Genomic DNA, 57,671 nt, shown 5'->3' on the forward strand with positions numbered 1-57,671 from the left:
GAAGGTGGACAGCTGCGCCTGGCGCAGGCGTGCCCGCTCCTCGCGGGTCTGCATGCCGTTGACCGCCTCCGTGCTGTGCGAGTACGCCTCGACGACGTTGGCCAGTCCCTTGGCGTTGCGCTCCAGGGCCAGGCGGTCGATGTTGCCGAGGTGGTCGGCCGCCTGGTGGTAGTTCGGGTCGTACGCCGCACCCGCGGTGCCGCCCCACTTGGCGGCCTGGGCCTCGGTCTTGACCCCTTCGGCACCGGTGAACAGCCCGCCCGCGGGGATGCCGTTGGCGATGAACTCGCCGTAGTCGGAGCGGCCGTTGAAGTCGGTGCCCTCCAGCTCCACGCCCTGCGCGGCCATCGCGGCCACGAAGTCCTGCTCGATCTGACCCGAACCCTGCGGCCCGGGGCCCGAGCCGACGGCGTCGGAGTCGTCACCGTCGTAGGCGAAGTAGCCGGCGTTCGGCGAACCGATCATGTCGAAGTTCAGGTACAGCGCGATGTCGAGCTGCTGCTCGAAGGTCAGGCTCTGCACGTACTTCGTGGAACCGATCAGGCCCGACTCCTCCGCGCCCCACCAGGCGAAGCGCACCGCGTTCTCGGTCTGCGGGTTGCCGCCCATGCGCAGCGCGGCCTCCAGCAATCCGGCGCTGCCGCTGCCGTTGTCGTTGATGCCCGGCCCTTCCGCGACGCTGTCGAGGTGCGCTCCCGCCATCACGACGTTGTCGGTGCGGCCCGAACGGGTCTGCGCGACGACGTTGCGGGTGGTGACGGTCTCCAGCCGAGACTGGACGTCGAGCTTCACCTCGGCGCCCGCCTGTCCGGCCAGGGCCTCGCCGACCTGCTTGGTCACCCCCGCGGTGGGGATGCGCGCGTCCGCCGGGTCGCCGAGCGTGCCGTTGAGGGGCCCGTCGACGTTGTTGTAGATGATCGCGCCCGCGGCGCCGAGGTCCCCCGCGACCCGCTGCTTGTCGGCGAAGGTGCAGGAACCGCGCTGGACCAGCACGACCGAACCCGCCACGTCAGCCGGGAAGTCCGCGGCCTCGCAGCCCGGGGTGTCGTCGACCGCGGCGACCGACAGCGGGGCCGTGATCCCGCCCTGCGGGGTGGCCGGGGAGTACTCCAGCGCGTCGCCCTCGGTCGGCTGACCGGCGACCGCGAGGCTGAAGGAGTCCAGGTAGTAGGCGTCGTAGGTGAACTCCGGGGTGGTCACGTCGAAACCGGCACCGCGCAGCTTGCCCGCGACGTAGTCCACGCTCGCCTCGTACCCGGGAAGCCCGGACGCGCGGTTCCCGCCGTTGCTGTCGGTGATCCGCTGCAACGCGATCAGGTGACGGTTGACCGCGTCGCCGGTGATCCGGTCGCCGAGACCGGCCGGTGCCGCGGACGCCGGGGCGATGGCGACCAGAGCTGCCGCGCAAGTGGCGGCCAGAGCAGCGGCCGTGCGTCTGGGTGTGATGGTTCGCGAACTCATCGAGCTCCCCCGTTTTGTGCGGATTGGGTGTTTGTCCGATCCAGTCAAGCGAACCCGGACGAAGTTCAGAAGCGGGAATCTTTCCCGTTTTTCCCGACTCGGCCCGCGTTCTCGGTTTTCGCGCCGCCCGCAGCTGACTACGGTCACGGGCATGCATGGGATTTCAATCCGCGAGCCCGGTGACCCCGACGTTCTGGTGTGGACCGAACACCCGGACCCCCATCCCGGCCCCGGTGAGGTGGTCATCGACGTCGTGGCCAGCGCGGTCAACCGCGCCGACCTCGCTCAGCGCCAAGGCAACTACCCGCCGCCCAAGGGCGCAAGCGAGATCCCCGGACTGGAGTGTTCCGGCACGATCGCCGCGATGGGCGAGGGCGTGACCGGCTGGAACGTCGGCGACGAGGTGTGCGCGCTGCTGGCCGGAGGCGGATACGCCGAACGGGTGGCCGTCCCCGCTGCGCAGGTGCTGCCCAAGCCCGCCGGGGTGGACCTGGTGGAGGCCGCCGGGATCCCCGAGGTCGCCTGCACCGTCTGGTCGAACGTGGTCATGGAGGCCGGACTGCGCGAAGGGCACCTGTTCCTCGTGCACGGCGGCGCGGGCGGCATCGGGACCTGCGCCATCCAGATCGCCAAGGCGCTGGGCGCGCGGGTCGCGGCGACCGCGGGATCGGCCGAGAGCCGCGCGCTCTGCGCGGAACTGGGCGCCGATCCGGTGATCTCCTACCGCGACGAGGACTTCGTCGAGGTCGTCAAGGGCCTCGGCGGGGCGAACGTCATCCTCGACAACATGGGGGCGTCCTACCTGGACCGGAACCTCTCCGCGCTGGCCGTGGACGGGTTCCTGGCCGTGATCGGCATGCAGGGCGGCGCCAAGGCCGAGCTGAACATGGGCAAGATGCTGATGAAGCGGCTGCGCATGTCGGCCCTCGGCCTGCGCGGACGCCCCGTGGAAGGACCGGACGGCAAGGCCCGCATCGTCGCCGACGTGCGCGAACGCCTCTGGCCGCTGATCGAGAGCGGCGAGGTGCGGATGCCGGTGCACGCGCAGATCCCGATGGCCGAGGCGTCCCGCGCCCACGCCACCCTCGAATCGGGCGACGTCCGGGGCAAGATCCTCCTGGTGCGGTGAGCGGCGGATTCGAATTCCGCGCGAGATTCGAGCCCGTACTCCGGCGTTCACATCTCGCGCGAAATTCGAGTTCCCCACCCGGTCAGGTGAGGTCGGCGACCGCCTGGACCAGCTGGTCGACCTCGGTGGAGTTCGTGTAGTGCGCCAGGCCGACCCGGATGGCTCCACCGACCTCGGCCGCGCCCAGGGCCGCGAAGACGCCGTGGGTGCCCGGGTCGGCGAAGGCGCAGATGCCCTGGTCCGCCAAGTGCGACACGGCATCGGTGGCCTTGACGCCGTTGACGGTGAACGCCACCGACGGGATCCGGCGCATGGCGTCGCCGATGAGCATCACCTCGGGCAGCTTGCGCAGCCCGTTGGTCAGGTTGGTCAGCAGACCGGCCTGGTAGGACTTCACCGCGCGCAGCGAGGTCAGCAGCCGCTCCCGCCGCGGCCCGATGGCCGCGTCGTCGAGACCGGCGAGGTAGTCCACCGACGCGACCAAGCCCGCGAGCAGCGGCAACGCGTGCGGGCCCATCTCCAGGCGCTCCGGCCCCCGGGCGCTGTGGTCCAGCGACACCGACGGCAGGTGGTCGAGCATCGCCGGGTCGCGGAAGACCAGCGCCCCCACCTGCGGACCGCCCCACGCCGAGGCGTTGACGGCGACCACGTCGGCACCCAGCTCGGTGATGTCCAGCGGGACGAACGGCGCGGCGGAGGAGGCGTCGACGACCAGCAGCGCGTCGTGCTCGTCGGCGGCCTCCGCGGCCGGGCGGATGTCCGGCCGGGTGCCGACCGCGCCCGAAGCGGCCGTGATCGCCACGACCTTCGTGCGCGGCGTGACCAGGTCGCCGTACTGCCAGGTCGGCAGCTCGCAGGTCTCGATGTCGATCTCGGCCCAGCGCACGGTCGAACCCGAGCGCTGGGCGGCGCGCTGCCACGGGTCGACGTTGTCGGGCGAGTCCAGCCGGGAGACGACGACGTCGTCGCCGATCATCCAGCCGTCGCCCAGGGCGTCGGCGAGCCTGCCGAGCAGCACGGCCGAGTTCGGCCCGAGCACCACCCCGGAGGGCTTGGCACCCACGAGATCCGCGATCGCGCGACGAGCGGCCTCCACGATCGCCTCGGCGCGCTGCGAAGCGGGGAAGTTCCCGCCAGGACCGGAAACCGGTGCCCGCAGGGCGGTGGACGCCGCCGTGGCCACCTGCTCGGGAACCTGCATGCCTGCCGGGGCGTCGAGGTGCACCCACCCGTCGCCGAGCGCCGGGAAGAGTCCGCGAACCGCCGCGACGTCGAACGCCATGATTCAGACATTACTGAAACGCCGAGCTCGGCGGCGTCCAGGGTGGCCAATACTGCATCACTCGCGAGCCGTCGGCCCAGCGCTGCGGGCGAGTCGGCACGACCCCTGCCGCGACCTCGCGGCACACTGGAACCATGGCAGCCATGAACGAACAAGAGCGTCCGCAGGTGTTCGTGGTGGGCGAGGACGGCAACCCCGTGGGTGCCGGCGCGACCGAAGCCGGCGACGAGGGCCAGGAGCACGGCGAGGACATCAACGGCCTGGTCGAGCAGCCGGCCAAGGTCATGCGCATCGGCACCATGATCAAGCAGCTGCTGGAGGAGGTCCGCCAGGCACCGCTGGACGAGGCCAGCCGCAGCAGGCTCAAGGAGATCCACCAGTCCTCCATCCGCGAGCTGGAGCAGGGCCTGGCACCGGAGCTCATCGAGGAGCTGGAGCGGCTGTCTCTGCCGTTCGCGCAGGAGACGACGCCCTCGGACGCCGAGCTGCGGATCGCCCAGGCACAGCTGGTCGGCTGGCTGGAGGGCCTGTTCCACGGCCTGCAGACCGCGCTCTTCGCCCAGCAGATGGCCGCGCGAGCCCAGCTGGAGCAGATGCGCCGAGGTCTGCCGGCAGGTTCCGGCGAACCGGACATGGGCCCGACCAAGGGCACCGGGCAGTACCTCTAGCGGTCCTGCGGGATAACGGAAGGTAGCGCCCGACGTCAAGCGGGCGCTACGCCTTCGAGTGACGCCCAGCCCGAGTGTGCACGCGCGTGGTCGGTACTCTTTCGCTCGTGCATGCTACGAGCACGCTAGACCGACCCCCGGCGCCTTCTGAGATCTCGCCGCGGTCCTGGCGAAAAGCGTTCAACGACATTGGTGACGCCCTCAGCCAGCGACAGCTGTGGGCTCATCTGGGCTGGCAGGACATCAAGCAGCGCTACCGCCGCTCCGTCATCGGCCCGCTGTGGATCACCATCAGCATGGCCGTCACGGTCACGGCGCTCGGTCTGCTCTACTCGCAGCTGTTCGGGCAGCCTCTGGCCGAGCACCTGCCGTACCTCGCGGTCGGCTTCATCATCTGGGGCTTCATCGGCAACTGCGTCAACGACGGTGCCGAGGTCTTCATCTCCAACGAGGGGCTGATCAAGCAGCTCCCGGCACCGGTCAGCATTCACGTGCTGCGGCTGCTGTGGCGGCAGGTCCTGTTCTTCGCGCACAACCTCGCCGTGTACTTCGTGCTGCTGCTGATCTTCCCGCAGCCGCTGTCGTGGACGATCCTGCTGGCGATCCCGGCGTTCGTGCTGATCGGCCTCAACGGCGCCTGGGTGATCCTCGTGGTCGGCACCATCTCGACGCGGTTCCGCGACATCCCGCCGGTGACCCAGAGCATCGTGCAGCTGATGTTCTTCATGACGCCGATCGTGTGGAACTACGACCAGTTCAAGTCGAGCCCGAACCCGGTGATCGCCGAGCGCGCGAAGCTCGCCGAGATCAACCCGTTCATGCACTTCCTGGAGATCATCCGGCAGCCGATGCTCGGCAGCCCCATCGCCTGGCACCACTGGCTGGTGTGCGGCGCGATCACCGTCCTCGGCTGGGCAGTGGCGCTGTTCGTGCTGCGCAACTACCGTGCCCGTGTCTCCTACTGGGTCTGAGTGAGGCCGAATACACCATGGTCAGCATCGACGTATGGAACGCGGCGGTCGACTTCCCGATCTTCGACGCGAAGTCCCGCTCGCTGAAGAAGGCCGTGCTCGGCCGAGCCGGAGGCAAGATCGGCACGGACAGCCGGGTGCCGGTCATCGAGGCGCTGCACGACATCAACATGTCGCTGCGCGAAGGTGACCGGGTCGCGCTGGTCGGCCACAACGGCGCGGGCAAGTCGACGCTGCTGCGGCTGCTGTCGGGCATCTACGAGCCCACCCGGGGCAGCTCTCGCGTGGTCGGCAAGGTCGCGCCGGTGTTCGACCTCGGCGTGGGCATGGACCCGGAGATCTCCGGCTACGAGAACATCATCATCCGCGGCCTCTTCCTGGGCATGTCCCGCAAGGAGATGGAGAAGCGGATCGACGACATCGCCGAGTTCACCGAGCTCGGTGACTACCTGGCGATGCCGTTGCGCACCTACTCCACCGGCATGCGGGTCCGGCTCGCGCTGGGCGTGGTGACCTCGATCGACCCCGAGATCCTGATCCTGGACGAGGGCATCGGCGCGGTCGACGCGGAATTCCTGGAGAAGGCGCGGGACCGCCTCAACGACCTCGTCAAGCGATCCGGCATGCTTGTCTTCGCCTCGCACTCCGACGAGTTCCTCGTCGAGCTGTGCAGCACCGCGATCTGGATGGACAAGGGCGGTATTCGCGAAGAGGGCTCGCTGCGCGAGGTCTTGACGCACTACAAGGGGTACGACCCCTTCAACAACCTGAGTGAGGAAACCCTGGCCCGGATCGGTGAATCGCGGGCCACGATCGGGAGCGAAGAAGGCTCATGAGCACCGACTCCGCACAGCAGCTGCCCGCCGGATCCGTAGTCGCGGTCATCGTCACCAGGCACCGTCGCGAGCTGCTGGCCGAGTCACTGAAGGTCATCGCGAGTCAGACCCGGTTGCCGGACCACCTCGTCGTGGTCGACAACGGTCCCGACCAGTCGGCTTCCGACGTGGTCGATGACTGCCCGGTGCCTTCCACCTACATCGCCTCGCAGCGAAACCTCGGCGGCGCCGGCGGTTTCGCGCTGGGCATGCTGACCGCGCTGTCGCTGGGCGCGGAGTGGGTGTGGCTCGGTGACGACGACGGCCGCCCGGCCGACGAGCACGCGCTGTCCACGCTGCTGGAGGTCGCCGAGAAGCGGCGGCTGGCCGCCGTGTCGCCGGTGGTGGTCAACATCGACACCCCCGACACGCTCGCCTTCCCGCTGCGCCGGGGCCTGACCTGGAAGCGCAAGGTCAGCGAGTTGCCTGAGGACTTCCTCCCGGGCATCGCCTCGTTGTTCAACGGCGCGCTGTTCCGCGCCACCACGCTCGACGTCGTGGGCGTGCCGGACTACCGGCTGTTCTTCCGGGGCGACGAGGTGGAGATCCACCGCCGCCTGGTGCGCTCGGGCCTGCCGTTCGGGACCACGTTCCGAACGAAGTTCCTGCACCCGGACGGGTCGGCGGAGTTCAAGCCGATGCTGGGCGGCCGGTTCCACGCCCAGGACCCCTCCGACGCCAACAAGCGCTACTACACCTACCGCAACCGCGGTTACCTGCTCTCGCAGCCGGGGATGCGCAAGATCGGTGCCCTGGAGGTCGTCCGGTTCGGCCTGTACTTCGTGGTGCAGCGCAAGGATCCGAAGGCGTTCCGCGAGTGGCTGCGCCTGGTGATCCAGGGACGCAAGGAGCGGTTCTTCCGCCGTTGATCCGAAGCTTCGACCGAGCGGTCGCCGGAACTCCCGGCGGCCGCTCGCTTTTTACGCGGACTTCACAGCGGGCTCGATAACCGGAAGGTCACGGGACGCTTAGAGGCGCCTGAGATCGAACTGAGTTCGCAGCTCACGGCGTTACCCCTGGTGTCGATTCGCACACCCCCGGAATGCCGCGAAAGCGCCCGGACCAGCAACTACTATTCTCCTTTCGTGCTCAGTGGCCAGGAAGACAGCCGCCGAACGGACGACCCTTCGGCAGACAACGGGACCGACCGCGCTCGACCGTCGGCCAGGCGGCTGAAGCTGTTCGCCTCCGTTCTGGGCGTGCTGGGCACGGTGCTCGCCCTGGCGGTGCCGTTCCTGCCCGTCAACCACGACATCACGACCCTGAAGTGGCCGACGGCGGAAGGCACCAAGTCGGTGTCGGCGCCGCTGGTCGGCTACTCGCCGCTGTGGCTCAACGCGGAGGTGCCGTGCGTCTCGGCGCGCAGCCTCGACGCGCGCACCAACGGCGCGGCCGTGCTGCTGAGCACCAACCCGCCCTCGTCGGACTACGGCAAGCTCACCGGTCTGACGCTGCAGGTCGACAACGGCCAGCTGACGCTGCTGACCAAGGGCCAGCAGGTCGGCACCGCGGCGATTCCCGCCGGGGACTGCTCGATCTCGCTGCGCTCCGACGGCTACGGCAGCACCGCCAGCGTCGGCGACCAATCGATCGCCAACCTGCGCGGCGACCAGCGCCCGCAGCTGACCGGCGTGTACTCCAGCATCGACGACCACCTCGACGACGTGCGCGGACTGTCGTTCGAGGCGCGGGTGGACACCCGCTACGAGAGCCAGGCGACGACGCTGAAGCTGGTCGTGATCGCGCTGACCGTGCTGGCCTTCATCGGCTCGGTGATCTGCCTGCGGCGCCTGGACGTGCGCGCGGGCAGGCGTCCCCCGAAGTGGTTGGCGATCGGCTGGTGGAAGCCGACGTTCCGGGACGTCGCGGTGATCGGCTCGCTGCTGGTGTGGTGGGTCGTCGGGGCGATGACCTCGGACGACGGCTACATCCTCAACATCGCGCGAGCGCGCGAGAGCTTCGGCTACGTCAGCAACTACTACCGGTGGTTCGGCGTCCCGGAGGCTCCGTTCGGCTGGTTCTACGAGCTGTACTCGGTGTGGGTGCAGGTGTCCACGGCCACGCCGTGGGTGCGATTGCCCGCGCTGCTGATGGGCATCGTCAGCTGGCTGCTGATCTCCCGCGAGGTGCTGCCCCGGCTCGGCCAGCAGGTCCGGCGCTCCAACGCCGCCGGCTGGGCCGCCGCGGCCGTGTTCCTGGCGTTCTGGCTGCCCTACAACAACGGCCTGCGCCCCGAACCCGTCGTGGTGCTGTTCTCGCTGCTGGCGCTGTGCGCCGTCGAGCGCGCCGTGGCCACCGACCGGCTGATGCCGGCCGCGCTGGGCCTCGTGGTCGCCGCGCTGTCGGTGGGCGCGAACCCGCACGGCATGGTGTCCGTGCTGCCGTTCGTGGCCGCTCTCAAGCCGCTGTTCCGGCTGGTGCGCAAGCGGGCCCTGGAGTTCGGCTGGCTGCCGGTGCTGGCGCCGATCGCCTCCTCCGGGTTCGTGATCCTGACGCTGGTGTTCGCCGACCAGACGTGGCAGTCGGTCATGGACGCCACCGACCTGCGCACCGACATCGGTCCCAGCCAGAGCTGGTACGAGGAGCTCAGCCGCTACAACCTGCTGTTCAGCCCCACGGCGGACGGCTCCATGACGCGGCGCTTCCCCGTGCTGCTGGTCATCCTGTGCCTGGCGACCTGCGCCGTGGTGCTGCTGCGCCGGGGCCGGATCCGGGGTGCGGCGCTGGGCCCGAGCCGGCGACTGCTGGCGATCAGCGCCATGTCCTTCGGCGTGCTCGTGCTGACCCCCACCAAGTGGTCGCACCACTTCGGCATCTTCGCCGCCACCGGCGGAGCGCTGGCCGCGCTGACCGCGCTGGCCACCAGCACCACCGTGCTGCGCTCCACGCGCAACCGGGCCGCCTTCTTCGCCGGGCTGATGGTCATCCTGGCCTTCGCCGCCACCGGCCCCAACGCGTGGTGGTACGTCTCCGGCTGGGGTGTGCCCTGGTACAACATGCCGCCGCAGCTCAAGGGCAGGCACCTGAGCACGATCCTGCTGATCATCGCGTTCATCGCCCTGGTGGTGGCGTTCGTCGAGCACCTGAGGATCGACGAGCACAACCCGAAGGTCGTCGACGAGCGCTTCAGCCGCGAGGAGGGGCGCAGCCGCGCGCTGCGGATGGGCACCGCTCCGCTGTCGATCCTCTGCGCCCTGCTGGTGCTGTTCGAACTGGCGAACTTCGGCAAGGTCATCCAGAAGCAATGGGGCAGTTACAGCCTCGGCGCGGACAACATCAAGCAGATCGTGGGCACCAGCTGCGGCCTGTCCGACTACATCTACGTCGAGACCAACCCGCAGTCCGGGATGCTGCGCGTGGCCGGGGAGCAGCCGTCCACGGCGGCGCCGTCGGAGGACAAGGACATCGGCGTCCCGCCCAAGCGCCTGCAGGACAAGGAAGACGCCGACCAGTACATGCGGGCGAAGCTGTCCGGCTTCAACCAGCCCGGTTTGCCGCCTGGCGACGGCACCGACCCGCAGGAACCCAACTGGCGGCCGCCGCACCAGTTCGGCAACGACAAGGCTCCGGTGTGGGGCAGCTACGACGCCGCCGCCGTCGGCACCGGTGAGCTGCGCACCCAGTGGTACGACCTGCCGGAGCGCGCGCAGCGCGGCGAGGTGCCGGTGGTGCTGTCGCTGGCCGGCGCCGAGCTGGGCGCGAACTCGGTGGCGCTGGAGTTCGGGCACGACACCCCGAACGGCTTCCTGATCACCGAGCGCAAGTACGTGGTGCAGCAGGAGGGCGGCCCGAACTGGCGGGACTTCCGCTACACCCTGGGCGGCAAGTCCGAGGGCGCCACGAAGATGCGCGTGGTCGCGGTGGACAACGCGCTCGGCCCGAACGGCTGGGTCGCGGTCAGCGCCCCGCGCGCGCCGCAGCTGGTGAACATGACCGACTTCGTCGGTGACCAGCCGGCGTTCGTGGAGTGGACGGCCGCGCTGGTGCACCCGTGCCTGCAGCTGCCGCGCGTGCACCACGGCGTCGCCGAGATCCCGAAGTTCCGGGTCGCGGCGGGTGCCGAGGTCCGCGACATCGGCCAGGGCTGGTCGTCGCCGGACTCCGGCGGCCCGTTCGGTTGGCTGAACGTGGCGACGAGCATGCGCGAGCTGCCGACGTACATGAAGAACAACATCCACCGGGACTGGGGTTCGCTGTACGCCGTGGACCCGTACGACGCGGACGCCGTACCGGCTCAGACGGCCATGGACGTCCACACCGAGACCCACTGGGGCAACTGGACCCCGGGGCCGCTGCCGAAGACCCTGCAGCTCCCGGGCGACGTCCCCAGCTCCGACGACCGCAACGACGTCAAGGGCTTCGAAGCACCCGAGGAATCGGACCAGTAAGCCCTCACGCGAGGAGCCTCACCCCGAGCGCCCCTCCTGCCGGCCACGGCCGGTGGGAGGGGCGCTCGCACGTGCGGGGCTCTCTTCCCGCATCACCACGCACTTCCCGAGCCACTCCTGCCCCGGAGGCGTTCACCCGTTGCGGGGGCGGATTCGAACTTCGCGCGAAATTTGAGCGCGAACTTCGGCACTCGAATTTCGCGCGAGTTCGAATGGCCCGTGACGCGAGAAGGGCGCCCGGCCGGGGTGGCCGAGCGCCCTTCGAAGTGAGGTCGCGAGGGTCAGTCGCGGAAGACGAGGAGCTTGAGCATGATGAAGTTGATCATCGTTCCGAGCCCCTGGGCGATGACCCAGAACAACGTGAACTGCCACGCCGCCTGCGCGTTGAACACCACGCACAGCAGCTGGTTGGTGCCGATGTTCACGAAGAACGTCGTGGTGTAGAGCACGGCGAAGGCCCCGGCCTTCGCGGTCGTGTTGCCCTGGCCCGCGCCCTGGAACGTGAACTTGCGGTTGATCACGTAGGACGCCGTGGTGCCCAGGATGAACGAGATCGACTTGGACAACCAGACCGGCCAGCCGAGCACGCCCAGCAGCAGCGAGTAGGTGCCGAAGTCGATGACGGCGCAGCCGCCGCCGATGATGATGAAGCGCGCCAGCTGGTTGAACACGCCCAGCTTCTTGGGCTCGGTGTTGGCTGCGGTATCGGCCACTGTCACAGGTTCACCCTTACGAAACGACGGCAGGACCAGACGCCCTCCGACCCCGCAGCTGGAGATGCCGGGACCGTGGCACACACGTCCCCCGAGAGTGTAGCGATGACGCTTCGCGATCCGCTGGGGACCGCTCGTACCCGGCGGTAGAAGAACCCGATGCGCGGATAGACTCGGCTGGGTGGGATCGGTAAAGGACGAGTTGCAGACGCTGACCGGCTGGGGGCGCACGTCGCCCACCAGGGCACACGTCGTCAGCACTCCGGACGTCGAGGCCATCGCCGACGCGGTCCGGAAGGCGGGCGAGCGGGGCGTCATCGCGCGCGGCCTGGGTCGCAGCTACGGCGACCCGTCTCAGAACGCGGGGGGCACGGTCATCGACATGACCGCCCTGGACCGCGTGCACAAGATCGATGTCGACGAGGCCGTGGTGGACGTCGACGCTGGGGTTTCGCTGGACGCCCTGATGCGCCGGCTGCTGCCGCACGGGCTGTGGATCCCGGTGCTGCCGGGCACCCGACAGGTCACCGTCGGCGGTGCCATCGGATCCGACATCCACGGCAAGAACCACCACTCGCAGGGCAGCTTCGGCAGCCACGTGCTGTCGCTGGACCTGCTCACCGCGGACGGCCAGGTCCGCACCCTCACGCCCGAGGGCGACACCTCGGAGCTGTTCTGGGCGACCGTCGGGGGCATGGGCCTGACCGGCATCATCGTCAGGGCCGTGGTCAAGCTCAAGCGCGTCGAGACCGCGTACTTCGTGGTCGACAACGTGCAGACCAAGAACCTCGACGAGCTGATCGAGCACTTCACCGACGGCTCCGACGCCAACTACGTGTACTCGGTGGCGTGGTTCGACTCGCTCGCCCGCGGCGACAGCCTGGGCCGCGCCCTGCTGACCCGGGGCAACTCGGCGAAGCTGGAGGACCTGCCGAAGAGGCTGCGCAAGGACCCGTTGAAGTTCAACGCGCCGCAGCTGATGACCGCCCCACCGATCTTCCCCAACGGGCTGGTCAACAAGTACACGATCACCGCGTTCAACGAGGTCTGGTACCGCAAGGCACCGACCAAGTTCGGCGCGGTGCAGAACATCACCCAGTTCTTCCACCCGCTGGACCTGGTCGGCGAGTGGAACCGCATCTACGGCCCGAACGGCTTCCTGCAGTACCAGTTCATGGTGCCGTTCGGTCAGGAAACGATGTTCCGCCGGTCCATCGACAAGATCAGCGCCTCGGGCCACGTGTCGTTCCTGAACGTGCTCAAGACCTTCGGCCCGGGCAACGACGCCCCGATGTCCTTCCCCCGGGAAGGCTGGACGCTGACAGTCGACATCCCGATCACCCCGGGACTGGACCGGCTCTGCCAGGAGCTTGACGAGATGGTCCTCGACGCAGGTGGCCGGTTGTACCTGGCCAAGGAGTCGCGGACCAATGCCGAGATGATCGAGAAGATGTACCCGCGAATCGACGAGTGGCGCACGATCCGCGCTTCGGTCGACCCGCAGGGCATCTTCGTCTCCGACCTTTCGCGAAGGCTGGGCCTGTGACCGCAGCAATGGAGTACCGCACGCTGACCGGTTGGGCACGAACCGCACCGTCCCGGGTGCGCGTGCTCAGCACGACCGACGTCGACGCCATCGCCGAGGCGGTGCGCACCGCCGACGAGCGGGGCGTCATCGCCCGCGGCTTGGGCCGCAGCTACGGCGACGTCGCGCAGAACGCCGGTGGCGTGGTCGTCGACATGACCGCGCTCAACCGCGTTCACGACATCAACCCGGACACCGCCATCGTCGACGTCGACGCGGGCGTGAGCCTGGAAGAGCTGATGAAGGCCGCGCTGCCCTACGGCCTGTGGGTCCCGGTGCTGCCGGGCACCCGTCAGGTCACGGTGGGTGGCGCGATCGCCAACGACATCCACGGCAAGAACCACCACAGCGCCGGCAGCTTCGGCAACCACGTGGTGGCGATGGACCTGCTCACCGCCGACGGCGAGATCCGCACGATCACGCCCAACGGCCCGGACGCCGACCTGTTCTGGTCGACGGTGGCGGGCATCGGCCTGACCGGCATCATCCTGCGCGCCTCGATCCGGATGACCCGGACCGAGACCGCGTACTTCATCGCCGACGCCGACCGGACCGCGAACCTCGACGAGACGATCGAGCTGTTCAACGACGGCTCGGACGACAAGTACACCTACTCGTCGGCGTGGTTCGACTCGATGTCCACCGGCTCGAAGCTGGGTCGCGGCGCGTTCGGCCGCGGCTCGCTGGCCACGCTCGACCAGCTGCCGCCGAAGCTGCGGGCCGACCCGCTGAAGTTCGACGCGCCGCAGCTGCTGACGCTGCCGGACGTCTTCCCGCCGCGGCTGGCCAACAAGCTGACCTTCGGCACCATCGGCGAGCTGTACTACTGGAAGACGCCCAAGCGCGGCCGCGACCTGATCCAGAACCTGACCGCCTTCTACCACCCGCTGGACCTGATCGGCGAGTGGAGCCGGGCCTACGGTTCGCAGGGCTTCCTGCAGTACCAGTTCTCGCTGCCCTACGGCAAGGACGAGGACCTCAAGCGGATCATCCGCAAGGTCGCCCAGTCCGGCCACGTGTCGTTCCTCAACGTCATCAAGAAGATGGGCGAGGGCAACCGGTCCCCGCTGTCCTACCCGCACCCCGGCTGGCTGGTGTGCCTGGACTTCCCGATCGTCGACGGTCTGGGCAGGTTCTGCACCGAGCTGGACGAGGACGTGCTCTCCCTCGGCGGCCGGCTGTACACCGCCAAGGACTCGCGGACCTCCGCGGAGACCTTCCACCAGATGTACCCGCGGGTGGACGAGTTCAAGAAGATCCGCCAGACCATTGACCCCGAAGGCAAATTCGCCTCAGACATGAGCCGGAGGCTTGAGCTGTGATCGACGCTGTTGGCAACCCCCAATCCCTGCTGGTGCTCGGCGGCACCTCGGACATCGCGCTGACCACCGCGAAGCAGTACGCGCAGACCCGCGCGCTGCGCATCGTGCTGGCCGACCGCCCCGAGGAGTCCGAGCGCCTCGAAGCCGCTGCCGAGGAGCTGCGCAAGACCGGCAGCACGGTGTCGATCCTGCACTTCGACGCCCGCAAGCCGGAGACGCACGCCGAGGTCATCGACAAGGCGTTCGCCGACGGCGACGTCGACGTCACGCTGATCGCCTTCGGCATCCAGGGCGACAACGAGAAGGGCTGGACGGACTTCGAGGCCGCCCGCGCCGTCGCCGACATCAACTACGTCGCCCCGGTGGGCCTGGGCGTGCTGCTGGCCAACAAGCTCAAGAAGCAGGGCCACGGCAGCATCGCGGTGATGGCCTCCCCGGCCGGTGAGCGCGCTCGCCGCTCGAACTTCGTCTACGGCTCCTCCAAGGGCGGCCTGGACATCTTCTACACCGGTCTCACCTACGCGCTGGAGGAGCACGGTGTGAAGGTCACCGTGATCCGCCCGAACTTCGTGCACACGAAGCTCACCGCGGGCATGAAGCCGCCGCCCATGTCGCAGACCCCGGACCAGGTCGCCGCGGCGATCATCGACGGCGTCCGCAAGGGCAAGGAAGAGGTCTACGCGCCCGGCCAGATGCGCTGGGTCATGTTCGTGCTCAAGCACGTCCCCCGCTTCATCTTCAAGAAGCTGCCGTTCTAGGAGTTGTTCCGGGGTCGGTTCGCTGGGTGGCACCGCCGCGGGTTCCCACACCTGGAACTGCGGCGCTGCCGCTTGAACGATCGATCGAACGCTTCGGCCGAACGGGGTCGTCGGGTGCATCCCGGCGGCCCCTTTCGCTTTCCCGGGTTGACCGCGGATCCCGGGGAGGTCCAGAATTCGATCTCGGACGCCCGGTTTGTCCAGACCACTGGACCGGAATTCGCGATCGGGACAATTTTGCCGCGAACGGGCAACGTTTCGCCCTCTCGCAGCGATCTGTACCTGTGCGGGCGTCGCGACGCCCGCCGAGCTTCCAGACGCGCGGCGCGCATCGGGAAGCGCGGATGCCCGGAGAAGTGGGGTTCACCAGGCATCCGCGTCCGTGGGTCCTCCGCCTGCCCTCATTACCCGGGGGACCCACGGAACGTCCGCGAGCGGACTTCCCTCGGACGCCCGGCGCGGTTCCGGGGTTTCTCCCGCGCGCGCGAAATCGAAGGCGCGGAGACATTTTCGCCCGTTCGGACTATCAAGGAAGAACTTCTCAGGACTGCGTGTGAGCGGCTGGACGCCCCCAGTAGCCTGATCATTCGTGGACGACTTCGAGACGGCCATCGCCGAGTACTACCGACTCGGACCGGAGCGGGATCGCCTCAGCACCTGGGGGTATCTGGAGGCGCTGCGCACCGCCGAACTGCTGGGTCGACACCTGCCGCCGGCACCGGGCATCGTCTACGACATCGGCGGCGCCGAAGGCGCCTACGCCCTGCCGCTGGCCCGCGACGGCTACGAGGTGCACCTGGTCGACGCCTGGGCTCCGCACGTGACGGCCGCCGCCGAGGCCTCCGCCGCCCAGCCCGCCGCACCGCTGGCCGGCTGCACCGTCGGCGACGCGCGGGACCTCCCCTTCGACGACGGCACCGCCGACGCGGTGCTGCTGCTCGGCCCCCTCTACCACCTGCTGGAACGCTCCGACCGGCTGCGCGCGCTGCGCGAAGCGCACCGGGTGCTCAAGCCGGGCGGCGTGCTGTTCGCGGCGGCGGTGTCGCGCTACGCGTCGACCTTCGACGGCGTGGCGATGGGCGACATCGTCAACCCGGACTTCCAGGAGCTCGTCCAGGGCGCGCTGCGCGACGGCCTGCACCGCAACACCAGGCCCGACGAGTTCCCGCAGTGGTTCACCCTCACCTACTTCCACCGGCCCGCCGACCTGCGCGACGAGGTCGCCGACGCGGGTTTCCGGGCGATCGAGCTGGTGGCGGTGGAGAGCGTGGCGGCGTGGGCAGCCGACAGCCGCCGGCTGAGCGAACCGGAGTACCGGGACGCGACGCTGAAGGCGATCCACCGGGTCGAGTCGGTGCCCGAGCTGCTGGGGGCCAGCCCGCATCTCATGGCGGTCGCACGCAGGTCCCACTGACGTCTCTTCGGCGGTTCCTTCGGCGTGTCGGGCAACCCGGAGAGCGGTGGCTGTCGTGAAACTGCATGAGACTCACCGCGTTTCCCTCGCCGGCATCGGCCCGACCACCCGGGAGAACGAGAAGGGTGAAGTACCTGACGAGCACGGCAGCGCTCGCAGCGCCCGCCGAACCGCGGGTCGTCGACGACGTCCCCCGGCGTTCGCACCTGGGCAAGTGGCTGGCGCACGTGATCGCGCTGTGCCTGGGCATCGCGGGGTTATGCTGCGCGATCGCGCTTCCGCTGGCGCCGGTGCTGCTCGACCGCACCGAGGTGCACTGGCCCGCGGCGACCGACGAGAACCCCACGACGACGGCGTTCCTCACGCCCTACCGGCCCGCCGAGTTAGACGCGACGGTGCCCTGCGCGACGATGCGCGCCGCGCTGGCGGACGAGGGGCCGACGACGATCCTCAGCACCTTGCCGCCGGGCAGCGACCGCGAAGGTCTCGTGCTGTCCACCCAGGACGGACGAACCCGGTTGCTGCTGGGCGACCGCGAGGTGGAACTGCCCGCCGGGACCTGCGGTCTGGCGGTGCGCGGTGACGGCGCGGGATCGGTCGTCGAACCCGCCGGACGTGCTCCGATCACGCTTGCCGGGCTTCCCGCCCCCGAGGTGTTCACCTTCGCTACCTCGCTGGAACCCGACCAGCTGCACGGACTTTCGGTCACCGCGCGCACCTACTCGTGGGCCGACACCTCCCCCACCGAGACCAAGCGGAGCCTGATCGAGGCGGCGCTGCTGCTCGGGCTGTGCTCCCTGCTGCTGCTGTTCGCCCACGCCCCACCGGCGCTGCGCGGTATCCGCCCGAACCCGCTGCTGTGGCCGGTGGACACCGGGGTCGCCGCGGTGATCTGGGTGTGGCTGTTCGTCGGACCGCTCACCGACGACGACGGCTTCGCGATGATGACCGTCCGCAACTACGCCGAGACCGGCGACGTCGGCAACTACTACCGCTGGTTCAACGCTTCCGAGGCGCCGTTCACGCTGGTGCAGCACTTCATGCGCTGGTGGTCGGCCGACGGCCTGGAGCCGTTCTGGCTGCGGATGCCCAGCGCCGCAGCCGGTCTGCTGACCTGGCTGGTGGTCAGCCGCGGCATCGTCGCCCCGATCTGCCGGGGCCGCAGGAGGTTCGCACCGCACCTGGTGACAGCGGTGTTCTTCCTCGCCTGCTGGCTGCCCTACGGCCTGGGAATCCGCCCGGAACCGTTCCTGGCGCTGTGCACCTCGATCCTGGTCGCCGCCTTGCTGCGCGCCTCGCGCAGCAGCGCCCCGTTCGGCTGGCTGGGCGTGGCCGCGCTCGTGTGCGGGTTGACGGTGTCGATCACCCCGACCGGGGTCAGCGCGGTGCTGATGGTGCTGGTGTTCGCGCCGCGCATCCGGTCGCTGCTGATGCGTCCCGGGGCGCTGCCGCGCTGGGCGCTGGTTCCGGTCCGCGTCGTGCTGCTGGCGAGCCTGGGATCGATCGGTCTGGTGGCGATGTTCGCCGACTCGTCCTGGAACGGGGTGCTCCACGCGACCGAGGTGCACGACGAGTTCGGGCCGAGCCTGGGCTGGTACCAGGAGATCGACCGCTACGCGAAGCTGCTCGGCACCAGCATGTGGGGCGTCGCGGGCAAGCGGCTGGTCGTGTTCCTGGTGATCACGGCCGTGCTGATCGCCGCGGCTTGCGCGATGCGACGGCTGCACCGCACCACGGCCGTGTCCGACCTGCCGGTGCTGCTGGGTTCGGTGGCCGCGGTGCTGGCCGCGCTGTGGCTGACGCCGTCGAAGTGGACGCACCACTTCGGCGCGCTGATCGGTGTCGGTCCGGCGCTGATGGCGGTGACCGTCGTGCTGCTGGTGCGGGTCGGGGCGCTGGCCGACGGGCAGCGGGAAGCGCGGCTGCTGGGCGTTTTCGGCACGCTGGCGGCCTCGGTGGCGGCGGGCCTGGCGTTCTCGGGACCGAACGCCTGGCCGTGGCAGTCGAACCTGGCGATGCCGTGGTCGGACACCCCGGTCCGGCCGAACCTGCCGCTGGACAGCCCGGTGCTCTGGATGCTCGTCGGACTCGTCACCGGCCTGCTGACGCTGGTCGGGTTGCTGGTCCGGATGCGGCTGCGCTCCCGCGCGCTCGGCGGTCTGATGTGGACGGTCGCTCCCGCATCGGTGCTCACCGGGTCGGCGCTGGCGATGGCGCTGGTGCTGCTGGGTTCGTTCCTGTCGGTGCCGGAGACGATGGGCGACCGCTTCTCGGTGGCCCGGATGAACCGGCTCAGCCACGAGGCGTCCAGCTGCGGCCTGGAGGACGAGGTGCAGGCGCTGCCCATCGCCGAGCCCCTCGCCCCGCTCGACCCCGACGACACCGGCGAGCTGGACGGCTTCACCGCGGGCGGAGCTCCGCCGCAGGAGCCGGACCTGCGCCTGGAGAACCCCGGCGAGCCGCTGCGGCTCCCCGAGCCCGCCGATCCCGACGACCCGCGCGCCGACGAACCCACCGCGCGTCAGGCCAGCGACTTCGCCTGGACCAGCCAGGACGGCGGCCCGCAGAACACCGGCACGCTGATCACCCCGTGGTTCGGCCTGCCGCAGGTGAACGACCAGCAGGTCCTGTCGATGTGGGTGTCCGGCCGCCCCGAGCAGGGCAACTCGCTGACCTTGGAGTTCGCCGCCGGGGACCGCCCGCTGGGACGCGAGGTGCTCCACGACCCGCCACCGGTGGACCTGCCGTTCGAGGACCCGCGCCACGGCCGCGACGACGACTGGCGGGACTTCACCGCCTGGCGCTCGATGACCGTCGAACCCGGTGACATCCCGGCGGGCGCGGACCGGGTCCGGGTGCTGGCCACCGACCGCAGCACCGACCGGCAGGGCTGGTTGAGCATCAGCGGCCCCGTGGTGCGCGACGTCGTCGGGCTGCGGCAGGCCCTGGACGCTCAGGGACCGCTGCTGATCGACTGGCCGATGAGCTTCGTGTTCCCCTGCCGGACCGACTACCCGAAGGTCGGCCGCGGTGTCGCCGAGAGCCCCCGGATGCTGATCACGCCCCCGGAGGGCGAGGGCTCGATGGCCTACGACCCGAACCTCGGCGGCGTGTTCGCCGGGATGCCGATGCTCTCCCAACGCATGGAGCTGCCCACCCGGTTGCGCGGGACGCCGGGCTACGACTGGGGTCACCTGCTCGTGGTCCGCTACGAACGCGAACGCGATTTCTACACCACGACTCGCCAGCGAGAACGCGTCCGCGGCGCCGACGGCGACGGGGCCTACCCCTTCGAGTAAACCTGATCGTTTGTGCGAGTCGCCGCCGGATGCCCGAAACTGATTTTCCCGGGACCGATTTGCGGCTGACCCGCTGAACATCGCTGAACTGGGGGAACGTTGCTGGACGGGATCGAGCGCACCGCGGACGCCTCTCCTCCGATGCCCGCCGCGCCCACGCCGCGCCGCCGTCTCGCCCACGCCCTCGGCCTGGTGATCGGCGTCCTGGCGCTGCTGGCGGCGATCGCCGTCCCGTTCGCGCCGGTCGTCGGCGACCGGGTCACGGTCACCTGGCCGATGGCCGGGCAGCCGGCGGAGAGCACGCTCGCCTTCGTCGTGCCCTACCACCCGGACGAGGTGCACGTGCGGGTCCCGTGCGAGGTCGTGCGCGCAGGTCAGGACCGCGCCGAGCCGACGACGCTGGTGTCCTCCCGCCCGCCCGGCCAGCCCACCGAGGGCTTCGCCGTCACCACCGCCCAGGACCACGTGATCGCCCTGGTCGCAGGCAGGGAGGCGTTGCGCGCGCCGATCGGGGAAGCCTGCGACGTCGCCATCGACGGCGGCCCGACCGGGGCCACCGCCCGCATCGGCGACCGGACCGCCTCGGTGCCCGCGGGCATCCGCGACATCGTCGCGTTCACCACCCAGCTCTCCCCCGCCGAGGTGGCCGGCACCGAGGTCCAGGTGGTCACCGCCAACTGGTTCGAGACGTCCCCCACCCAGGGCAAGCTGCTGCTCATCACCGTCCAGCTGCTGCTGGTGGCGGCCGGTTTCGCGGTCCTGGCGGCGCTGGACCGCCGACGCCGCAGAGCCGTCGAACGCCCGATCCCACGGCTGGCGCACCGGCTGTCCGGTTACGTGGTCGACCTGGGACTGCTGGCCGTGCTAGCGGGCTGGTGGCTGCTGGGCCCGTACAGCCCGGACGACTCGTTCGCCTCGGTGACCGTGCAGAACGGGGTGCGCACCGGCGACATCGGCAACTACTACCGCTGGGAGAACGCCTCCGAATCACCGTTCACGCTGGTCCAGCAGCTGCTGACGCACGTCGCCGAGTGGAACCAGAACCCGCTGGCCATGCGCATACCCAGCATCCTCGCCGCCGTGCTCACGTGGCTGGTGCTCAGCCGGGGCGTGCTCGGCGCGGCCATCCCCGGCCGGCACCACCGGCCGCTGGTCCGCGTCCTGGCCGCGCTGGCCTTCCTGTCCTGGTGGCTGCCGTTCGGGATGGGCGTGCGACCGGAGGCGTTCGAGGCGCTGGGGCTGACCGTCGTGCTGGCGGCGGTGCTGCAGGCCGCTCGCACCGAGCGGCGGGTGTGGCTGGGCGTGGCGGCGCTGGCGGCCGGGCTGTCGATCGCGGTCAACCCGATGGGCATCACCGCGATCACCCCGTTCCTGGTGCTCGCGCCGCGCCTGTGGCGGATGGCCGGAGTCGCGTTGGTCGCGCTGCTGGCCGGGATCGCCTCGGTCGGCGTGGTGGCGATGTTCGCCGACCAGTCGCTGTTCGGCGCCGCGAAGGCCACCGAGCTGCACAGCTTCTACGGGCCGAACGTGTCGTGGTTCCAGGAGGTCATGCGCTGGCAGTACCTGCTCGGCTTCGACCTCCAGGGCGACGTCGCTCGCCGCGCCGCCGTCCTGCTCACCCTCGTCGTCGCGGCGTTGAGCGTCGTGGTGCTGCTGCGGCACCGTGCCGAAGGCCTGCGGATGGCGCACGTCCCGGTGGCGTCGTTGCTGCTCAGCATGGGTTTGATGACGCTCACCCCTTCGAAGTGGACGCACTACTTCGGCGCGCTCGCCGGCGTCGGAGCCGCTACTGTGACCGCGGGCGTCGTGCTGGTCGGCGTCGCCGCGGTCACCGCGAGCCGGGACCGGGTGGTGCTCGTCGCCGGTCTGGTGGGAACCGTGCTCGCCGGTGGCGCGGCCGCGCTCGTCTTCTCCGGCAAGAACAACTGGTTCCTGCACTCGCAGTACGGGGTGCCCTGGGGTGAAGGGCCGGTCCGGCCGCTGAACAACCCGCTGGTCTGGTTGCTCGTCGCCGGTCTGCTGATGGCCGCGTCCGCGCTGTTCAGGCGAGGTGACGACCGGGTGCGGCGGGCGTTGATCCGCACACCCGCGCTGGTGTGCGTCACGGCGATGGGGGTGACGGTGACGATCGTGCTCGGCTCCTTCGCGGCGGCGCCGATCAGGCAGGGCGACGCCTACTCGATCGGCGCGCAGAGCATCGCCGCCGCGCGCGGGGGCAGCTGCGGCATCGCCGACAAGATCGTCGTCACCCCGGACCTCGTGGCGCTGCGCGGCGGCGACGGTGCCGAGATGGCGGGGTTCACCGAAGGCTCCGGTTTCGCACCGGGGTTCACCCCGCCCTCCGACGTCCCGCTGTGGGGCAGCCTGACCGGTGGGCAGATCAACACCGGCACGCTGACCACCGGCTGGTTCCCGCTGCCCGCGCTGGCCCCCGACCAGGAGCTCGCCTTCGGGGTGGCCGGGCGCAGCGGCGACGGCAACCGGGTCGCGCTGGAGTTCTCCGGACCCGGCGGGACGCGCGAGGTCGTGCTCGACGACACCTGGATGGACTCCGACGAGCGCGAGGCCTACCCGAGCGACCGCGTCATCGAGGACGAACCGCAGGACCACCCCGGCTGGCGGGACATGCACCTGTCCCCCGCGCAGATCCCGCCCGGCGCCGACCGGGTCCGCATCACCGCGAGCGACGGCACCACCGACCCCGCCGGATGGGTCGCGGTCAGCGGGCCTCGAGTCCGGCAGGTCATCCCGCTGACGGAGTACATGCAGGACAAGGCCCCGACGTACGTGGACTGGTCGATGACCTGGAACGTGCCGTGCCTGCGGGACCTGCCGGAGGTCGGCAGCGGCCTCGTCCAAGCCCCCGCGTACCTGATCACCCCGCCGAACTCGATGGGATTCGGCGGCTCCGCCGCGTTCGAACGCGGAATCGGCGGGACGTTCGCCGGAGTTCGGGACGTCGGTGTTCAAGAAGAGATCCCGACAAGGCTCAACGGTTACGAGAAAACACCCGAATATTCCGAGTGGGGCCACCTCATCGAGGTGCAATACCCCTACCCGGGCAACCGATTCGACGTCCAACGCGTTGAAGCTCCACGGTGGGGTTGGCGAGGGGAGTGACCATGTCCGACACGATCCGCCACGAGGTCGGAATCCCGGTTCCGCAGCAGGCACGAACCTCCGAGGCCGAATCACCGCAACTGATCTCGTACGTGCTGCCGGTCTACAACGAGGCCGAGGGGATCAAGCACTTCCACACCGAGCTCACCGACGCGGTCGCCACGCGGCCCGAGTTCGACTACGAGTTCATCTACGTCAACGACGGTTCCGCCGACGGTTCGCTGCGCATCCTGCAGGACATCTCGAAGAACGATTCCCGCGTGCGGGTCGTCGACTTCGCGCGCAACTTCGGCCACCAGATCGCCATCACCGCCGGCCTGGACTACGCCGCCGGAGAGGCGGTGATCGTGATGGACACCGACCTGCAGGACCCGCCGCGGGTGAGCCTGCAGATGATCGACGCGTGGCTGGCGGGTGCCGAGGTCGTGCAGGCGCGGCGGCGGACTCGGCGCGACACCCCGTTCAAGCGCGCCACCGCGCACACCTACTACCGACTGCTGCGCAGCTGCTCCGACGTCGACATCCCGGTCGACACCGGCGATTTCCGGCTGCTCAACCGGCGAGCCGCCGAGGAGCTGCGGACGTTCCGGGAACGCAGCCGGTTCATCCGGGGCATGGTCGCCTCGATGGGGTTCAACCAGCAGGAACTGCTCTTCGACCGGGACGAGCGGGTCGCGGGCGAGACCAAGTACCCGATGCGCAAGATGCTGCGGCTGGCCGCCGACGGCGTCACCGGGTTCTCCACCGCGCCGCTCAAGCTGATCACCCGGATGGGGTTCGCGACGCTGGCCCTGGCGCTGCTGGGCATCATCTACTCGGTAACGCTGCGGCTCTTCTTCCCCGAAGTCACCGTCTCGGGGTGGACGATGTTGATGGTCGTGATGCTGTTCCTGGGCGGGCTGCAGATGCTGTCGCTGGGGGTCATCGGCAGCTACATCGGCCGCATCTACAGCGAAGTGCAACAACGCCCCCTCTACGTCGTCCGGGATGTGATCCGGCATGACCAAGCTTGAGCCGCGTCCCCGGCTGATCAGCCGGGAACTGCTGCTCTACGCGGTGATCGGCGGCAGCGGGGTGCTGCTGGACTACCTGCTGTTCCTGGTGCTGTTCAACTACTTCGGGATGCACCACCAGGTGGCCAACGCCCTGAGCACGACGGCGGGGATCACCAACAACTTCGTGCTCAACTCGCTGTTCAACTTCCGCAAGACCGACCGGATCCTGGTGCGGTTCCTGCGCTTCTACGCGGTGGGCATCGCCGGGATCGTGCTGACGTTCCTGCTGCTGGCGGTGTTCTCGACGTGGCTCGGGATCGACGCGAACCTGGTCAAGCTGGCCAGCCTTCCGGTGGTCCTGCTGTTCCAGTACACGATCAACAAGAGGTGGAGTTTCGGATGAGAGTGGGGATCGTCGGCGCCGGTGCGACCGGGCTGACCGCGGCCTTCGACGCGGTGCGCGCCGGGCACGAGGTGACGGTGCTGGAAGCCTCCGCCGAACTGGGCGGGCTCGCGGCGTCCATCGAGGTCGGCGGCACCCCGCTGGAGCGCTTCTACCACCACAGCTTCCGCAGCGACGAGGCGATGATCGAGCTCATCGAGGACCTCGGGCTCAGCGACCGGCTGCGGTTCCACAAGCCGACCACCGGCGTGTACTTCAACGGCGAGCTGCACGACTTCGGCACACCGGTGGAGATGCTGAAGTTCTCCGAGTTCTCGATGCTGGACCGGTTCCGGTTCGGCGCGTCCTCGGCCGCGCTGAAGCTGATCCGCAACGGCTCCCGGTTCAACGGGGTCCGCGCGCTGGACTGGATGCGCCGCTGGGCGGGCGCGAAGGTCACCTCGACCATCTGGGAACCGCTGCTGAAGGGCAAGTTCGGCGATCGCGCCGAGGAGATCTCGATGGCGTGGCTGTGGGCGCGGATCCACTGCCGCACGTTCGAACTCGGGTACGTCCACGGCGGTTTCGACCAGGTCTACCGCGCGCTGACCGACGCGGTGACCGAACGCGGCGGGAAGATCGAGTTCAGCAAGCCGGTCTCGTCCATCACCCAGCCGTCGGAGGCGGTGCAGGTGAGGACCGCGGACGGCAGCAGCTACGAGTTCGACCACCTCATCGTCACGGTCCCGCAGCCCGCGTTCGCCAAGGCCGCCGACATCGAGTCCGACGACGTGCTGTGGCGGAACCAGTACCTGGGCGCGACCTGCTTCATCCTCGAGCTCGACCGCAGCGTCATCCCGTACTACTGGCTCAACATCAACGACCCGGAGTTCCCGTTCCTGGCCGTCGTGGAGCACACCAACATGGTCGACAGGCAGGAGTACGGCGGGAACCACGTCGTCTACGTGGGCAACTACGTGCCGCGCGACGACTGGCGCTTCACCACCGACCCGGCCGAGCTGCTGCAGCACTACATCCCGTGGCTCAAGCGGCTCAACCCGGAGTTCGACGAGTCCTGGATCAAGGAGTGGCACTTCTCCAAGGCCGGGTTCGCCCAGCCCATCGTCACCCCGACCTACCGCTCCCTCATCCCGCCGCACAAGACCCACATGCCCGGCGTCACGCTGGCCACGATGTCCCAGATCTACCCCCAGGACCGAGGCCAGTCCTACGCCATCGGCATGGCGCACGAGATCACCGAGAGCCTGGGCCTGCGCTGAGAGCGGACGTCACCCGACCACTCGGCCGGGTGAAGGAATTCGAACTTCGCGCGGAATTCGAACCCGACCTTCGGGGCTCGAATTCCGCGCGAAGTTCGAGAACGGCTGGTCACGCTGGGTTCAGGCCAGGGGTGCCGTCTTGGATCGTGAGGGTGGCGAGGTCCTGCACCGGGGCTCCGGGCTTGGAGACGTAGGGCAGCACCTTGTAGGTCGCCTTCATCTCCGTCTCGGTGATCTTGGTGGAGATGTAGCCGCGCTGGTTGTTGTAGAGGCGCACGTGCGGGTTCTCCGCCAGGTACGCCTTCTCCTTGTCGGTGAGCTCGGCCGAGCCGTCGCCACCGCTGGTGATCGAGGTGGCCGTGAACTCGGTGGCCACGACGTTCTCGCCGTCGTGGATCTCGTTCGCCCAGTGGGTGTGGACGTCGCCGGTCAGCACCACCGGGTTGCGGGTGCCGGCCTGCTTCCAGCCCTCGATGACCCGCTGGCGGGAGCCGACGTAGCCGTCCCAGGCGTCCGGGTTGTAGGCCTTGTCGTCACCGTTGAGGTAGTCGATCTCGGCGAACATGACCTGCTGGCCCAGCACGTCCCAGCGCGCCCGCGAGGAACGCAGGCCCTGCAGCAGCCAGCGCTCCTGCTCGGCGCCGGTGAGGCTGCGCCTGGGGTCCAGCCGGGCCGGGTCCTGGGTCGGGAACTCGTCGTTGCCGACCTGGTCGTCGCGGTACTGGCGGGTGTCGAGCATGTGGAACGTCGCCAGCGAACCCCACTCGACCCGCCGGAACAGCCGCAGGTCGATGCCCTGCGGGACCTGGGCGCGGCGCAGCGGCATGTTCTCGTAGTAGGCCTTGAAGGCGGCCTTGCGGCGCTCCAGGAAGTTCGGCTGCGGCTCCTCGGGGTGCTCGTAGACCTCGTCGGCCCAGTTGTTGTCCAGCTCGTGGTCGTCCCAGACCACGACCCACGGGGCCGCGGCGTGCGCGTGCTGCAGGTCGGCGTCGGTCTTGTACTGGGCGTGCCGCTGCCGGTAGTTGGCCAGCGTCTCGGTCTCCGGCCCCGCGTGATCGCGGACGTTGCCGCCCGGGATCACGTAGTCGTTCGCCTGGTACTCGTACTGGTAGTCGCCCAGGTGCAGGACCAGGTCCGGCCGCTCGTCGCCGAGGTGGCGGTAGGCGGTGAAGTAGCCGTGCTCGTACTGCGAGCAGGATGCGAAGGCCATCGACAGCTCGCCCATCGTGCCCGGCAGCGGCGCCGTGCGGGTGCGCCCCGCGGGCGAGACCGAGCCCTCCGCGCGGAACCGGTAGAAGTAGTCGCGACCCGGCCGCAAGCCCTCCAGCTCGACGTGCACGCTGTGGCCCATCTCGGGGGCGGCCGGAGCCTCGCCGCGGCGCACCACGCGCGTGAAGTTCTCGTCCTCGGCGACCTCCCACTGCACCGGGATGGTCTTGTTCGGCATGCCACCCATGCCGTCCTCGGCCAGCGGGTCGGCCGCCAGCCGCGTCCACAGCACGAAACCGTCCGGCAGCGGGTCGCCCGAGGCCACGCCGAGGCTGAACACCTCACCGCGCCGGGCAGCACCGGCGCCCGGCAGCGACAGCGCGGACGGCGCACCGGCGACGGTCAGCGCCGCGGCACCGGCGGCACCGCTGATCAGCACGCTGCGCCGCGAGAGCAACGAATCGGACTTGTCCATGTGCGTCGGTCCTCCATCGGTTCGGGAACTCCGACCACTCTCACCCGACAGAGTGAACGCGTCGGTGATCGACGATGAACACAACCGTGCAAAACGTCGAAGCCCCCGGCCACTCGGACCGGGGGCTTCGACGAAGGCGCTGCTTACAGGTAGAACGCCAGGAACAGGCAGCCGGCGAGGATCGCGCCGAGCACCATCAGGACCTTGTCCTTGAGGACCACTTCCTCCGGCTCACCGGCGACACCCTTGTCGATGTCCACCGCGTACCGCAGGATCGCGATCACCATCGGCACGATGGAGATCAGGCCCCAGCGCGACATCTCGAACTCGCGGATGTCGTAGGCCCACAGCGAGTAGGTCATGATCGTGATCGCGGCCGCGATCGCCCACACGAACCGCAGGTACGACGGCGAGTACGCCTTCAGCGACTTGCGGATCTTCGCGCCGGTCTCGGCGGCCAGCTTCACCTCGGCGTAGCGCTTGCCCGCCACCATGAACAGCGAGCCGAACGCCACGATCAGGTAGAACCACTGGGTGATCACCAGGTTCGCCGCCGCACCACCGGCGATGGCGCGCAGCAGGAACCCGGAGGCCACGATGCACAGGTCGATCACCGGCTGGTGCTTGAGGCCGAAGCAGTAGCCCAGCTGCACCGCGATGTAGAGCGCCATCACGGCCAGCAGCTGCATGCTCGTCAGACCCGAGATCAGCAGCGAGCCCCCCAGCAGCAGCACGCACACCACGTAGGCGATCGGCACCGGGATCAGGCCGGCCGCGATCGGGCGGTTGCGCTTGGTCGGGTGCTGCCGGTCCGCCTCGACGTCGATCGCGTCGTTGACGAAGTAGATGCCCGAAGCGGCCATCGAGAACACCACGAACGCGATCACCGCGTCGAGCAGGATGGCCGGGTCCAGGATCTCGCCCGCCGCGAACGGCACGGCCAGCACCAGGACGTTCTTCACCCACTGCTTCGGGCGAAGCTCCTTGATCAGACCGGTCGCCAGACCGGCCGGCGTGCCCGCCTTGGCGGTCACCTTCGCGTGGTAGGCGTCCGACGACTTGTTCTTCTCGTCATCGGTCTTCTTCGCCTCCGGCTCCAGCACCTCGTCGCCGAACTCGGCGCCGATGGTGCCTTCCGCATCGGCCTCGACCTCGGCCTTCTTCGAAGCGTTGGAAGCCTCGGCGGTGTCGACCGCCTCGGCCGCCTCGGCCGTGTCAGTCGAAGCTTGCTTGTTGTCAGGCACGGTTCCTCCGCCGTCTCATGAACCGCCGGGTGACCAGTGCAACGGCACCGCCGAGCACCGAACCGGCGACCACATCGCTCGGGTAATGAACCCCCAGGACAAGTCGGCTGACCATCATGGGCGGCACGATCGCCGGGGTCAGCTTCTTGCCGGTCAACCCGCCGTAGAGCACCGCGGCGGCCGTCGTGGACGTCGCGTGCGAGGACGGGAAGCTCAACTGGCTCGGCGTACCGACCAGCACCTGGATCTCGGGGTCTTTCGGACGCGGGCGGCGGACCACCCGCTTGACCGCGATCGACGCCGCGTGCGCGGCGGCGACCCCTGCCGCGGCGGTGACCCACTCACCGCGGCGCTTGCGGTCGACCAGCGCACCGACGGCGCCGATGGCCAGCCAACCTGCGGCGTGCTCACCGAACAGCGACATCGCGTGCGCCGTCTTGACGACCGCGGGCTTGGCCAGCGCGCCCTGCACCTTGCGCAGCGCGATGGTCTCGGCCGTGACCTCCTCGTCGTGCTTGAGGTCGGTCACGTCCTCGGGGGCGATCAGCGTAGTCAGCTCTGCCACTTCGTCTCCGGGAAAGTCGGCGTCATTGGGGATCAAAGACTTGCTTCCAGGACTCAGCGCTGGTCAGCTCCGGCAGCGCGGCGCGGTACTCCTCGCGCAGCCGCGCCCACTCCTGGCCGAGCCTCTTGTAGTTGGCCAACGCCTCCAGGCCCAGCCGGCGGAACGTCTCCGGGTCGCGGCGGCGGAACGCCACCCCGCTGCCGTCGGCGTTGGACACCGTGGCGCTGTCGAGGTTGCCCAGCAGGAACCAGCGAGCGGCGGCGGCCGGAACGTTGAGCTGCGGCCGGTCCGACGCGTCGTGCGCGGGCTCCTTGAGGTTGTGCAGCAGCGCCTTGGACGCGCGTGCCGCGATCACCGCCGGGTTCACCGGCGGGTTGAGCAGGCCCTCGGCCATGATCGGGTCCGCGGTCGGCGGCGGGAACTCCCGCGCCGACGGGAGCGTCTTGGCGTCGTCGTAGTCCTTGCGCAGCTCGCGGACCTCGGGCAGCGCCGTGCGCAGGCTGTCGAACAGGCCCGACGGGCCCTTCAGGAAGTCCTCGATGGCCTTCTGCTGGACCGCGACCGTGGAGTACTCCATCGACAGCAGGTGCCGCAGCGTGAGCTTGAGGCCCTGCTTGACGATGTTGTTCTTGACCTCTTCCGGGCTGTGCAGCGCGGCCAGGATCAGCCGGTTGCGGGTGTGGAAGTAGGCGGTCCAGTCCGTGGCGTCGTTCTTGTCGGTCCACGGCATGTGCCAGATCGCCGCACCCGGCAGCGTCACCGTCGGGTAGCCGTGGCCGCCCGCGCGCAGCGAGTACTCCGAGTCGTCGTGCTTGATGAACAGCGGCAGCGGCAACCCGGTGCGCTCGATGATCTCGCGCGGGAACAGGCACATCCACCAGCCGTTGTAGGTGGAGTGGACGCGCTGGTGCAGCTTCTTGGTCTTGCGCAGCGGCTTCTTGGCGAAGTCGTGGTCGGTGACCGCGCCCGGCGCCGCGCGCCAGATGCCCTGGCCGAGGTCGACGACCTCGCCCATGGTGTGCAGCCGCGAGCGGGCCTGCAGGTTGAGCATCTGACCACCGACGATGACCGGGTGGGTGGCGGCGCGGGCGAAGGCGTTGGCCCGCAGCACACCGTCCGGCTCCAGGGCGATGTCATCGTCGATGACCATCACCTGGGCGGCGTCGGAGTTGTGGATGCCCTCGTACATGACCCGACCGAAACCGCCGGACCCACCGAGGTTGTCCTGCTCGATGACGTGCAGCTTGTCGCCGATGGCCTTGGCGGCCTCGTCGAAGCCCTCGACCTCGTGGATCTTCTGCGGGCCTTGGTCGGCCACGATGACCCGCTCCACCACGGCCATGACCTGCGGGTCTTCCCCGAGGGTCTTGAGCGCCTCGATGCACTCCGAGGGCCGGATGGTGGTGGTGCCGACCACGACCTGCTGCTTGGGCATGGGCTGGTCGGTGGTCCACGCGGCGTCGGTGATCTCCAGCGCGACGTCGTTGGTGAACAGGTCGAACCAGATCCAGCCGCCGTCCTCGAACGGCTGCAGCGACACCTTGAACTCCAGCGACGTCCAGTCCTCGCTGGAGACCTTGGAGCCCTGCAGGTGAACGCTGTCGCCGTTGGACTTCGAGCGGTAGACGTCGAGCCGACCGGACCCCTTGACCTGCAGCCGCAGCACGATCTCTTCGATCTTGGTCCAACGCTTCCAGTAGCTGGCCGGGAAGGCGTTGAAGTAGGACGCGAGCGAGATCTTGCTGTGCGCGGGCACGCGCAGGTTGCGCCGGGAGACCACCGTGGCCGTGCTGGCCAGCGCCTCGGGCTCGTCGATGTAGAGCGGACGCACGTCCAGCGGGTCCTCGCCGCGCGGGAACACGATCCGCTGCAGCACCTGCTCAGGCGCCACGTCCGAGGTCCCGGCGCGCACCGAAGTGACGTCGCTGAGCTTGCTCTCCCCAGCGGCGTTGGGCTCTCGGGGGGTCCGGTCGGTCACGTCAGTCCTCCAGCGAGCCGTCCAGCGAACGGCCCTCGGTGAAGTATGGAGCGATCTTGTTGTCGAACATGCTCAGCGCCGAGCCGATGGCCATGTGCATGTCCAGGTACTTGTAGGTGCCCAGTCGACCACCGAAGATGACCTTGCGCTCCTTGGCCTCCTTCTTGGCCAGTTCGCGGTAGGCCTCCAGCTTGCGCCGGTCCTCCGGGGTGTTGATCGGGTAGTAGGGCTCGTCCCCGCTCTCCGCGGACCGCGAGTACTCGCGCACGACCACCGTCTTGTCCGACGGGTAGTAGTCCCGCTCGGGGTGGAAGTGCCGGAACTCGTGGATCCGGGTGTAGGGAACTTCCTCGTCGGCGTAGTTCATCACCGACGTGCCCTGGAAGTCGCCGGTGTTGACGACCTCGGTCTCGAAGTCCAGGGTGCGCCAGCCCAGCTCGCCCTCGGCGTAGTCGAAGTACTGGTCCAGCGGACCGGTGTAGACGACCGGGACGTCGGTGGGCAGCTCACCGCGAACGTCGAAGAAGTCCGTCGCCAGCCGGACGTCGATGTTCGGGTTCTCCGCCATCTTCTCCAACCACGCGGTGTAGCCCTCGACGGGCAGCCCCTCGAAGTCGTCGTTGAAGTAGCGGTTGTTGAGGTTGTAGCGAACCGGCAGCCGGCTGATGATCGCCGCGGGCAGTTCCTTGGGGTCGGTCTGCCACTGCTTGGCCGTGTAACCGCGCACGAACGCCTCGTACAGCGGGCGGCCGATCAGGGAGATCGCCTTCTCTTCCAGGTTCTGCGCGTCCGCGGTGTCGATCTCGGCGGCCTGCTCGGCGACCAGCGCCTTCGCCTCGTCCGGGGTGAACGCACGACCGAAGAACTGGGACAGCAGGCCCAAGTTCATCGGGAACGAGTAAATCTGCCCCTGGTGCTTGGTGAACACCCGGTGCTGATAGTTGGTGAATTCGGTGAACTGGTTTACGTAATCCCACACGCGTTTGTTCGAGGTGTGGAAAAGGTGCGCACCGTAGCGATGCACCTCGATACCGGTTTCAGGCTCCGCCTCCGAGTAGGCGTTGCCCCCGATGTGGTCACGTCGGTCCAGCACCAGCACCCGCTTGTCCAGCTGGGTGGCGGCGCGCTCTGCGATCGTGAGGCCGAAGAATCCGGAACCAACAACGATCAGGTCATAGCCTGCGAAGCTCACAGTCGTCGAGGGTAGCTGTAGCGCGACGCCACCCCGAAACCGCGTTGACGTTATTGCCTACATATGACCACGAAGAGTGTCGATATCGCTCCCGAAGACCGCCCATTCCTCGTTGTCCAGGCATTTCATCACCCGACTGGGGTGACCGCGGCGACACCGGCGGCGACTATTCGTGGCTGTTAATACCCGTTAGGCGACCCGCCCGGCGAGTCGTGCGGGGACTACCATCGCGCCGTATCGACGCGCCGGTGAAACCCTTTCACGCAGGTCCGAGACTCCGGGACGGGCGCGCAACACTGGGTGGTGAGCTGTGGGGTCGACCCGCGCCCGTGACGGGCGTCACTTGCTGATCGCGGCGATCGTGCTCGAGGTGCTGGCGGTCTGGTTCGTGCACTGGATCGACACCCGCGGCTACATGGACACCGAGATTTACCGGCTTGGTGCGCGCGCGTGGCTCAACGGTTACCAGGTCTACGGCGACGATCTGACCCCCGAATCGCCGGACTCCGCGACGTTGCCGTTCATCTACCCGCCGTTCGCCGCGCTGTTGTTCATCCCGCTGACCTGGATGTCCGAGACGGCCGCCGTCGTGACCGTGGCGCTGTGCTCGCACCTGGCGATCCTGCTGACCGCCTACTCGCTGGCCCGCTCCTCGCGGTACCTCGCGCCCCACGCCGGCCGGGTCGCCGTGGCCACCGCGCTGCTGCTGCCGTGGCTGACGCTGATCGAGCCGGCCCGCGAAACCCTCAACTACGGGCAGATCAACCTGGTGCTCATGGGCCTGGTCGCCGCCGACTGCCTGCTGCCGCGCACCCGCTGGCCGCGCGGGATGCTGGTCGGCATCGCCGCCGCGATCAAGCTGACCCCGCTGGGCTTCCTGCTGTTCTTCCTGCTGCGCAGGGACTACCGGGCCATGTCGATCACCGGCGTCACCTTCGCCTCCACCGTGTTCCTGGGGCTGCTGGCCGCGCCGCACGACTCGGCGGACTGGTGGCTGGACAAGATGCTGTCCACCGGCGACTCCTTCGGCACCGTCTACGCGGGCAACCTCACGCTGCGCAGCCTGCTGGCCAAGCAGGAGCTGACCGGGTTCGCGCTCAACTCGCTGTGGATCACCGGCTCGCTGCTGCTGCTCGCGCTGGTGGTGATGGGCATCCGCTACGCGCTGAGCGTGCGCGACGTGCCGCTGGCCCTGGTGCTCAACGCGGTGTGGGTCCTGCTGGTCTCGCCGATCTCCTGGTCGCACCACTGGGTGTGGGCGGGTCCCGCGCTGGCGCTGGTGTTCATGATGTCGCTGCGCAACCGCTGGCACGGGATGACCATCGCGGTGGTGATCTCGGCGATCACGGTTCTGGCCGGGCCGCAGTGGTACCTGCCCAACACCGCTGATCGCGAACTCGACTGGACTTTCTCGCAGCAGATCGTCGGCAACGCCTACACGTTGATCGGGATCGGATTCCTGGTGTGCGCGGCGGTGGCTTATGTGCGATTCGGGCGGCGCCCGGTGAATTCCCCGGAATTCCCGAACGGATCTCTCATTCCGGGGCGCTGAATCCCGGCCCGCGGATTCGGGCATAACGGAGTTCCGGAAGGCGAATGATCGGTTTCGGACCCATACTCGTTCTTCGCCAGGAAGCGGGTGTCGACAAAGGACACCCGCCCTCCAGTCGAAGCGAGGTATCGCCCATGCGTTTTCGGTCCGCACGTCCGAGGCTCGCGGCCACCGCCCTGCTGACCATGGCCGTCCTTCCGATCTCCGCGCCCGCCGGCACCGCGGGTCCGGCCCCCGAACCGCCCGAAGTGCAGACCGTCCGGATCCCCTTGCGCGAGGTGGCCACCACCCGGGCCGCGGTCCGCGAGGTGCACAGCGAGAAGGCCTTCGAGCTGGTCGGACTCACCTGGCGAGGACCGGCACCGGACCGCATCGAGGTGCGCACCCGCACCTCCGAGGGCTGGGGCGCGTGGACCCCGCTGGAAGCCGAGGAGCGCGGCAGCGAGCCGATGTGGACCGGCCGCAGCAACGACGTGCAGGTCCGCGCGGACAAGCGCGGTCAGGACATCACCGACCAGCTGCAGTTCATCGGCATCGACCCCGGCCAGCAGGTCGCCCCGCCCGAGATCAGCACGCCCGTCGCGGGCGCTCCGCCGGTGGTCACCCGCGCGCAGTGGGGCGCCGACGAGTCGAAGATGACCTGGCCGGTCGAGCGGACCACCACCAAGGCCGCCGTCGTGCACCACACCGCGGGCACCAACGACTACACCTGCGACGAGTCCGCCAAGATCGTGCGCGGCATCTACCAGTACCACGCGGTCGAGCTGGGCTGGGGAGACATCGGTTACCACGCGCTGGTCGACAAGTGCGGCACCGTCTTCGAGGGCCGCACGGGCGGTTTCGCGGGTGAGGTGGTCGGCGGTCACGTGCGCGGGTTCAACGACCACACCTTCGGCATCTCGATGATGGGCAACTACGACGGCGTGACGCCCTCGTCGCAGACCGTGCGCTCGGTGGCGGACGTGGCCGCCTGGAAGCTCAAGACCAAGGGCGTTCCGGCCGACGGCACCACGCGCCTGGTCTCCGAAGCGCCCAAGGGCTCGAAGTACCCGGCGGGCACGGAGGTCACGCTGCCCACGATCTTCGGCCACCGCGACGCCGCCTACACCGCCTGCCCGGGCAAGCGCGGTTACGACCAGCTCGGAGCCATCCGGTCCCAGGCCGCGAACGCCCAGCGCTCCACCCACCCCTGAACCTGACCTCCATTGAGATCCGGTCCCCGACTTCCACTGAAATCGGGGACCACTCGCTTCTGAGCGGCGTCTGCCCAGGTCGGGGAGGCGCCGCTGGAGTGCTCACCACCAGCGTTCGAGGACCTGGGCGACGCCGTCCTCCGCGTTGGTCGTGGTGACCTCGTCGGACGCCGCCAGGGCGTCCGGGTGGGCGTTGCGCATGGCCACGCCGTGACCGGCCCAGGTGAGCATCGGGACGTCGTTGGGCATGTCGCCGAAGGCGATCACGTCCGAGCGCGCGATGCCGAGCTCCGCCGCCACGACCGCCAGTCCCGCCGCCTTGTCCACGCCCGGCGCGGAGAACTCGATCAGGCCCGATTCCGTCGAGTAGGTGGACTGGAGCCGGTCGCCGATGATCTCGGTGGCCGCCGCCGACAGCTCGGCGCTGTTCATCCCCGCGTTCATCAGCAGCAGCTTCATCGCGGGCTTGCCGGTCACCTCGTCGGTGGGCGCGACGCGGATGTCGGTGTTGGTCCAGCTGCGGTGGAACTCGGCCTCGGCGAGGAACTGCTCGCGCAGGTCGTCGTGGGCGCTGCGGGTCGCGCGCTCGACCGCGAACGCGCAGCCGGTCAGCTCGCGCCGCAGCTCCCGGACCACGTCGTGCAACGTCACCGGATCGATGTCGTGGCTGTGCAGCACCCGGTCGGCGGCGGTGTCGTAGGTAACCGCGCCGTTGGCGCACACCGCGATGCCGGACACCCCGAGAGCGGCGACCACGCGCGGCATCCACCTCGGCGGACGCCCGGTGACCAGCACGAACGGCGTTCCCGATGCGGCTACCCGGCCGACCGTGGCCGCTGTCCGGGCGGACACCCCCTCCATCGGGTCGAGCAGGGTTCCGTCCACGTCTGATGCCACCAGGCCAGGTTCACGCACGCGCCCCATCGTGCCCGCTGCACCACCGCTCGTGGGCGTCGTGGCTGGTAAGAGGACGAAGGGACGTTCGTCACCTGATCGGGTCGAACGGCGTTGTGCCGGACCAGTACCGTCTACCCGTGCGCGTTGGGATCGTGATCTTGCCCGAACACCGTTGGTGGGCTGCCGAGCCGCTGTGGCGGATGGCCGAGGAGTACGGCTTCGCCCACGCCTGGACCTACGACCACCTCGGCTGGCGTTCCCTGGTGGACAAGGCCTGGTACGACGCCGTGCCCACGCTGACCGCCGCCGCCACCGTCACCTCGACGATCCGGCTCGGCACGCTGGTCGCCTCCCCGAACTTCCGGCATCCCGTGCACTTCGCCCGCGAGCTGACCGCCCTGGACGACATCGCCGACGGCCGCATCACCCTCGGCGTCGGCGCGGGCGGAACCGGGTTCGACGCGAACGTGCTCGGCCGGCCCGAGCTCACGCCGCCGGAGCGCTCCGACCGCTTCGCGGAGTTCATGGAACTCCTCGACCACGTGCTGCGCTTCGACGTCACCGACTACGACGGCACCTACTACTCGGCGGTGCAGGCACGCCGCGCGCCCGGCTGCGTGCAGCTGCCGCGCATCCCGTTCGTGGTGGCCGCCAACGGCACCCGCTCGATGCAGCTGGCCGCGCAGTACGGCCAGGGCTGGGTGACCACGGGCCGAGGCGGGGACGACCTGGAGAGCTGGTGGCGCGCGGTCGCGGAGCTGTCGCTGCGCTTCACCGACATCTGCCACCAGCAGGGACGCGACCCGGCGAAGGTGCACCGGTACCTGCAGGTCGACGCCGCACCGGAGTTCTCGCTGTCCAGTGTGGAGCACTTCCGCGACGTGGTCGGCCGCGCCGACGAACTCGGCTTCACCGACGTCATCACCCACTGGCCCCGAGCCGACAGCCCGTACGCCGGCAAGGAGTCCACGGTCGAGGAGATCGCCACCGAGGTCCTCCCCGAGCTGTAGGTGGGCCCCACCTCGTTGGAGCGCGCGACGGCAGCCGCGCGCTCCGGGACTCAGCTCGCACCGCCGCACCTCAGGTTCCGCCACCCGCACCGCCGAGCACAACGAGTCCCAGGTGTGCCACCTGGTCGGCGTGGGTATCCGTCGTCGGCAGGAGGTGGTGACGATGTCGGTGCGGACCAAGGTGCAGACCCTGCTCGACGAGGCGGGGACCAGCTTCGCCGGCGAAGCCGGGATCACGCTGGCCAACAAGCCCTCACCGCTGTACCGGCTGGTGGTGCTGTCGGTGCTGCTGTCGACGCGGATCAAGGCGGGCATCGCGGTGGACGCCGCCAGGGAACTGGCGCAGTGGAACACCCCGCAGAAGATGTTCGACGCCACCTGGCAGCAGCGCGTCGACGCCCTCGGCCGCGCCCACTACCGGCGCTACGACGAGAGCACGTCCACCGCGCTGGGCGAGGGAGCCGAGCTGCTCCTCGACCGCTACCACGGTGACCTGCGGAAACTCCGCTCCAAGTCCGACGGCGATCCGGAGGAGTTGCGCAAGCTGCTGATGGATCTGCCGCGCCTGGGCCCGGTCGGCGCCGACATCTTCTGCCGCGAGGCTCAGCTCGTGTGGCCCGAACTGCGCCCCTACTTCGACGGCAAGGCCCTCAGCGGCGCGAAGAAGCTGGGTCTGCCCACCGATCCGGACAAGCTCGCGGATCTGGTCGAGGGCCACGACATCGCCAGGCTGGCCGCCGCGCTGGTCCGCAGCACCCTCGACCGCAACCTCGCCTCCGCCGTGCGGTGAGAGGCTTCAGCCGAGAAGCGACGAGACCCCGGCGGGACCGGGGTCTCGTCGACGTTTCAGCCTGCGGTCACTTGGGTTCGAGGACCTCGAGGCCGCCGAGGAACGGGCGCATCGCCTCGGGGACCCGGACCGAACCGTCGGCCTGCTGGTGGTTCTCCAGGATCGCCACGATCCAGCGGGTGGTCGCCAGGGTGCCGTTGAGGGTGGCCGCGAAGCGGGTCTTGCCGTCGGCGTCCCGGTAGCGGGTGTTGAGCCGCCGCGCCTGGAACGTGGTGCAGTTCGAGGTCGACGTCAACTCGCGGTAGGTCCCCTGGCTGGGCACCCACGCCTCGCAGTCGAACTTGCGGGCCGCGCTGGAACCGAGGTCACCGGCCGCGGTGTCGATCACCCGGTAGGGCACCTCGATCTTGGCCAGCATCTCCTCTTCCCAGGCCAGCAGGCGCTGGTGCTCGTCGCGGGAGTCCTCTTCCCGGCAGTAGACGAACATCTCCAGCTTGTTGAACTGGTGCACGCGGATGATGCCGCGGGTGTCCTTGCCGTAGGAACCGGCCTCGCGGCGGAAGCAGGTCGACCAGCCCGCGTAGCGCGCGGGACCGTCGGCGAAGTCCAGGATCTCGCCCGAGTGGTAGCCCGCCAGCGGAACCTCGGAGGTGCCCACCAGGTAGGCGTCGTCCTCCTCCAGCCGGTACACCTCGCTGGAGTGGGCACCGAGGAACCCGGTGCCGTCCATGATCTCCGGGCGCACCAGGACCGGCGGCACGACCAGCGTGAACCCGGCGGCGGTGGCCTGCGCGGCGGCCATGTTCAGCAGCGCGAGCTCCAGCTGCGCGCCGATGCCGGTGAGGAAGTAGAAGCGAGCGCCGGAGACCTTCGCCCCGCGCTCCATGTCGAACGCCCCCAGCGCGTTGCCCAGCTCCAGGTGGTCGGAGACGTCGAAGTCGAACTCCGGCGGGACGCCCACGTGCTTGAGCACCGCGAAGTCGTCCTCGCCGCCCGGCGGCACGTCGGGCTCGACGACGTTGGAGACGGCCTTCTGCAGCCGCAGCAGCTCGGCGTCGGTCTCGGACTGCTCGGCCTCGGCCTCCTTGACCTGCGCGGCCAGCTCCTTGGCCTGGGCCAGCAGCGCGTCGCGTTCCTCGCCCTTGGCCTTGCCGACCTGCTTGCCGAACTGCTTCTGCTCGGCGCGCAGGTTGTCCGCCCGGGACACCGCGGACCTGCGACGCTCGTCGGCGGACAGCAGCGCGTCCACGAGGGACGCGTCTTCACCACGTGCGCGCTGCGACGCGCGCACCGCTTCCGGATCATCGCGTAGCGTCTTCAGGTCGATCACAGCTGGTCAGCGTAGTCGGCCCACCAGAACAAGGCGTGCCCAGGGTGCCCCCAGGCGGCGAGGCCCATTTCCCCAGGGCAGCCCACGTCAGGCAAGCGACGAAGTCGCTTCCTCCGTGCCCCACCTGAGCAACTCGCACCGCCGCGGGTTCTCAGACGTCTTCTGGCGAGGGCAGCCGCAGCGCCGTGTACTGGTCATACATCAGTCGCGGATCCCGGAGCCAGAAGGCGTCCGAGGTTCCGCTTCTGGCACCGCCGACCAAGGCGACCACTGAGTAGTGGCAGCAGACCGGCCGAGCACCGCTCAGGTCCCGCTATCCGCACAGCCAAGCGGAGAGACCGCAGATCACTGAGGAATCCGATGAGGCACGAAAGCCGCCCCGTCATCGGTGATCAACCCGGCGGTCTCCCGAATCCCCAACCCGGCGGACTCGTCCCCGACGACCCAGGCCCCGAGCGCGGGCCGCATCCCGTCGAACTCGGGCAGCGGGTCGAACGCCTGGTAGACGAAGCCCTCTTCGCCGTAGAACCCGCCGGTCTCGGTCTCCCAGCCGGGAGCGGCGATGGTGATGTTGTTGCCCTCGCGGCCGAGCCGCGGCTTGCGCACGTACTCGGTGAGCAGTCCGGGCTGGTCCAGGTAGGTGGGCAGCAGGTTCGGGTGCCCGGGGTGCATCTCCCAGAGGATCGCCAGCAGCGCCTTGTTGGACAGCAGCATCTTCCACAGCGGCTCGACCCACTGGGTGGCCGGCAGCGTGGTGATCGCGTGCTTGCCGAACTCGTCGTCGACCATCCACTCCCAGGGGTAGATCTTGGCGACGGAGTTCATCGGCGCCTCTTCGAGGTCCACGAAGCGCTCCAGCAGGCTGTCCCAGCCGATCTCCTCGATGGCCAGCCCGACGGTGTTCAGGCCCGCTTCGGCGGCGGTCTCCTGCAGGTAGGCGGCGGTGATGTGGTCCTCACCGGTGTGCTCCTGGCCGGACCAGGTGAAGTGCACCTCGTTGGTGGCCAGCTGCAGCTTGATCTCGGCCCAGCGCTCCACGAGCTTCTCGTGGATGGAGTTCCACTGGTCGTCGCCGTCGTGGACCTCGATGAGCCAGTGCCACTGCACGACCGCGGCTTCCAGCAGCGAGGTCGGCGTGTCGGCGTTGTACTCCAGCAGCTTGGCGGGGCCGGAGCCGTCGTAGCGCAGGTCGAAGCGCCCGTAGAGGTGCGGGTCGCGTCGGCGCCAGGACTCGGCGATGTGCGGCCACACCCACTCGGGGATGCCGAAGTCCTTGTACCGCTCGGTGGTGATCACGTGGTCGACGGCGTCCAGGCACATCGACTGCAGCAGTTCGACGTCGGCCTCCAGCGAGAGGACCTCGTCGAGGCTGAACTCGTAGTGGACGCCCTCGTCCCAGTAGGGCCGGTTGCTGCCGTCGGCGGCGCGGGCCGGGGTCCCGAAGACGAGCCCGAGCTCTTCGACCTTCGACTGCCAGTCCGGGCGCCGGGCCCCGGTCTTGCGCTTCACTCGTCAGCTCCCGCTGCTACCGGACTTGCTGGAGATCCCGAACCCACCGCGCTGGATGGTCGAGCCCTTGGTGTTCTTCACAGTGCTACCGGAAGGCTTGGTGAACGTCGATCCGGCCGCCGGCGAACCGATCGCAGGCGGGGCCGTGCCCGCCGGGGTGTAGGCGTACCGATAAGAGTGGTGACCGCCGAAGCCGCCCCCGGGCAGGATGATCGGCATGAAGAACATGCCGCCGTGGGAGTACCCGCCGTGGCTGGCGACGTAGTTCTCGTCGCAGTAGTCGTCCTGGTCGCGCACACCGGGCTGACCGTTCTGGTCCGTCGCGCAGTACTCGGTCGACGCGTTGGCCTGGGCGCTGACCTCGGACGCCGAGTACATCGCCGCGACGAGCGCGACGACGCCGACGGTCGCACCGCCGCCGATCAGCATCTTCCGGCGCTTGGCCGTCTTCGCAGCGGCAGCGGCCTGCTCGGCGCGCTCAGCCTCGGCACGGCGCTGCTCGGCCATCTGCCTGGCCTTCTGCTCGGCGAGCGTGGGCTCGCGCGGCGTCGTGCTCTGCGGGTCCTGGTAGCGGATCCGCCCCTGGGCGTCCGCCGGCATCTGCTGGGTCGGCTCGTCCGGGGAGGAGCCCCCCTGCGGCTGCTCGTTGTCTGACACTGGCTTGCCATTCTCCGTCATTGCCCCACTCCCAAGCGCCACACTACTCAAAGAATGGACGCTCACGGCAACGAATGAGTTCCTTTCCTCTCCACTTCCGGCGCGGATTGCTGCCAGCCCACATCCGCGCCAGGCATGATGGGTTCGATGGTCCAGCCCGAGCGCACACCCGAATCCCGCCGCAAGCCGCCCAACGCCAAGGTGGTGATGGTCGCGGCCGCGATCGGTGCACTGCTGATCCTGACGGTCAGCATCCTGCTGAACTGGCCGATGGAGTCCGGCAAGGTCGGCGGCCCGGCCAAGATCGGTGAGGCGCCCGCACCCGAGGTCGTCTTCGAGACGCGCGCCGGTGAGTGCCTGAACTGGACCGAGCCGGACGCCGCGGACATCCGCAAGGTCACCTGCGCCGAGCCGCACCTGTTCGAGGTCACCGGCCCGTACGACCTGAAGGAGTTCGGCCCGACCGCGCCGTTCCCGAGCACCCAGCAGTGGCAGGAGGTCAAGCAGCAGCGCTGCATCGAGGTCTCCGACCAGTACCTGGGCGGCAGGTTCGACAAGGAGGGCCGCTTCACCGTCGGCGCCTTCACCCCGAGCCAGGAGGGCTGGGCCGACGGCGACCGCACGCTGCACTGCGGCCTGCAGCAGCCAGGGCCCTCCGGGAAGTTGTTCCCGATCACCGGCGAGGCCTCGAAGATGGACCAGTCGAACGTCTACCCGGCGGGCCGCTGCCTGGGCATCAACGGCACCCAGGTCTGGGACCCGGTCGACTGCGGACGGCCGCACGCGGTGGAGCTCAGCGCCGTGATCAACCTGGCCGAGCAGTTCCAGGGCGACTTCCCGTCGGAGAACGACCAGGACGGCTACCTGGCCACCAAGTGCGAGGAGCTGACCGCGGCCTACGCGGGCGGACCGACCGCGGCCAAGGACAAGGGACTGATCGTCTACTGGGACACCCTGTCCGAGGAGAGCTGGGCGGCCGGTTCGCGGCAGGTCAACTGCAAGCTGAGCGCGCAGCTGCCCGACGGCAGCGGGCTCGCGCCGGTGACCGGCGGCGTCAAGGGCCGGGTGCAGGTCGGCACGGCCCCGGCCGGCCAGAACACGGCACCGTCCGAGCCGGGAGCCCCCGCCACCGAGCAGCCGCGCTGACATGCCCGTGGAGATGACCCGCGCCCGCTTCGACGAGCTGGTGAGCGACGCCCTGGACCGGCTCCCACCGGAGTTCGCGACCGCGATGAACAACGTCGTGGTCCTGGTCGAGGACGCCCACCCCGAGGACCCCGAGCTGCTGGGCCTCTACGAGGGCATCGCGCTGACCGAACGCGACCACACCTACAGCGGCGTCCTGCCCGACACGATCACGATCTTCCGGGATCCGCTGCTGGCGATGTGCGAGGACGAGGAGGAGGTGGTCGACGAGGTGGCCATCACCGTCGTCCACGAGATCGCCCACCACTTCGGCATCGACGACGACAAGCTCCACGAGCTCGGCTGGGGCTAGTCCACGGAGCGGCCGAGGAACGCCATCAGCCGCTCGGTCGACGTCGCCCGCTCGGGCGCGGTCTTGGCCGGCGCGAAGGCTCCGGGCCGTCGCATGGCCTGCTCCGGCACGGAGTCGATCAACGCCTGGCAGAACGCCCCGAGTTCCGCGGGCAGCTCGACCGAGCGCCCGCAGCTGCGGTGCAGGTCCCAACCGTGCATGGCGACGTCGGCGACCGGGAACGCCAGCGCCTGGCGCAGCGGCATCTCCCCGACCGGCGAGGTCCGCGACGCCTCCATGTCGGCGTTCGGCAACGCCCGCCGCACCCTCTCGCGGATGTCCCGGAGTTTCGCCGCAGGGTCATCGCACACCCAGTCCGCGGGTTCGGACGGCGTCTCCCAGATCTCGCCGTCCTCCAGCAGCACCGCGATCTTCGTCGCGGTCCCGGTGGCGTGCCCGATCAGCTCGCGCACACTCCACTCGTCGAGGTTGGACGGCTCGTCCCAGCGTTCGGCCGGCACCCGCTCCACGGCCTCGACGAAGAACTCCAGTGCCTCCGCGGTCATCACGTCGATCCGCGCGCTCACGTCACTCATGCACCTGACCGTAGAGCGCACCTCTGACGGCCGCCCGCCACTTCCCGCTGAAGCAGGCGGATCGTCCAGGTCGCCCGAACCGATCCCCCCGCCGACCGGAGCTAGAGCAGGCCGTCCCAGGTGAGGCAGCGCCAGCCGGTGCCGGTCGTCGGGTCGGACTCGATCACGATCAGACCGGTGTTGGGCAGGTGCAGCGAGTCGGCCTCGGCACCCGTGACCTCCTCGACCAGCACGCCCGCGACCAACCGCAGCATCGCGCCGTGGCTGACCATCACCACCGTGCCCTCGGACACGCCCTCCAGGGCGGCGCGGGCACCGACCAGGAACCGGGTGATCGCATCGCGGCCCGATTCCCCACCACCGGGCATCGGCACGTCCAGGTCGTGGCCGTGCCACTGGGCGTAGACGTCGTCGAAGACCGCCAGCGCCGGACCGCCCAGCCCCTCCAGCTCACCCACGAACACCTCGTGCGTGCCCTCCGCCAGCTGCAACGGCAGGCCCAGCCGCCGCGCGACCGGCTCGGCGGTCTGCTGCGCGCGACGCGCCGCGCTGGCGTGCACCGCGACGATCTTGTCCTCGCGCGCGGCCAACCGCTCGGCGAGCTCCTCGGCCTGCTGCCGCCCGAGCTCGGTCAGCCCCGGACCGGGCGGAAGGGTGTCGAGCAGCTTGGCGACGTTCGCCGGGGTCTGCCCGTGGCGGGCCAGCACCAGCCGCACGCCCTCCGGTGCCGCCAACTCGAAATCACTCACGCGAGCCTCCCCGCACGCACGGCGGCCAACCACTCGGCCGCGTTCCGGAACGCTTGCTCCGACGAAGCCGGCCGCACCGACGCGGGTGTCCGGTCCGCCTTCGGGTACGAGCCGAGGAAGCGCACCGAGTCGCAGCGGCGCTGCAGCGCCGCCATCGCCTCGCCGATCCGCGCGTCGGCCACGTGCCCGTCGAAGTCCAGGTAGAAGCGGTAGTGCCCGAAGTGGTCCTTGACCGGACGGGACTCGATCCTGCTCAGGTTGATGCCGCGCAGCGACAGCTCGGCCAGCATGTCCGACAGCGTGCCGACCTCGTCGCCGATCACCGCGCAGATCGACGTGCGGTCCGCGCCGGTCGGCTCCGGCAACGTCCCCGGCCTGCGGACCAGCAGGAACCGGGTGACCGCATCGCGGACGTCGGCGATGCCGGTCGCCAGGCGCTGCAGCGACGAGTAGTGCTCACGGGCCACCGGCGCGGAGATCGCCGCGTCGTACTCGCCGTCGGCGACGGCGGCGGCCGCAGCGGCCGTCGAGCTGACCGCGCGGACGTCGGCCTTCGGCAGCGCCTCGGCCAGCCAGCCGCGCACCTGCGCCAGCGCGTGCGGATGGCTGGCGACGGTCCCGACCTCCCCCAGCGTCATGCCCGGCCGGGCGAACACGTCGAACTGGACCGGGATCACGACCTCCTTGACCGCGATCAGCGGATCGTCCGCGGTCAGCGCGTCGAGCGTAGCCGGAACGGAGCCCTCCACGGAGTTCTCCACCGGGACCCCGGCGGCCAGCACCTCCCCCGAGCGCACCGCGGCCAGCGCCACCGGCACGGTTTCGCAGGGCACGAGGTCGGCGTCGAAGTCGGCGGTCAGCAGCCGAGTCGCTTGCTCGGTGAAGGTTCCCGGCGGACCGAGGTAGGCGATTTCTGGCACCCGCCCAGATTACGGGCCGCGCAAGACCACCCGGGCTGGGCCACATGAACGTTTTTCAACGGCTACTGAGGGGTTTCCACGCTCAGTGATCGTTCCGGCCGTGCTCCGCGGGGCTAAACGCCACGTCGTCGCGGATGTGACCTACCCAATGCCACTACGCGGTGCATTCCTGCGATGCTGTGGGGCGTGACCGCAGATTCGGGGCGCTCATCGGCAGAGGGAGCGGAGCCGGAGCTGCAGCTCGTCCTGTGCGCGTTGGACGAGCCGCTGGCCGCTGCATGGCAGGAGATCGCGGAAAGCCGGCCCGGCATTTCCGTTCATCAAGGCTCGGTTCTCGACGTTCAGGTGGACGCCGTCGTCAGCCCCGCCAACTCCTACGGCTGGATGCGCGGTGGCATCGACGCTGTGTACGCCCGCGCCTTCCCAGAAGTCGAGGAGCAGGTGCGCAGCGCCGTGCTCGCCTACCACGGCGGCGAGCTGCCGGTGGGCGAAGCGCTGCTGGTCCCCACCGGTGTTCCCAGCCCGATCTGGCTGATCAGCGCACCGACGATGCGCGAGCCCGGGGAGACCCTGCCCGCCGACACCGTGCACCCCTACCTCGCGGCGCGCGCGATGCTGCGGCTGTGGGCGAGCGCCGTGCTCGACAACGGCGCCCCCGTGCACCGGGTGGTGCACTCGATCGCGATGCCCGGCCTGGGCACCGGAATCGGCGGCGCAGCCCCTCAGCTGTGCGCCCGCCAGGTCGCCGCCGCCTGGGACGAGGTGTTCGCCCAGGTCGATCTGCACTGACACCTCGCTGCCAGGCGGAACGGGGCCCTGAAAAGTACCGTCAGGCCCAAGACGACCCATCTAGGAGGTTCCCCCGATGCTGATCCGCCGTCTGGCTCGTCCGATGCTGGCTTCGATCTTCATCATGGGTGGGATCGGTGCCCTCAAGGACACCCCGAACCACGCCAAGGGCGCTGCTCCGCTGCTGGAGAAGGCGACCGACCCCGTGCGCGACGCGCTGCCCGAGCAGGTGCCGACCGATCCCGAGACGCTGGTGCGCATCGATGCCGGTGTGAAGATCGGCGCTGGTGCGCTGCTGGCGCTGGGCAAGTTCCCGCGACTGGCGTCGCTGCTGCTGGCGGGCAGCATCATCCCGACCACGCTGGCCGCGCACCGCTTCTGGGAGGAGCAGGACCCGCAGGTGCGCTCCGAGCAGCAGATCCACTTCCTCAAGAACCTCGGCCTGCTCGGCGGCGTGCTGCTGGCGGCGGTGGACACCGGCGGCAAGCCCAGCGTCGGCTACCGGGCGCGCAAGAGCGCCCGCATCGCCAAGAAGACCGCGAAGAAGACCGGCGCGAAGAACGCCAAGAAGAAGTAACCCGGAAAGCGACACTGCTGCGCGGACCGCCACCGGCGCCCATTAGCGTGGACGTCGTGGCGGTCAGGGTGCTGTTGGTCGATGATCACGAGGTCGTCCGGCGAGGTCTGCGCGACCTGCTGGACACCGAACCCGACGTCGAGATCGTCGCCGAGGCCGGCGGCGTGGGCGAGGCGCTGGCGCGCGCTCAGGCCACCGCACCGGACGTCGCGGTCATCGACATGAGGTTGCCCGACGGCGACGGGCTGGAGCTGTGCCGCAAGCTGCGGGCCTTGGCCGACGCGCCGTACTGCCTGGTCCTGACGGCCTTCGACGACGAGCAGGCGCTCGTCGGCGCGATCAACGCGGGCGCGTCGGGCTACCTGCTCAAGCAGGTGCGCGGCCAGGACCTGGTCAACGCCGTCCGCGAGGTCGCCGCGGGCCGGTCGCTGCTGGACCCGGTCACCACCGGGCGGGTGCTCGAGCACCTGCGCCAGTCCAGCAGCCCCGAACCCGACGAGCTCGCCGCCCTCACCGAGCGCGAGCGCAAGGTCCTGGAGCTGATCGGCGAGGGGCTGACCAACCGCCAGATCGCAGAGCGCCTGTTCCTGGCCGAGAAGACCGTCAAGAACTACGTGACCTCAGTCCTGGCCAAGCTCGGCATGGAACGCAGAACCCAAGCAGCAGCCTGGGTGGCCAGAAGAGAGAAGCCCTAGAAAGAGCACAGGGCAAGCGGCGAAGCCGCTTTCTCATTCACCAACTGAGCAACTCGCACCGCCGGGGGTTCTGAGCCGTGCCGTGGCGAGGTCGCCGCGACGCCGTGTCATTGGCATACATCAGGAGTGCGCGCGGAGTCCACGGTGCGGGTCAGGTTCCCCCACCCGCACCGCTACGCAGGACGACCACGAACGATGATCACTTCTTGGCTCGGACTTCTACCGAGGTTCCTTCCGGTCCGTGCTCGACGGTGATCTCGGCCTTGCTCAGGACCGCTTCGCGGATCGACGAGCGCAGGCGGTCCTTGAGCTCCGTGGGAGCGTGCTCACCGCTGCACTTGCGCTGCAGCAACGCCTTCAGGTGTTCCTCGATGCCGAAGTGCTCCAGGCACGTTCCGCAACCATCGAGGTGACGCTGCACGGCTTCGCGCCGCGCCTGGTCGCACTCGTTGTCCAGGAACAGCCACACCTCGGCGAGCGCGTCCTGGCAGGATGCCTCGTCCGGCTCACCGCAATTCATGAAGTGCTCACCTCCTGCTGGGTCTCCCGCAAGAAGCCTCGATCACGGGCGACGTCGGTGAGCATCTCACGCAGCTGCCTGCGACCACGGTGCAACCTCGACATGACGGTGCCGATGGGGGTGCCCATGATCTCGGCGATCTCCTTGTACGCAAAACCTTCCACGTCCGCGAGGTACACGACCATGCGGAACTCCTCGGCCAGCAGCTGCAGCGCGGCCTTCACGTCGGTGTCGGGCAGCCGGTCCAGCGCTTCGACCTCGGCCGAGCGCAGTCCCGTCGACGTGTGGTTCTCGGCCTGCGCGAGCTGCCAGTCGGCGATCTCATCGGTCGGCTGCTGCTGCGGCTGTCGCTGCCGCTTGCGGTAGCCGTTGATGTAGGTGTTGGTGAGGATCCGGTACAGCCAGGCCTTCAGGTTCGTGCCCTGCGTGAAGGACTTGAACGCCGAGAACGCCTTCAGGTAGGTCTCCTGAACGAGGTCTTCGGCGTCCTGAGCGTTGCGGGTCATCCGCAGCGCCGCACCGTAGAGCTGGTCCAGCAGCGGCATCGCGTCCCGCTCGAAGCGGGCCGCGCGCTGCGCGTCGGTCTCCTCCGCCCGCTCGACGTCCTGCGTGGTGGCAGCGTCGGTGCGCGCGGTGTTGGCAGAGTCCTCTGGGGTGCTAGGCACCAGGCTCCTTTCCCGCCGCCCGGACGACGTGGCGGCAGACGACGAACCCATGCACTCCTTCGCATGGTCCGTGTTCGAGGATACCCGCGCTGTCCTGCCATTTCCTGGCGGCGACAGCTGCGGGCGCGGTGGGCGGTCCAGCACGCAGGTGTTCGTCGAATCCATCGTCACGCTGGGTTCAACACCGCCTCCGGAGGCGGTATTCCGGGCTCTACAGTGACGTGCGTGGCAGGCAAGGGAACCCCGGCGACGGCGCTGTTGACCAAGAAGGGCGTGACGCACCGCGTGCACGCCTACGACCACGACCCGCGTGCCGAGTCGTTCGGCCTCGAAGCCGCCGAAGCACTCGGCCAGTCACCCGATCGAGTGTTCAAGACGCTGGTCGCGGACGTCGACGGCACCCTCACGGTCGGTGTGGTTCCCGTCACCGGGCAACTCGACCTGAAAGCCCTGGCCGCTGCCGCGGGCGGCAAGAAGGCCAAGATGGCCGAGATCGCCGCGGCGGAACGAGCCACCGGCTACGTCGCGGGCGGCATCTCCCCGCTGGGCCAGAAGAAGCGCCTGCCGGTCGTCATCGACACCTCGGCCGAGGCCTTCGACACGATCTTCTGCAGCGCGGGACGCCGGGGCCTGGAGATCGAGCTGTCCCCGAACGAACTGGGGGACCTGCTGGGCGCGACCTTCGCCGAGATCTCGACCTAGAGCGGGCCCGAGGGGAGCGGCCCCGCAAGGACCGCTCCCCTCGGCACCTGGTGCCGCTGCCGCGCAACAGCCGCACCCCGCGCCGGACAAGATCGGGGGAATCGTCCTGTCCGGGTGCACGAGCTCGGGGGCCCAGCGCCGACCGATGTTGAGGTCTCCGGACGCGGCGGAGCAATGCGGCGAATTTCAGATGGTGATCAACCGCGGGTGCCGGCTCTCCCACCAGCGCGGGAAGAAACCGGAACGCACGGCTCCGCAAAACGACGTCACTCGCCCGAGCGATGTCAGTCGATCAGCCGCAGCACCCGCGTCAGCCACTCCGACGTCGCCCGGTGCACGGCATCGACGTCGGCCTTGAGCGAGTGGTCACCGGCCACCAGCACCACCTCGCGGTTGTGCGCCGGCTCGGGCCTGCCGAACGCGTCGCGCTCACCCTGCACGACCAGCACAGGGTTCTCCACCGCGTCGATCTCCGACGCCCGCGACTTCTCCGGCTTGCCCGGCGGGTGCAGCGGGAACGCCAGGCACAGCACCGCCTCCGCCTCACCCGCGTCCGCGGTGCGGCAGGCCACCCTCGCCCCGGAGGAACGCCCGCCGAAGATCAGCGGCAGATCGGCGAACCAGCGCTCACCGAGGTCCTCGACCACCGCCAGCCACGCCGCGTCCAGCTGCTTGGCCGGTGCCGGAGCCCTGCGGCCGGCCACCCGGTAGGGCTGCTCGACCAGCGCCACGTGCGCCCCGGCGTCGGTGGCCGCGCGGGTCGCCGCCACCAGGTCGGGCGCGTTGATCCCGCCACCCGCGCCGTGCCCCAGCAGCAGCGCGGCACGACCTTCCTCAGCGCAGTGCAGCTCGGCCCGTGCCGGGCCGTGCGGGGTGTCGACCTCGATGCTGGTCATGACTCGAACAACGCCGCTTGCTCAGCCGGCTCGGGCACCGGATCGGCAGGTTCCAGCAGGTCAGGATGGTTGTTGCGCATGCTGTTCACCTCGGTCGACACGGTGTGGAGCGCCAACTCCCCCAGCACGCCGGGGTCGGGGAGCAGCAACTCGTCGATCTCGCTGCGCGTGGGGTCCAGCCAGTCCGCCCAGCGCTCCTCGGGCAGCACCAGCGGCATCCGGTGGTGGACGTCGGCGAGCTCGCCGACCGCATCGGTGGTGACCACCGCGCACGTCACCAGCGGCTGACCCGCTGTCGTCGGGTCCCACCACGCGGAGAACACCGCGGCCATCGCCATGCTCGCGCCGTCTCGGCGCCGGCACAGGTAGGGCTGACGCCGCTTGTCACCGGGCTTCCACTCGTACCAACCCGTCGCCGGCATCAGGCAGCGGCGCCGCCGCGCGGACTCGGCGTAGGCCGGTTTGACGGTGATCGTCTCCGCCCGCGCGTTGATCATCGGCGGGCCGCCGTCGGCCTCCTTCGCCCAGGTCGGCACCAAACCCCAGCGCACCGGCCGCACGCTGCGCTCAGCACCGCGCTGCACCACGATCGGGACCGTCTTGGTGGGCGTGATGTTGAAGTCCGCACCGGTCACGCCCTCGGTGCGATCAGCGGCCGCGAACTCCTCGGCCAAGGCCGCCGGGTCCCGCCGCACGGCGTAGCGACCACACATCCGCTCTCACCTCGACTCGACTACTGCTCCCGGTCCAAACCTACCGCCTTCTCACGCGCGTCGAGAGACACGCGATCGAGCAGCTCCACGCCGTTGTTGCGCACGCTGTTGACCGCCGTGGAAACCGGCCTGACCTCCAACGATTCGGCGAGCTCCAGCGACGGCGGCGCGAGCAGGTCCGACACGTCCGGCTGATCGGGATCCAGCCAGTGCGACCACGCCCCCTGCGGCAGCAGCAGCGGCATCCGGTCGTGCACGTCGGTGAGCTGACCGACCGCCGCCGCGGTCAGCACCGAGCAGGTCACCAGCGGTTCGGCCTCGTCGTTCTCCCGCCAGGTCGAGTAGATGCCCGCCATCGCCAGGCTCGATCCGTCCGGCGGCGTCATGAAGTACGGCTGCTTCGCCCCGCCCTCGCGCTTCCACTCGTACCAACCGTCCGCCGGCACCAGGCAGCGGTAGCGCTTGATCGAACTGCGGAACGCGGGCTTGCCGGTCACCGTCTCCGACTTGGCGTTGATCATCCGGCTGCCGATGGACTTGTCCTTCGCCCAGAACGGCACCAGCCCCCACCGCATCACCCGGATCGACCGCTCGTTCCGCTCCAGATCGGCTTCCCCGGTCTCGTCCTGCGGGTGCCGCTGGACCACCGTCAGCACCCGCTTGGTCGGGGCGACGTTGAAGTCCGCACCCGGCGCCGCACCACCGGTGGCGTCCAAGGCGGCGAACTCCGCCGCGAGCTTCCCGGGATCCTTGCTGGAGGCATATCTGCCGCACATCCGGATTCCAACCTCCCGCGAGTCGACGGCGTGTCCACTTCATCCTGGCAGTCCCGTTCATCCCAGGCGAGCGTCCTGACCGCCCCGGCGCTGAAATACCCGGGTGGAATGCGGGATCATTGGTGCATGACCCAGCTCTGGCCTGCTCCCGCCGCCACCGGCGCGGTGCGCGCGACCGTCCCGCTGCCCGGCTCCAAGTCGATCACCAACCGGGCGCTGGTGCTCGCCGCGCTCGCGGACGGGCCCTCCGCGCTGCGCGCACCGCTGCGCAGCCGGGACACCGAGCTGATGGCCTCAGCGCTGCGCTCGCTCGGCGCCACGATCACCGACGGCCCGGACGGATCGTGGCAGGTCATCCCGGCCGGCCTGCGCGGACCGGCGGAGGTCGACTGCGGCCTGGCCGGGACCGTGATGCGCTTCCTGCCCCCGGTCGCCGCGCTGGCCACCGGGCAGATCGTCTTCGACGGCGACCCGCAGGCCCGCGCACGACCGCTGGGCACCGTGCTCGACGCGCTGCGCGAGCTCGGCGCCGACATCACCGGCGACTCCCTGCCCTTCGAGGTGCGCGGCAGCGGCAACCTGACCGGCGGCACGGTCACCATCGACGCCTCGGCGTCATCGCAGTTCGTCTCCGGGCTGCTGCTGTCCGGCCCGCGCTTCGACAAGGGCGTCACCGTCCGGCACTCCGGTCCCCCGCTGCCGTCGCTGCCGCACATCGAGATGACCGTCGCGATGCTGCGCGACGCCGGGGTCATCGTCGACGCCTCCCAGCGCAACACCTGGCGCGTCGAACCCGGCCCGATCAGCCCGCTCGACGCCGACGTCGAACCCGACCTGTCCAACGCCACCCCGTTCCTGGCCGCCGCGGCCGTCACCGGCGGCACGGTCACCGTTCCGGGCTGGCCGGCCCGGACCACCCAGCCCGGCGACGCGATCCGCGACATCCTCACCAAGATGGGCGCCGACGTCCGCCTCGACTCCGACGGCCTGACCGTCACCGGCCCCGACGAGCTCGCACCCGTCGACATCGACCTGCGCGCCGTCGGTGAGCTCACCCCCACCGTCGCCGCGCTGGCCGCCCTCGCCTCCGGCCGGTCCCACCTGCGCGGCATCGCGCACCTGCGCGGCCACGAGACCGACCGGCTCGCCGCCCTGGAGACCGAGCTCAACAAGCTCGGCGGCAACGCCCAGCAGACCGAGGACGGCCTGATCATCGACGCCCACCCGCTGACCGGCGCCGAATGGCACTCCTACGCCGACCACCGGATGGCCACCGCGGGCGCGATCCTCGGCCTCAAGGTGCACGGCGTGGTGGTCGAGGACATCGCCACCACCAGCAAGACCATCCCGGACTTCCCCGGGATGTGGACCGCGATGCTCGGGGAGTCCGCGTGATCCCGGGGGCCCGCAGATGAGCAAGCGCGGCTGGCGGAACCTCGACGAGTCCGACGTGCGGGTGCGCCCCGGCAGGGGCAGCAGGCCGCGCAGCAAGCAGCGGCCGAAGCACTCCGACGCCGCCGAGGCCATGGTCATCGCCGTCGACCGAGGCCGGTGGACCGTCGCCCTCGACAGCGACCCGGACCGCGTCGTCACCGCCATGCGAGCCCGCGAGCTCGGCCGCACCCCGGTCGTCGTCGGAGACCTCGTGGGCGTCGTCGGCGACATCTCCGGCAAGCCCGACACGCTCGCGCGCATCGTCCGCGTCGCCGACCGCGCCAGCGTGCTGCGCCGCACCGCCGACGACACCGATCCCTACGAACGAGTGGTCGTCGCCAACGCCGAGCAGCTGATCATCGTCACCGCGCTCGCCGACCCGCCACCGCGCCCCGGGTTCATCGACCGCTGCCTGGTCGCCGCCTACGCGGGCGGTCTGTTGCCGGTGCTGTGCCTGACCAAGGCCGACCTGGCCGATCCCGGCGAGTGGATCGCCAGCTACTCCTCGCTGGACATGCCGATCACCATCACCAGCCTCGACGCCGAACCGGACGAGCTGCGCGACATGCTCGCCGGCCGGGTCTCCGCGCTCGTCGGCCACTCCGGCGTCGGCAAGTCCACGCTGGTCAACAAGCTGGTCCCGGACGCCGCACGAGCCACCGGCGAGGTCAGCGGAGTCGGCAAGGGCCGCCACACCTCGACCTCCGCGGTCGCCCTGGCGCTGCCCGGCGACGGTTGGGTCGTCGACACACCCGGCATCCGCTCCTTCGGCCTGGCGCACGTCACCGCCGACGACGTGATCGCCCCGTTCGAGGGTTTCGCCGAAGCCGCCGAGGAATGCCCGCCGAACTGCGGCCACCTCGGCGGGACCGACGACCCCGACTGCTACCTCGACACCTACACCGAGCAGGAAGGCGGCAGCCCCGACCAGCTCGCCTCGCTCCGCCGCCTCCTGCGCTCCCGGGCCGGCCTCGAGGAGGCTTGACGGCGCGGTCCCCGCGGGGCTCGACCCATCCCCCTAATGGGGAAGCGCGTTCCCGGTGAGGTTGGAACTTCGTTGCTAGCGTTGGCCAGCGACGACGTCCAAGCCATCCGCCACCCGCCGAGGAGCACGCCCGATGCCCCGTGCCCGCACCAGGACTGCGGTGTTGTCCGCTGGTCTCGCCCTCGCCGCAACGCTCAGCGCTTGCGCCGGCGAGCAACCCCAACCACACGCGGCGCTGCCGATGGCCCGTCCCGATCCGCGTCCCGTCGCCGAAGCCGTTCTCGCCGACACGATCAACAAGATCAACGCGCTCGGCACCGCGCGCGCCACCATGACCGGCAGCCTCGGGATGGTCGGGCAGCTCAACGCCGACGGAGCCGTCCGGTACCGCGGCCCGCAGGCCGACCTCGCGCTCGACGGCAAGACCCGCAACGCGCGCACCGAGAAGCTCGCCGTGTCCATCGTGGACGAAGTCGGCTACCTCAACACCCCGCTGGCCCGGCCGGACGCCACCAAGCCGTGGCTGAAGATCTCCCACGACGGCTCGGACTTCGGCTCGAAGCTGCTCAGCCCCGCCCTGGCCCAGCTGCACGAATCCGTCGACCCACGCGCCACCTTCAGCGGCGTCGAGCAGGCCACCCGCATCCAGGGATCGGCACCGGACACCGTCGACGGCCGCCCCACCACCCGCTACGACCTGCGGATCCTCACCGAGGAAGCCGCCAAGATCGCTCCTGACGAGCAGCAGCGGGAACGCTTCCAGCGGGCCGTCGAGGATGGCGAGCGCGAACTCGGCTACCAGCTGTGGCTCGACGAGCAGGGCCTCCCGGCCAAGTTCGCCGCCACCACCAACATCGCCCAGGCGGGCGAGGTCTCGCTCACCTCCACCTACCGCGACTGGGGAACCCCGGTGGACATCCACCTGCCCCCGGCCGCCCAGGTCGGAGTCTTCGACGACCTCCCGCCGATGGCGCAGCCGCCGCGCTGATCACATGAGTTCGAGCAGGAACGGGACTTCCTGCGGCGCGTACCAGGCGAGTTCGTGATCCTCGGCGTCGCCGAGGGCGAACTCCGCGTCCGGGTCCCCCAGGTCGGCGGCGTCGATGACCTCGGCCGCCGACCGGACCGCGTCCTCGGCCTCGGTGGTGTCCACGTGCACGGCCGCGAGCTGCTTCCAGATCACCGGGCCTGACACCTTCACCACCGCGTGGTCGAGATCCGGGCGCAGCGTCACGTCGTCCACGTCGGCGGAGATCACCACCCGCCGCTGCTCGATCTTGCCCTCCTCGTCAGCGGCCAGGAGCCGCAACGAGGCACGAGCGGCCTCCCGCATCGCGGCGTACTCCAGCTCCTCGGTGTCTCCGGTCGCGTAGGACTCGCGAAGCGCCGGAGTCAGCGCGAACGCCGTCCCGCCCAGCGGCTGCATCTGCTTGTCCGCCACCAGTTGCTGCAGCATCGGCAGCGTGGCAGGCAGGTAAATCCTCATGCGTCGACCGTCCCGATCATCTCGTCTACAGCTTCACCGATCATCGCCGCCAGCACGCCGACGTCGGGCATCGCGTCCCGATCCGCGTTCAGCCCGAAGTACACAGCGCCGTTGTACGAGGTCACACCGACCGACAGCGACTGGTTCTTGGCCAGCGGCACCACCGGGAACATCTCCATCATCCTCGCCCCCGCCGCGTACAGCGGCACCTGCGGCCCCGGGACGTTGGTGACCAGCACGTTGAACAACCGGTCCGAGAACTCGTTGGCCACCCGAGCGCCCAGCGCGTGCAGCGTCGGCGGAGCGAAACCGCTGACCTTCACCAGGGTGTCCGCGGCCACCGACTGGCCGGACTCGGCGTGCGCCCGCATGGCATGGCTGACCTGGTGCAACCGCATGGTCGGATTGCCCTCTCCCACCGGCAGGTCCACCAGGTACGCCGACACCTTGTTGCCTACCGTCCCGACCGGCAGGCTCGCGGTGTCCTGGTAGGCGGCATCCGCCTCCGCGTCGTCGTCGCGGACCGACACCGGAACCATCGCCCGCAGGGTCGTCGACGGGGTGACCACCTCGCCGCGCGAGAGCAGCCAGTTCCGCAGAGCGCCGGCGACCACCGCCAGCACCACGTCGTTGACCGTGCTGCCGTGCGCCCGTCGCACCGCCCGCAGGTCGTCCAGCTTCGCCTTCGCCACGGCGAAGCGCCGCTGCGTCGACGTCGGCGCGTTCAGCGGGCCGCTGGGCGCGGGCACCACGGCGGCCCGGACGGCCGATGCGACGCCGCCGAGCGCGCGCGTCACCTTCTGCACCGTCGCCGAAGCGTCGACCATGGCCGCGCGGACGTTCTCCACCACCTCGCCCGGTCGCTGCACCGCGTCCGTCGCCGCCTCCACCAGCAGCTGCGCCACGGTCGGAGCCGGTCGCGGCATCCAGAGCGCGTCCACGTCCTCGATCTCGCGGTTGCGTTGCAGGTCGAAGATGACCTGCCCGATGTCGATCGCACCGATGCCGTCGATCATCGCCTGGTGGGTCTTGGTGATGATCGCGACGCGGTTCTTCGACAGCCCCTCGACCAGGTACAGCTCCCACAGCGGACGGGTGTGGTCGAGCTTGCGGGACATCAGCCGCGCCACCAGGTCGTGCAGCTGGTCGTCGTTGCCCGGTTTCGGCAGCGCCGACCGCCGGACGTGGTAGGTGAGGTCGAAGTCCTGATCGTCCACCCACACCGGACGCGCCAGGCTGCCCGGAACCTCCATCACCCGCTGCCGGTACCGGGGCACCAGACCGAGCCGCCGATCGACCATCGACAGCAGGTGCTCGTAGTCGAAATCGCTGCGAGGCCGGCGGAAAACCGCGACACCGCCGACGTGCATCGGCGTCGTGTAGTCCTCCAGGTACAGGAAGGAGGCGTCGACGGCGGAAAGGCGATCGGGCATGCGGAGATCCTGGCACACATCCCCACCGGACCGAGGGGTTCACCCGCCGGGCCGCAACGCGGGCATGTGACACTTGATGGTGTGACCAGCGAAGTTTCCCCGAAGGACCGATTCGTCACCGTCTACGGCCGCAAGCCCGTGTTGGAGGCGTTGGCCGACTACGACCTGCGGGTCGACAAGGTGATCGTCGCGGAAGGACTCCGCGGTGGGGCCATCGCGGAAATCGAGGAGGCGGCCGCGGACCGCGCCGTGAAGGTGCAGCGCGCGAGCGCGCACCGGGTGAAGGTGCTGGCCGGCAACGGACGCCACGACCAGGGCGTCGTCGCCGACGTCGTCGCCCGCAAGATGCGGCCGCTGGCCGACGCGCTCGCCGACCACGCCACCGCCCCGCGCACCGTCCTGCTGCTGGACGGCCTGACCACTCCCGCCAACGTCGGCATGATCCTGCGGACCGCCACCGCCTCCGGCATCGGCGGGATCGTCGTCCCTCACCGGGGCGTCGCCGGACTGGACCCGCTGGTCATCAAGGCATCCGCCGGAGTCGCCTTCCACGCGCCCGTGCTGCGCAGCCGGACCGCTGCCGAAGCGGCCGAGATGCTCACCGAGGCCGGCTACCCGCTCTACGCGCTCGACGCCGACTCGGAGCACAGCCTCTACAACACCGACTTCGGCGACCGCGCCGTGTTCGTGCTCGGCAGCGAGACCGCCGGCCTCTCCACCGAGGTGGAAGAGCGCATCGCCCAGCCGCTGTCGATCCCGATGGCCAACGAGGTCGAATCCCTCAACGTCGCCAGCGCGGCGGCGGTCCTCTGCTTCGAACTCCGCCGCCGGAGCCTCAGCTAACTCCCGCTCGCCGGACGGGCACCGCAGTTCTCGCCGTTTGCGATTGCTGCGGTGTTCGTGGGCCGGGGGACGATGAATTGCGGGATCGCGCGGGTTTTCCGGGCATGAAAAATGGGGTGGGCAGAAGAATTTCTTCTCCTGCCCACCCCATCTAAGGATTGTGTCGGCGGTG

51 protein-coding genes (1 of these 51 running past the window's edge) are annotated in these 57,671 nt (G+C 69.6%); 29 read left to right on the forward strand and 22 right to left on the reverse strand.

Annotated features, from left to right (window positions below):
• Nucleotides 1-1,461 carry the 5' portion of a M28 family peptidase gene (locus tag E1202_RS09095; protein WP_132682161.1) on the reverse strand. The gene continues 51 nt to the left of window position 1, outside the view, so the window shows 1,461 of its 1,512 coding nt (coding positions 1-1,461); the start codon lies at nt 1,459-1,461; its stop codon lies beyond the left edge, outside the window.
• Between the two features lie 151 nt (nt 1,462-1,612).
• On the opposite strand from E1202_RS09095, the gene E1202_RS09100 reads away from it, so the two are divergent.
• Complete coding sequence (locus E1202_RS09100) at nt 1,613-2,590, forward strand: NAD(P)H-quinone oxidoreductase (RefSeq protein WP_132682162.1); 978 nt, start codon at nt 1,613-1,615, stop codon at nt 2,588-2,590.
• Between the two features lie 82 nt (nt 2,591-2,672).
• Here E1202_RS09100 and E1202_RS09105 read toward each other — a convergent pair whose 3' ends face one another.
• Nucleotides 2,673-3,872 (reverse strand): cysteine desulfurase-like protein, encoded by a 1,200-nt coding sequence (locus E1202_RS09105; protein ID WP_132682164.1) that lies wholly within the window; start codon nt 3,870-3,872, stop codon nt 2,673-2,675.
• A 134-nt stretch (nt 3,873-4,006) separates the two neighbouring features.
• Here E1202_RS09105 and E1202_RS09110 point away from each other — a divergent pair, with 134 nt between their 5' ends.
• The 5 genes from E1202_RS09110 to E1202_RS09130 all read left to right on the forward strand — a co-directional run bounded on the left by E1202_RS09110 (nt 4,007) and on the right by E1202_RS09130 (nt 10,774).
• The gene (locus E1202_RS09110) at nt 4,007-4,540 is read left to right on the forward strand and encodes a bacterial proteasome activator family protein (RefSeq protein WP_132682166.1); all 534 of its coding nucleotides are present in this window, start codon (nt 4,007-4,009) and stop codon (nt 4,538-4,540) included.
• 107 nt (nt 4,541-4,647) lie between these two features.
• A complete protein-coding gene (gene wzm / locus E1202_RS09115; protein ID WP_235876594.1) occupies nt 4,648-5,511 on the forward strand; it encodes a galactan export ABC transporter permease subunit Wzm/RfbD in 864 nt (287 codons plus the stop codon).
• A 17-nt stretch (nt 5,512-5,528) separates the two neighbouring features.
• Nucleotides 5,529-6,347 (forward strand): galactan export ABC transporter ATP-binding subunit Wzt/RfbE, encoded by an 819-nt coding sequence (wzt, locus tag E1202_RS09120; RefSeq protein ID WP_132623511.1) that lies wholly within the window; start codon nt 5,529-5,531, stop codon nt 6,345-6,347.
• The gene (gene glfT1, locus E1202_RS09125) at nt 6,344-7,255 is read left to right on the forward strand and encodes a galactofuranosyltransferase GlfT1 (RefSeq protein ID WP_132682167.1); all 912 of its coding nucleotides are present in this window, start codon (nt 6,344-6,346) and stop codon (nt 7,253-7,255) included. The genes wzt and glfT1 overlap by 4 nt, the downstream gene beginning before the upstream one ends.
• A 216-nt stretch (nt 7,256-7,471) precedes the next feature.
• Nucleotides 7,472-10,774 (forward strand): arabinosyltransferase domain-containing protein, encoded by a 3,303-nt coding sequence (locus E1202_RS09130; RefSeq protein ID WP_132682168.1) that lies wholly within the window; start codon nt 7,472-7,474, stop codon nt 10,772-10,774.
• A 281-nt stretch (nt 10,775-11,055) separates the two neighbouring features.
• Here the strand turns inward: E1202_RS09130 and E1202_RS32095 are convergent, their stop codons facing one another.
• The gene (locus E1202_RS32095; protein ID WP_328590965.1) at nt 11,056-11,487 is read right to left on the reverse strand and encodes a GtrA family protein; all 432 of its coding nucleotides are present in this window, start codon (nt 11,485-11,487) and stop codon (nt 11,056-11,058) included.
• Between the two features lie 181 nt (nt 11,488-11,668).
• Here E1202_RS32095 and E1202_RS09140 point away from each other — a divergent pair, with 181 nt between their 5' ends.
• The 9 genes from E1202_RS09140 (at nt 11,669) to E1202_RS09180 (ending at nt 25,642) form a co-directional block, all read left to right on the forward strand.
• The gene (locus E1202_RS09140; protein ID WP_132682170.1) at nt 11,669-13,033 is read left to right on the forward strand and encodes an FAD-binding oxidoreductase; all 1,365 of its coding nucleotides are present in this window, start codon (nt 11,669-11,671) and stop codon (nt 13,031-13,033) included.
• Nucleotides 13,034-13,041: 8 nt separating this feature from the next.
• A complete protein-coding gene (locus E1202_RS09145) occupies nt 13,042-14,394 on the forward strand; it encodes an FAD-binding oxidoreductase (protein WP_132682242.1) in 1,353 nt (450 codons plus the stop codon).
• The gene (locus tag E1202_RS09150) at nt 14,391-15,152 is read left to right on the forward strand and encodes a decaprenylphospho-beta-D-erythro-pentofuranosid-2-ulose 2-reductase (protein ID WP_132673265.1); all 762 of its coding nucleotides are present in this window, start codon (nt 14,391-14,393) and stop codon (nt 15,150-15,152) included. The genes E1202_RS09145 and E1202_RS09150 overlap by 4 nt, the downstream gene beginning before the upstream one ends.
• Nucleotides 15,153-15,741: 589 nt before the next feature.
• Entirely contained in the window at nt 15,742-16,566 is an 825-nt protein-coding gene (locus tag E1202_RS09155) for a class I SAM-dependent methyltransferase (protein WP_132682172.1), read from the forward strand.
• Between the two features lie 125 nt (nt 16,567-16,691).
• The gene (locus tag E1202_RS09160; protein ID WP_235877919.1) at nt 16,692-19,865 is read left to right on the forward strand and encodes an arabinosyltransferase domain-containing protein; all 3,174 of its coding nucleotides are present in this window, start codon (nt 16,692-16,694) and stop codon (nt 19,863-19,865) included.
• Between the two features lie 99 nt (nt 19,866-19,964).
• A complete protein-coding gene (locus tag E1202_RS09165; protein WP_235877922.1) occupies nt 19,965-22,985 on the forward strand; it encodes an arabinosyltransferase domain-containing protein in 3,021 nt (1,006 codons plus the stop codon).
• Nucleotides 22,986-22,987: 2 nt separating this feature from the next.
• Nucleotides 22,988-23,998 (forward strand): glycosyltransferase family 2 protein, encoded by a 1,011-nt coding sequence (locus E1202_RS09170; RefSeq protein ID WP_132682175.1) that lies wholly within the window; start codon nt 22,988-22,990, stop codon nt 23,996-23,998.
• On the forward strand, nt 23,985-24,383 hold the full coding sequence (locus E1202_RS09175; protein WP_132682176.1) for a GtrA family protein: 399 nt from the start codon (nt 23,985-23,987) through the stop codon (nt 24,381-24,383). Before E1202_RS09170 ends, E1202_RS09175 begins: the two co-directional genes overlap by 14 nt.
• Entirely contained in the window at nt 24,380-25,642 is a 1,263-nt protein-coding gene (locus E1202_RS09180) for an NAD(P)/FAD-dependent oxidoreductase (RefSeq protein ID WP_132682177.1), read from the forward strand. The genes E1202_RS09175 and E1202_RS09180 overlap by 4 nt, the downstream gene beginning before the upstream one ends.
• A 109-nt stretch (nt 25,643-25,751) precedes the next feature.
• Here the strand turns inward: E1202_RS09180 and E1202_RS09185 are convergent, their stop codons facing one another.
• The 5 genes from E1202_RS09185 to glf all read right to left on the reverse strand — a co-directional run bounded on the left by E1202_RS09185 (nt 25,752) and on the right by glf (nt 32,305).
• A complete protein-coding gene (locus E1202_RS09185) occupies nt 25,752-27,326 on the reverse strand; it encodes an alkaline phosphatase D family protein (RefSeq protein ID WP_132682179.1) in 1,575 nt (524 codons plus the stop codon).
• A gap of 143 nt (nt 27,327-27,469) precedes the next feature.
• Nucleotides 27,470-28,453, reverse strand: a complete 984-nt coding sequence (locus tag E1202_RS09190; protein ID WP_165943800.1) for a decaprenyl-phosphate phosphoribosyltransferase — start codon at nt 28,451-28,453, stop codon at nt 27,470-27,472.
• A 109-nt stretch (nt 28,454-28,562) separates the two neighbouring features.
• Nucleotides 28,563-29,135 (reverse strand): phosphatase PAP2 family protein, encoded by a 573-nt coding sequence (locus E1202_RS09195; protein WP_207918520.1) that lies wholly within the window; start codon nt 29,133-29,135, stop codon nt 28,563-28,565.
• 22 nt (nt 29,136-29,157) lie between these two features.
• Entirely contained in the window at nt 29,158-31,113 is a 1,956-nt protein-coding gene (locus E1202_RS09200) for a glycosyltransferase (protein WP_132682182.1), read from the reverse strand.
• 1 nt (nt 31,114) lies between these two features.
• Nucleotides 31,115-32,305 (reverse strand): UDP-galactopyranose mutase, encoded by a 1,191-nt coding sequence (gene glf, locus E1202_RS09205; RefSeq protein WP_132682183.1) that lies wholly within the window; start codon nt 32,303-32,305, stop codon nt 31,115-31,117.
• Nucleotides 32,306-32,615: 310 nt separating this feature from the next.
• Here glf and E1202_RS09210 point away from each other — a divergent pair, with 310 nt between their 5' ends.
• Together E1202_RS09210 and E1202_RS09215 are read left to right on the forward strand one after the other, a co-directional pair.
• Nucleotides 32,616-33,857: a glycosyltransferase 87 family protein gene (locus tag E1202_RS09210; RefSeq protein ID WP_132682185.1), complete on the forward strand. Its 1,242-nt coding sequence runs from the start codon at nt 32,616-32,618 to the stop codon at nt 33,855-33,857.
• Nucleotides 33,858-33,991: 134 nt separating this feature from the next.
• A complete protein-coding gene (locus E1202_RS09215; protein WP_165943796.1) occupies nt 33,992-35,050 on the forward strand; it encodes a peptidoglycan recognition protein family protein in 1,059 nt (352 codons plus the stop codon).
• Nucleotides 35,051-35,152: 102 nt separating this feature from the next.
• Here E1202_RS09215 and E1202_RS09220 read toward each other — a convergent pair whose 3' ends face one another.
• Nucleotides 35,153-35,965, reverse strand: coding sequence for an HAD family hydrolase (locus E1202_RS09220; protein ID WP_132682188.1), 813 nt, complete (start codon nt 35,963-35,965; stop codon nt 35,153-35,155).
• Between the two features lie 119 nt (nt 35,966-36,084).
• Here E1202_RS09220 and E1202_RS09225 point away from each other — a divergent pair, with 119 nt between their 5' ends.
• Entirely contained in the window at nt 36,085-36,957 is an 873-nt protein-coding gene (locus E1202_RS09225; RefSeq protein WP_132682189.1) for an LLM class flavin-dependent oxidoreductase, read from the forward strand.
• A gap of 163 nt (nt 36,958-37,120) precedes the next feature.
• Nucleotides 37,121-37,747 (forward strand): endonuclease, encoded by a 627-nt coding sequence (locus E1202_RS09230; RefSeq protein ID WP_132682191.1) that lies wholly within the window; start codon nt 37,121-37,123, stop codon nt 37,745-37,747.
• Nucleotides 37,748-37,814: 67 nt separating this feature from the next.
• Here the strand turns inward: E1202_RS09230 and serS are convergent, their stop codons facing one another.
• The 3 genes from serS to E1202_RS09245 form a co-directional block, all read right to left on the reverse strand.
• Nucleotides 37,815-39,077, reverse strand: a complete 1,263-nt coding sequence (serS, locus tag E1202_RS09235; RefSeq protein WP_132682193.1) for a serine--tRNA ligase — start codon at nt 39,075-39,077, stop codon at nt 37,815-37,817.
• A gap of 345 nt (nt 39,078-39,422) precedes the next feature.
• Nucleotides 39,423-40,586 (reverse strand): glutathionylspermidine synthase family protein, encoded by a 1,164-nt coding sequence (locus E1202_RS09240; RefSeq protein ID WP_132682194.1) that lies wholly within the window; start codon nt 40,584-40,586, stop codon nt 39,423-39,425.
• A gap of 3 nt (nt 40,587-40,589) precedes the next feature.
• Entirely contained in the window at nt 40,590-41,243 is a 654-nt protein-coding gene (locus tag E1202_RS09245) for a hypothetical protein (RefSeq protein WP_132682195.1), read from the reverse strand.
• Nucleotides 41,244-41,390: 147 nt separating this feature from the next.
• On the opposite strand from E1202_RS09245, the gene E1202_RS09250 reads away from it, so the two are divergent.
• On the forward strand, nt 41,391-42,389 hold the full coding sequence (locus E1202_RS09250) for a septum formation family protein (protein ID WP_235877924.1): 999 nt from the start codon (nt 41,391-41,393) through the stop codon (nt 42,387-42,389).
• 1 nt (nt 42,390) lies between these two features.
• Nucleotides 42,391-42,741: a metallopeptidase family protein gene (locus tag E1202_RS09255; protein ID WP_132673246.1), complete on the forward strand. Its 351-nt coding sequence runs from the start codon at nt 42,391-42,393 to the stop codon at nt 42,739-42,741.
• Here E1202_RS09255 and E1202_RS09260 read toward each other — a convergent pair.
• From E1202_RS09260 to pheA, 3 genes are all read right to left on the reverse strand, one after another.
• Nucleotides 42,738-43,316, reverse strand: coding sequence for a TIGR03086 family metal-binding protein (locus tag E1202_RS09260; RefSeq protein ID WP_132682198.1), 579 nt, complete (start codon nt 43,314-43,316; stop codon nt 42,738-42,740). The genes E1202_RS09255 and E1202_RS09260 overlap by 4 nt on opposite strands.
• A gap of 101 nt (nt 43,317-43,417) precedes the next feature.
• Nucleotides 43,418-44,065, reverse strand: coding sequence for a histidine phosphatase family protein (locus tag E1202_RS09265; RefSeq protein ID WP_235877926.1), 648 nt, complete (start codon nt 44,063-44,065; stop codon nt 43,418-43,420).
• Nucleotides 44,062-44,985 carry a prephenate dehydratase gene (pheA, locus tag E1202_RS09270; RefSeq protein WP_132682200.1) on the reverse strand — a complete coding sequence of 308 codons (924 nt, stop codon included), beginning with the start codon at nt 44,983-44,985 and terminating at the stop codon, nt 44,062-44,064. The genes E1202_RS09265 and pheA overlap by 4 nt, the downstream gene beginning before the upstream one ends.
• A gap of 174 nt (nt 44,986-45,159) precedes the next feature.
• Between pheA and E1202_RS09275 the strand changes: the two genes are divergently transcribed.
• The 3 genes from E1202_RS09275 to E1202_RS09285 all read left to right on the forward strand — a co-directional run bounded on the left by E1202_RS09275 (nt 45,160) and on the right by E1202_RS09285 (nt 47,046).
• Nucleotides 45,160-45,774 (forward strand): macro domain-containing protein, encoded by a 615-nt coding sequence (locus E1202_RS09275; protein ID WP_132673243.1) that lies wholly within the window; start codon nt 45,160-45,162, stop codon nt 45,772-45,774.
• A 76-nt stretch (nt 45,775-45,850) separates the two neighbouring features.
• Nucleotides 45,851-46,351 (forward strand): DoxX family protein, encoded by a 501-nt coding sequence (locus tag E1202_RS09280; protein ID WP_132682202.1) that lies wholly within the window; start codon nt 45,851-45,853, stop codon nt 46,349-46,351.
• A 56-nt stretch (nt 46,352-46,407) separates the two neighbouring features.
• Nucleotides 46,408-47,046, forward strand: coding sequence for a response regulator (locus tag E1202_RS09285; protein ID WP_132682203.1), 639 nt, complete (start codon nt 46,408-46,410; stop codon nt 47,044-47,046).
• Between the two features lie 199 nt (nt 47,047-47,245).
• Here E1202_RS09285 and rsrA read toward each other — a convergent pair whose 3' ends face one another.
• Both rsrA and E1202_RS09295 read right to left on the reverse strand, forming a co-directional pair.
• The gene (rsrA, locus tag E1202_RS09290) at nt 47,246-47,566 is read right to left on the reverse strand and encodes a mycothiol system anti-sigma-R factor (protein WP_132682204.1); all 321 of its coding nucleotides are present in this window, start codon (nt 47,564-47,566) and stop codon (nt 47,246-47,248) included.
• Entirely contained in the window at nt 47,563-48,231 is a 669-nt protein-coding gene (locus tag E1202_RS09295; RefSeq protein ID WP_132682205.1) for a sigma-70 family RNA polymerase sigma factor, read from the reverse strand. The genes rsrA and E1202_RS09295 overlap by 4 nt, the downstream gene beginning before the upstream one ends.
• A gap of 225 nt (nt 48,232-48,456) precedes the next feature.
• Here E1202_RS09295 and ybaK point away from each other — a divergent pair, with 225 nt between their 5' ends.
• On the forward strand, nt 48,457-48,933 hold the full coding sequence (gene ybaK / locus E1202_RS09300; RefSeq protein WP_132682207.1) for a Cys-tRNA(Pro) deacylase: 477 nt from the start codon (nt 48,457-48,459) through the stop codon (nt 48,931-48,933).
• A gap of 284 nt (nt 48,934-49,217) precedes the next feature.
• Here the strand turns inward: ybaK and E1202_RS09305 are convergent, their stop codons facing one another.
• From E1202_RS09305 to E1202_RS09315, 3 genes are read right to left on the reverse strand one after another with little or no spacing between them, the layout of a single operon-like run.
• A complete protein-coding gene (locus tag E1202_RS09305) occupies nt 49,218-49,829 on the reverse strand; it encodes an alpha/beta hydrolase family protein (protein WP_132682208.1) in 612 nt (203 codons plus the stop codon).
• A complete protein-coding gene (locus tag E1202_RS09310; protein ID WP_132682210.1) occupies nt 49,826-50,542 on the reverse strand; it encodes an SOS response-associated peptidase in 717 nt (238 codons plus the stop codon). Before E1202_RS09310 ends, E1202_RS09305 begins: the two co-directional genes overlap by 4 nt.
• A gap of 20 nt (nt 50,543-50,562) precedes the next feature.
• Nucleotides 50,563-51,318 (reverse strand): SOS response-associated peptidase, encoded by a 756-nt coding sequence (locus E1202_RS09315; RefSeq protein ID WP_132682211.1) that lies wholly within the window; start codon nt 51,316-51,318, stop codon nt 50,563-50,565.
• Between the two features lie 126 nt (nt 51,319-51,444).
• Between E1202_RS09315 and aroA the strand changes: the two genes are divergently transcribed.
• The 3 genes from aroA (at nt 51,445) to E1202_RS09330 (ending at nt 54,725) form a co-directional block, all read left to right on the forward strand.
• The gene (aroA, locus tag E1202_RS09320) at nt 51,445-52,713 is read left to right on the forward strand and encodes a 3-phosphoshikimate 1-carboxyvinyltransferase (RefSeq protein ID WP_132682212.1); all 1,269 of its coding nucleotides are present in this window, start codon (nt 51,445-51,447) and stop codon (nt 52,711-52,713) included.
• Nucleotides 52,714-52,729: 16 nt separating this feature from the next.
• Complete coding sequence (rsgA, locus tag E1202_RS09325) at nt 52,730-53,737, forward strand: ribosome small subunit-dependent GTPase A (protein WP_132682214.1); 1,008 nt, start codon at nt 52,730-52,732, stop codon at nt 53,735-53,737.
• A 133-nt stretch (nt 53,738-53,870) separates the two neighbouring features.
• A complete protein-coding gene (locus E1202_RS09330; RefSeq protein ID WP_132682216.1) occupies nt 53,871-54,725 on the forward strand; it encodes a hypothetical protein in 855 nt (284 codons plus the stop codon).
• Here the strand turns inward: E1202_RS09330 and E1202_RS09335 are convergent, their stop codons facing one another.
• The gene (locus tag E1202_RS09335) at nt 54,726-55,223 is read right to left on the reverse strand and encodes a DUF6912 family protein (RefSeq protein WP_132673233.1); all 498 of its coding nucleotides are present in this window, start codon (nt 55,221-55,223) and stop codon (nt 54,726-54,728) included.
• Nucleotides 55,220-56,656, reverse strand: coding sequence for a WS/DGAT/MGAT family O-acyltransferase (locus tag E1202_RS09340; protein WP_132673232.1), 1,437 nt, complete (start codon nt 56,654-56,656; stop codon nt 55,220-55,222). Before E1202_RS09340 ends, E1202_RS09335 begins: the two co-directional genes overlap by 4 nt.
• An 81-nt stretch (nt 56,657-56,737) precedes the next feature.
• On the opposite strand from E1202_RS09340, the gene E1202_RS09345 reads away from it, so the two are divergent.
• Nucleotides 56,738-57,499: a TrmH family RNA methyltransferase gene (locus tag E1202_RS09345; RefSeq protein ID WP_132682218.1), complete on the forward strand. Its 762-nt coding sequence runs from the start codon at nt 56,738-56,740 to the stop codon at nt 57,497-57,499.
• Nucleotides 57,500-57,671 lie beyond the last annotated feature (172 nt).

The organism is Saccharopolyspora karakumensis (assembly GCF_004349225.1).
Taxonomy (GTDB): Bacteria; Actinomycetota; Actinomycetes; order Mycobacteriales; family Pseudonocardiaceae; genus Saccharopolyspora; species Saccharopolyspora endophytica.

Excerpts from the sequence above, each read along its gene's own strand:
- E1202_RS09100 (WP_132682162.1), top strand. The coding sequence starts at position 1,613 with ATGCATGGGATTTCAATCCGCGAGCCCGGTGACCCCGACGTTCTGGTG.
- E1202_RS09105 (WP_132682164.1), bottom strand. The coding sequence starts at position 3,872 with ATGGCGTTCGACGTCGCGGCGGTTCGCGGACTCTTCCCGGCGCTCGGC.
- E1202_RS09110 (WP_132682166.1), top strand. The coding sequence starts at position 4,007 with ATGGCAGCCATGAACGAACAAGAGCGTCCGCAGGTGTTCGTGGTGGGC.
- wzt (WP_132623511.1), top strand. The coding sequence starts at position 5,529 with ATGGTCAGCATCGACGTATGGAACGCGGCGGTCGACTTCCCGATCTTC.
- glfT1 (WP_132682167.1), top strand. The coding sequence starts at position 6,344 with ATGAGCACCGACTCCGCACAGCAGCTGCCCGCCGGATCCGTAGTCGCG.
- E1202_RS09145 (WP_132682242.1), top strand. The coding sequence starts at position 13,042 with ATGGAGTACCGCACGCTGACCGGTTGGGCACGAACCGCACCGTCCCGG.
- E1202_RS09170 (WP_132682175.1), top strand. The coding sequence starts at position 22,988 with ATGTCCGACACGATCCGCCACGAGGTCGGAATCCCGGTTCCGCAGCAG.
- E1202_RS09175 (WP_132682176.1), top strand. The coding sequence starts at position 23,985 with ATGACCAAGCTTGAGCCGCGTCCCCGGCTGATCAGCCGGGAACTGCTG.
- E1202_RS09180 (WP_132682177.1), top strand. The coding sequence starts at position 24,380 with ATGAGAGTGGGGATCGTCGGCGCCGGTGCGACCGGGCTGACCGCGGCC.
- E1202_RS09185 (WP_132682179.1), bottom strand. The coding sequence starts at position 27,326 with ATGGACAAGTCCGATTCGTTGCTCTCGCGGCGCAGCGTGCTGATCAGC.
- E1202_RS09215 (WP_165943796.1), top strand. The coding sequence starts at position 33,992 with ATGCGTTTTCGGTCCGCACGTCCGAGGCTCGCGGCCACCGCCCTGCTG.
- E1202_RS09230 (WP_132682191.1), top strand. The coding sequence starts at position 37,121 with ATGTCGGTGCGGACCAAGGTGCAGACCCTGCTCGACGAGGCGGGGACC.
- E1202_RS09250 (WP_235877924.1), top strand. The coding sequence starts at position 41,391 with ATGGTCCAGCCCGAGCGCACACCCGAATCCCGCCGCAAGCCGCCCAAC.
- E1202_RS09255 (WP_132673246.1), top strand. The coding sequence starts at position 42,391 with ATGCCCGTGGAGATGACCCGCGCCCGCTTCGACGAGCTGGTGAGCGAC.
- E1202_RS09260 (WP_132682198.1), bottom strand. The coding sequence starts at position 43,316 with ATGAGTGACGTGAGCGCGCGGATCGACGTGATGACCGCGGAGGCACTG.
- E1202_RS09275 (WP_132673243.1), top strand. The coding sequence starts at position 45,160 with ATGCTGTGGGGCGTGACCGCAGATTCGGGGCGCTCATCGGCAGAGGGA.
- E1202_RS09280 (WP_132682202.1), top strand. The coding sequence starts at position 45,851 with ATGCTGATCCGCCGTCTGGCTCGTCCGATGCTGGCTTCGATCTTCATC.
- rsrA (WP_132682204.1), bottom strand. The coding sequence starts at position 47,566 with ATGAATTGCGGTGAGCCGGACGAGGCATCCTGCCAGGACGCGCTCGCC.
- E1202_RS09305 (WP_132682208.1), bottom strand. The coding sequence starts at position 49,829 with ATGACCAGCATCGAGGTCGACACCCCGCACGGCCCGGCACGGGCCGAG.
- E1202_RS09310 (WP_132682210.1), bottom strand. The coding sequence starts at position 50,542 with ATGTGTGGTCGCTACGCCGTGCGGCGGGACCCGGCGGCCTTGGCCGAG.
- E1202_RS09315 (WP_132682211.1), bottom strand. The coding sequence starts at position 51,318 with ATGTGCGGCAGATATGCCTCCAGCAAGGATCCCGGGAAGCTCGCGGCG.
- aroA (WP_132682212.1), top strand. The coding sequence starts at position 51,445 with ATGACCCAGCTCTGGCCTGCTCCCGCCGCCACCGGCGCGGTGCGCGCG.
- rsgA (WP_132682214.1), top strand. The coding sequence starts at position 52,730 with ATGAGCAAGCGCGGCTGGCGGAACCTCGACGAGTCCGACGTGCGGGTG.
- E1202_RS09330 (WP_132682216.1), top strand. The coding sequence starts at position 53,871 with ATGCCCCGTGCCCGCACCAGGACTGCGGTGTTGTCCGCTGGTCTCGCC.
- E1202_RS09335 (WP_132673233.1), bottom strand. The coding sequence starts at position 55,223 with ATGAGGATTTACCTGCCTGCCACGCTGCCGATGCTGCAGCAACTGGTG.
- E1202_RS09340 (WP_132673232.1), bottom strand. The coding sequence starts at position 56,656 with ATGCCCGATCGCCTTTCCGCCGTCGACGCCTCCTTCCTGTACCTGGAG.